This window comes from Pseudomonas sp. R2-7-07 (assembly GCF_003852355.1).
GTDB lineage: Bacteria > Pseudomonadota > Gammaproteobacteria > Pseudomonadales > Pseudomonadaceae > Aquipseudomonas.
In genome coordinates this window covers 1,501,476-1,559,146 of the sequence record NZ_CP027759.1, presented here as the reverse complement: position 1 = coordinate 1,559,146, position 57,671 = coordinate 1,501,476, and the positions used below count along the sequence as shown (strand labels likewise).

Below are 57,671 nucleotides of genomic sequence, written 5' to 3'. Positions count from 1 at the left end.
CGGCTGCTGGCCCAGGGCCGTCTGGCGGAAATGTCCGGCCCTGAGGTACTCGATGTCGACCGTTTCATGCGCGCGGTCAACCTTAAAAAGAGCGCCGGCGAGCTGTACAACGCCTCATCGCCACGGCTCAAGCGGTTCTTTGAAGTCTACGCACGGGGCGTTAACGCCTACCTGTTCCGCTACCGCGACAAGCTGCCGACAGACCTGGCCCAGACCGGCTACAAGCCCGAGTACTGGAAACCGGAAGATTCGGCGCTGCTGTTCTGCCTGCTGAATTTCAGCGAGTCGAGCAACCTGCAGGAAGAAATTTCGTCGTTGGTGCTGGCGCAGAAAGTCGGTGTCGACAAGCTCGCCTGGCTTATCCCAAGCGCGCCGGACGAGGCGATCCCGCTGGCCGAAGCCGATAAGCTCAAGGGCGTGAACCTGAGCCAGATCACCGGCCTCGCCGGGCTGGACACGGTCAGCCAGCAACTCAACAGCCTCAATGCCCTGGGCATGACCACGTCCAGCAACTGGGCCATCGGGCCGCAACGCAGCCGCAGCGGCAAAAGCCTGCTGGCCAACGATCTCGCCGCCCAGCCGCAAGCGCCGTCACCTTGGAGCTATGTGCAGATCCGTGCCCCGAAATATCAGGCGGCCGGCGCGTCGATTGCCGGCCTGCCGACCCTGCTGTCGGGCTTCAATGGCAAGGTCGCGTGGAGCATGAGCGCGGTCAAGGGCGATACCCAAGACCTGTTCCTGGAGAAGGTCAAACGCCAGGGCAGCGCGTTGTACTACGAGAACAACGGAAAATGGCTACCGGCCGGTGTGCGTAACGAGACCTTCTTCATCAAAGGCCAACGCTCGATTCACGACGTGGTGTACGAAACCCGCCACGGCGCCTTGCTCAACAGCAGCCAGGCCCTCACCAGCGGTTATGGCCTGGCCCTGCAAACCGCCGATTTGAAGGACGACAAGAGCCTGGATGCGTTCTTCGACCTGTCCCGCGCGCAAAACGCCGGCAAGGCCTCGGACGCCACCCGCGAAATTCGCGCCATTGCGTTGAACATGATCTTCGCCGACGCCAGCAACATCGGCTGGCAAGTCACCGGCCGCTTCCCCAACCGTCGCGAAGGCGAAGGCCTGCTGCCCTCGCCGGGCTGGGATACGCGCTTTGACTGGGACGGTTACGCCGACGCCATGCTGCATCCCTATGACCAGGACCCGGCGCAAGGCTGGATCGGCACCGCCAACCAGCGCACCGCCCCGCGTGGCTATGGCATGCAGCTGTCCAATTCCTGGGATGCGCCGGAGCGCAGCGAGCGCCTGGCGCAACTGGCCAATGCTGGCAAGCATGACAGCCGCAGTCTGATCGCCATGCAATACGACCAGACCACCCTCTTTGCCGCCAAACTCAAAGGCATGTTCCAGGCACCGGGCATGGCTCAGCCGCTGAAACAGGCAATCGATACGCTGCCTGCGGCCGGACAGGCCAAGGCGCGCGAAGCACTGGGCCGCCTGATGGCCTTCGATGGTCGCCTTGCGCCAACGTCCGCCGACGCGGCGCTCTACGAGCTGTTCCTGCAAGAGAGCGCCAGACAGATCTTCCTCGACAAACTCGGTCCGGAACAGAGCGCCAGCTGGAAAGCCTTTGTCAGCAATGCCTGCCTGTCCTACTCAGCCACCGCAGACCATTTGCTGGGCCGTGAAGACAGCCCGCTGTGGGATGACACGCGCACGCCGCACAAAGAAGACAAGCCGGCGATCCTCGCACGCACCCTGGCCGCCACGATCAGCACCGGCGACAGCCTGCTGGGCGCTGATCACAAGGCCTGGCAATGGGGCAAGCTGCACACCACCACCTGGAAAACCACCAGCGGCCAGGTGATCCGTGGCCCGTTGGCCAGTGGTGGCGACCACAACACCCTGAACCCGGCACCGTACCGCTGGGGGCAGGACTTCAATGCGGCCCAGACGTCGGCGTTGCGCATGATTGTCGACTTCGGGCAGCCGGAACCGATGATGGGCCAGGGCGGCACCGGCCAGTCCGGCAACCCGGCCAGCCCGAACTATGCCAACGGCATCGACCCGTCGCTCAAGGCGCAATACCTGAGTTTCCCGATGCAGCCGCAGAATTTTGACAAGGTGTATGGCAAGACCAGGTTGACCCTGACACCCGGCAAGTAACCCGGCGCTCTGATCGTTCCCACGCTCTGCGTGGGAATGCCTTTTGCGACGCTCCGCGTCGCGCGAACCGAGCCGAGTTTCAGCTACCGTGCACAGGTGACGCAGAGCGTCACGGGTTGCATTCCCACGCGGGAGCGTGGGAACGATCCTTGATAGCAGTAGTTCAGTCAATGAATGTGTCGCCTGTCACACCGCTATCGGGAGCAAGCCCCCACATTTGGGCCCCATGCATTCAGATAGAACTTCTCCCACCGTCATATCCTCCTAAATGATAAGCCCACCTCCTCGGTCACCCCATGGACCTTGTCATTGCCCGACCCGAAGGCCTCTATTGTCCCGCCGGGGATTTCTACATCGACCCCTGGCGCCCGGTGGAACGCTCCGTCATCACCCATGCCCACGGCGACCACGCCCGCACCGGCAATCAACATTACCTGGCCGCCGCCCCCGGCGAAGGCATCCTGCGTTCGCGCCTGGGCCAGGACATCAACCTGCAAACCCTGGCCTACGGCGAACAGTTGGTGCACCACGGTGTGACCTTGAGTTTTCATCCGGCCGGGCATGTGTTGGGCTCGGCCCAGGTGCGCCTGGAATACCAGGGCGAAGTCTGGGTCGCGTCCGGCGACTACAAGGTCGAACCCGATGGCACGTGCGCGCCGTTCGAACCGGTGCGCTGCCACACCTTCATTACCGAATCTACCTTTGGCCTGCCGATCTACCGCTGGCAGCCGCAGGCGCAGATTTTTGCCGGCATTAACGACTGGTGGCAGGCCAATATCGCTGCCGGCAAAGCCAGCGTGCTGTTCTGCTACTCCTTCGGCAAGGCCCAGCGCATTCTGCATGGGATCGATGCCAGCATCGGCCCGATCCTCAGCCATGGCGCCGTCGAGCCGCTGAACCGGGTGTACCGCGAAGCCGGGGTGTACATTCCGGAAACGCTATATGCCGGCGACTTCAAAAAAAACGACCCGCTGCTGCGCCAGGCCTTGATCATCGCCCCGCCCTCCACCAGCGGCAGCACCTGGATACGCCGCTTTGGCGATTACAGCGACGCGTTCGCCAGCGGCTGGATGCGCCTGCGCGGCACCCGGCGGCGGCGCGGGGTGGACCGTGGCTTTGTGCTGTCGGACCACGCCGATTGGCCCGGACTGTTGTGGGCCATCGAACAGACCGGCGCCGAACGGGTGATGGTCACCCACGGTTCGGTCGGCGTACTGGTGCGCCATCTGCGCGAAAAAGGCCTGGATGCCCAGGGTTTCAGCACCGAATATGGCGATGACGAAGAGGAGGCCAGCCCATGAAAGCCTTCGCCGAGCTGTACGCCAACCTCGACGCGACGACCTCCAGCAACGCCAAGCTCGCGGCGCTGCAAGACTATTTTCAGCAGGCACCGCCGCAGGATGCGGCATGGGCGGTGTACTTCCTCTCCGGCGGGCGGCCGCGGCAACTGGTACCGACCCGTCTGCTGAGGGATATGGCGACCCAAGCGGCGAGCATCGAGCCGTGGTTGTTCGAAGAGAGTTACCAGTCCGTCGGCGACCTGGCCGAGACGATTTCCCTGCTGCTACCCGAATCGACCTACACCTCCGAAGACGGCCTGGCGGTGTGGCTGGAAGAAAAACTGCTGCCGCTGCGCGGCCTTGCGCCTGCTGAACTGGCCGAACGCCTGCCTGCGCTGTGGGCGCAGCTGGATCAACCGAGCCTGATGGTGTGCATCAAGTTGATCACCGGCAGCTTTCGCGTGGGCGTGTCCAAGCTGCTGGTGACCCGCGCGCTTGCCGCCATGGCCGGGCTCGACAGCAAGCGCGTGGCGCAACGGCTGGTGGGCTACACCGACCTGTCCAATCGCCCTACGGCTGCGGGCTACCTCAAGTTGATCGCCGCCGAATCATCCGACGAACATGCGCAACGTGGCGGTCAGCCCTATCCGTTTTTTCTCGCCCATGGCTTGGCGCAACCAGTGGAGCAGTTCGATGCCCTGCTCGGCTCCCCCGCCGACTGGCAGGTGGAATGGAAGTTTGATGGCATTCGCGCGCAACTGGTCAAGCGTGAGGGGCGCCTGTGGGTGTGGTCGCGCGGTGAAGAACTGGTGACCGAGCGCTTCCCCGAGCTGCACAGCCTGGTCAGTGGCTTGCCGGATGGCACGGTGATCGACGGTGAGATCGTGGTCTGGAAGGACGCGGTACAACCCTTCGCCCTATTGCAACAGCGAATCGGGCGCAAAACCCTGAGTAAAAAGGTGCTGGAAGATGCTCCGGTGGCGGTGCTGGCCTACGACCTGCTGGAGCATCAGGGCGACGACTGGCGCAACCACACCCTGGCTGAACGGCGTGCACAACTCGAAAGCGTGATCGCAGCGTGTAACCAACCGGTGTTATTGCCCTCGCCGCTGCTCGAGGGGCCAACCTGGCAAGCGTTGGCCGAGCAGCGCGAAGCCTCCCGCAGCCTGGGTGTGGAAGGCATGATGCTCAAGGACCGCAAAGGCCTCTACGGCGTGGGCCGCACCAAGGATATGGGCCTGTGGTGGAAGTGGAAGGTCGACCCGTTCAGCGTCGACGCGGTGTTGATCTACGCTCAGCGCGGCCATGGTCGGCGCGCCAGCCTGTACAGCGATTACACCTTCGCGGTGTGGGACGGCCCGCCGGGCAGCGAGCGCACCCTGGTGCCGTTCGCCAAGGCGTATTCCGGGCTGACTGACGAAGAAATGCGCAAGGTCGACGCGATCGTGCGCAAAACCACGGTGGAAAAATTCGGCCCGGTCAGCAGCGTTACGCCGAGCATGGTGTTTGAGTTGGGTTTCGAAGGCATCGCCCTGTCCAAGCGGCATAAAAGCGGGATTGCGGTGCGGTTCCCACGGATGTTGCGTTGGCGCCAGGACAAACCGGTGGAGGAAGCCGACAATCTCGCCACGCTGCAGGACTTACTGGCCTGACATAGTTCAAATGTGGGAGGGGGCTTGCTTCCGATGGCGGCGTGTCAGTCACAGCATTTGTGTCTGATCCACTGCCATCGGGAGCAAGCCCCCTCCCACATTTGAATTTCCGTTCGATCCTAAATGGTGCACTACTCTATCAGTGCCCACTAATGGGCATTTCCTACGCTCAGAAATCCCTCATCCCACCTTTTAAAACGATCATTCGGAACTATGGTGCAGAAATTGCTACTTGGGATCCGTCTGACACCGTTCAGTAACAGTCCTAAATGCGCCACAAGCGCTTATCTTGGTTTCCAGGGAATACATAATGAAAAAAGCATTGCTGACCCTTTCTGCACTGGCTCTGTGCATGGCTGCAGGTGTTGCAACCGCCAAGGAATACAAGGAATTGCGTTTCGGTGTCGATCCCTCCTACGCGCCATTCGAATCCAAAGCCGCCGACGGCAGCCTGGTGGGCTTCGACATCGACCTGGGCAATGCCATCTGTGCAGAGCTGAAGGTCAAGTGCAAATGGGTTGAAAGCGATTTCGACGGCATGATTCCGGGCCTGAAAGCCAACAAGTTCGACGGTGTGATTTCGTCCATGACCGTGACCCCGGTGCGCGAGAAGGCGATCGACTTCTCCAACGAGCTGTTCTCGGGGCCAACCTCGCTGGTGTTCAAGAAAGGCGCCGGGTACTCGACGCCGGAGTCGCTCAAGGGCAAAACCGTGGGCTACGAGCAGGGCACTATCCAGGAAGCCTACGCCAAGGCTGTGCTGGACAAGGCCGGCGTAACCACCAAGGCCTACGCCAACCAGGATCAGGTGTATGCGGACCTGACGTCCGGCCGTCTCGATGCCTCCGTGCAGGATATGCTGCAGGCTGAACTGGGTTTTCTGAAGTCCCCAGCCGGTGCTGGATACGAAGTCAGCGCAGCAATCGATGACCCGCTGCTGCCGTCGAAAACCGCGATCGGTATCAAAAAAGGTAACACTGAGCTCAAGGCTCTTTTGGATAAAGGTATCAAAGCGTTACACGATGATGGCACCTACGCCACTATTCAGAAGAAACACTTTGGCGATTTGAACCTGTACAGCGGCAAATAATGCCTGGGGCGCCCCTTTTTTGAAGGGGCGCTTTTTTATCGCCATAGGTCCTGATTTATGTTCGAAGATCTGTTGCAAACCCTCGGGCTGAGCGCGTTCAGCTTGAAGGGTTTCGGCCCGCTGTTGCTGCAAGGCACCTGGATGACCCTTAAATTGTCGGTGCTGTCCCTGGCCGTCAGCGTGTTGCTGGGCCTGCTCGGCGCCAGCGCGAAACTCTCCAGCCTGCCGTTCCTGCGTATCCCCGCCCAGCTCTACACCACCTTGATTCGCGGCGTACCCGACCTGGTGTTGATGCTGCTGATTTTCTACAGCCTGCAAACCTGGCTGACCGGCCTGACCGACGTTATGGAATGGGAGTACATCGAGATCGACCCATTCAGCGCCGGGGTCATCACCCTGGGCTTTATCTACGGTGCCTATTTCACCGAGACTTTTCGGGGCGCGATTCTCGCCGTGCCCCGCGGCCAGCTGGAAGCCGCCACCGCCTACGGGCTCAAGCGCGGGCAACGGTTTCGCTACGTGACCTTCCCGCAGATGATGCGCTTTGCCCTGCCGGGCATCGGCAATAACTGGATGGTGATGCTCAAGGCCACCGCCCTGGTGTCGATCATCGGCCTGGCCGACCTGGTGAAAGCCGCCCAGGATGCCGGCAAAAGCACCTACCAACTGTTCTACTTCCTGGTACTCGCCGCGCTGATCTACCTGTTGATCACCAGCGCGTCCAACTTCGTCCTGCGTCGTCTTGAACGTCGCTACGCCGCAGGCTCACGGGAGGCCGTGCGATGATCGAGCTTTTGCAGGAATACTGGCGCCCCTTCCTTTATAGCGACGGCCAGCACATCACCGGCCTGGCCATGACTATGTGGCTGCTCAGCGCGGCACTGGTGATCGGGTTTGTGGTGTCGATTCCACTGTCTATCGCCCGTGTCTCGCGCAGGCGCCTGGTGCGCTGGCCGGTGCAGTTCTACACCTACCTGTTTCGCGGCACGCCGCTGTATATCCAGTTGCTGATTTGCTACACCGGCATCTACAGCATCGCCGCCGTGCGCGCGCAACCGGTGCTCGATGCGTTCTTTCGCGATGCGATGAACTGCACGATCCTGGCCTTCGCCCTCAACACCTGCGCCTACACCACGGAAATTTTCGCCGGGGCGATCCGCAGCATGGCCCACGGCGAAGTCGAAGCGGCCAAGGCCTACGGGCTGAGCGGTTGGAAATTGTATGCCTATGTGATCATGCCGTCGGCGCTGCGCCGTTCGTTGCCTTACTACAGCAACGAGGTGATCCTGATGCTGCATTCGACCACCGTGGCGTTCACCGCCACCATCCCGGACATCCTCAAAGTCGCCAGGGACGCCAACTCGGCCACCTTCATGACCTTTCAATCGTTCGGCATCGCCGCCCTGATCTACCTGGCCGTGACCTTCGCCCTGGTCGGCCTGTTCCGATTGGCCGAACGCCGCTGGCTGGCCTTCCTCGGGCCGAGCCATTAAGGAGCTTTCATGCGTCATCAGCAACATGACCTGATTGCGCCGGTGCCTGGCACGGCGCGGCAGATTCACAGTTTCCATTTCGGCCCGGAACAGGCCGACCGCAAGATTTACATCCAAGCGTCACTGCATGCCGACGAACTGCCGGGCATGCTGGTGGCCTGGCACCTGAAGGCGCGCCTGGCCCAATTGGCCACCGCCGGGCGCTTGCGCAGCGAAATCGTCCTGGTGCCGGTCGCCAATCCGGTGGGGCTGGAACAGGTACTGATGGACATCCCCCTGGGCCGTTACGAGCTGGAAAGCGGGCAGAATTTCAATCGCCTGTTCGTCGACCTCAGCGACGCGGTCGGTGATCAGGTTGAAGACTCGCTGAGTGATGACCCCCAGCAAAATGCCCGGTTGATCCGCACCGCGTTATCCGACGCCCTCGCCAGGCAAACCGCGTCGACGCAATTGCAATCCCAGCGCCTGGTGCTGCAACGCCTGGCGTGCGATGCCGACATGGTGCTGGACCTGCATTGCGATTTCGAAGCCGTGGCGCACCTCTACACCACGCCTGAGGCCTGGCCACAGGTGGAGCCGTTGGCGCGGTACCTGGGTTCGGAGGCCAACCTGCTGGCCACCGACTCCGGCGGGCAGTCCTTTGATGAATGTTTCACCCTGGTGTGGTGGCAGTTGCGACAACGCTTCGGCGCGCGCTTCCCGATCCCCCTGGGCAGCTTTTCCGTGACCGTCGAGTTGCGCGGCCAAGGCGACGTCAACCACGGCCTCGCGGCCTTGGACTGCCAGGCGATCATCGATTACCTGATCCACTTCGGTGCGATTGAAGGCGACGCGGCACCACTGCCCGCGCTGCCCTACCCGGCCACGCCACTGGCGGGTGTGGAGCCGGTGACCACACCCGTGGGCGGCTTGCTGGTGTTCAGCGCCTTGCCGGGGGAATACCTGGAAGCAGGGCAACGGGTCGCCGAAATCATCGACCCCATCACTGACCGCGTAACGCCTGTGCATTGCCAGCATGCCGGCCTGCTTTACGCCCGTTCGCTACGCCGCATGGCCACTGCCGGGATGGTGATCAGCCATGTCGCCGGCGCTGAGGCCTACCGTAGCGGCTACTTACTTTCGCCTTGAGGATGCACGCCCCATGTACAAATTGACCGTTGAAGGCCTGCATAAAAGCTATGGCGACAATGAGGTGCTCAAAGGTGTCTCGCTCAAGGCCAGGACCGGTGACGTGATCAGCCTGATCGGCGCCAGCGGCTCGGGCAAGAGCACCTTCCTGCGCTGCATCAACTTCCTGGAAACGCCCAACGACGGCGCCATGACCCTGGACGGACAAACCATCCGCATGGTCAGCGACCGCCACGGCATGCGCGTGGCCGACGATGCCGAGTTGCAGCGCTTGCGCACGCGACTGGCGATGGTCTTTCAGCACTTCAACCTGTGGAGCCACATGAGCGTGCTGGAAAACATCACCATGGCCCCGCGCCGGGTGCTGGGGTGCAGCAAGAAAGACGCCGAAGACCGCGCCCGGCGCTACCTGGACAAAGTCGGCCTGCCCGCGCGGGTGGCCGATCAATACCCGGCGTTCCTGTCCGGCGGCCAGCAGCAACGGGTAGCGATTGCCCGCGCGTTGGCGATGGAGCCCGAGGTGATGCTGTTCGACGAACCCACCTCGGCACTGGACCCGGAGTTGGTCGGTGAAGTGTTGAAGGTGATCCAGGGCCTGGCCGAAGAAGGCCGCACCATGATCATGGTGACCCACGAAATGAGCTTTGCGCGCAAGGTTTCCAGCCAGGTGCTGTTCCTGCATCAAGGCCGGGTGGAAGAGCAAGGTGCGCCGGCGGATGTGCTGGGCAATCCGAAGAGCGAGCGCCTGCAGCAGTTTTTGAGCGGCAACTTGAAGTAAACCTTTGTGACGCCTGGAGGGTCTGTGCAATAGAGCCTCCAGAGCGTCAGCTGCCGCATGGCAAAACCCGTCGACTTTGCAAAACAATGGTTTGCCACCCGTGGCTGGCGTGCGTTCGCATTCCAGAAAGAAGTGTGGAAGGCCGTCAAGGACGGTCAATCCGGCTTGCTGCATGCCAGTACCGGCGCGGGTAAAACCTACGCGCTGTGGTTCGCTGCCCTCAATCGTTTCGCCATCACGCGCCCGCCCGCTACCGGCAAGCGCAAGGCGCCGGCCGAACCACTGACCGTATTGTGGATCACACCGATGCGCGCCTTGGCCGCCGACACCGCACGCGCGCTTGAGGCGCCGCTGGCGGCCTTGCAGATCCCCTGGAGCGTTGGCCTGCGCACGGGCGACACCAGCAGCGGCGAACGCGCCCGCCAGACCCGCCGCCAGCCCACTGCACTGATCACCACCCCGGAAAGCCTGACACTGATGCTTACGCGCGCCGACAGTGAGGTCAGCCTGGCGCATCTGCGCATGGTGGTGGTGGACGAATGGCATGAACTGATCGGCAATAAGCGCGGTGTGCAACTGCAACTGGCGTTGGCACGGCTGCGACGCTGGCACCCCGACTTGCTGGTCTGGGGCATTTCCGCGACCTTGGGTAATCAGGCCCACGCGCTGGATGTATTGGTCCCACAGAGTGGCGGCGTCAATGTGCAGGGGCAATCGCCCAAACAGTTGCTGGTTGACACACTGCTGCCGCCCATTGCCGAACGCTTTCCCTGGGCCGGCCATATCGGTTTGAAAATGCTGCCGCAAGTGGTGGCCGAAGTAGACGCCAGCAGCAGTTGCCTGGTGTTCACCAATACCCGGGCGCAGTCGGAAATCTGGTACCAGGCGCTGCTGGAGGCCAGGCCGGAGTGGGCCGGCCTGATTGCGCTGCATCACGGCTCGCTGTCGCGCGAGACCCGGGACTGGGTGGAACGTGCGCTCAAAGACGGGCAACTCAAGGCGGTGGTGTGCACCTCCAGCCTGGACCTGGGCGTAGATTTCCTGCCGGTGGAGCGGGTGTTGCAGATAGGCTCGGCCAAAGGTGTGGCGCGCCTGATGCAACGCGCCGGCCGCTCGGGGCATGCACCGGGGCGGCCATCACGGGTGACCCTGGTGCCGACCCACAGCCTGGAGCTGGTGGAAGCCGCCGCCGCAAAGGATGCGATTGCCCAGCGGCGCATCGAGGCCCGCGAATCGCCCCACAAACCCTTGGATGTGCTGGTGCAACATCTGGTCAGCATGGCCCTGGGCGGCGGGTTTGTTCCCGATGCGCTGCTGGCGGAGGTCCGCGGGGCCTGGGCCTATCGCGATCTTACCGACGCCGATTGGACCTGGGCCCTGGCCTTTGTGCGCCATGGCGGACTGTCGCTTACCGCTTATCCGGATTACCGCCGCGTAGAGCCCGACGAACAGGGCATCTGGCGCGTTCCCGATGCGCGACTGGCGCGCCGCCATCGCATGAGCGTGGGCACCATTGTCAGCGATGCGAGTATGCACCTGAAGTACTGGAGCAAGGGCGGTGGCGGCAAAAACCTCGGCAGTGTCGAGGAAGGTTTTATTGCGCGACTCAAGCCGGGCGACGGTTTTCTGTTCGCCGGACGCCTGCTGGAGTTGGTGCGCGTAGAAAACATGACCGCCTACGTGCGCCGCAGCACCGCGAAAAAAGCCGCCGTGCCGCGCTGGAATGGCGGGCGCATGCCGCTTTCCAATGAGCTGGCGCAGGCGGTGATCGAGCGCTTCGACGCGGCGGCACAGGGGCGCTTCGACGGCCCGGAGATGCAGGCGGTGCAGCCATTGCTGCTGACGCAACTGCGTTGGTCCGGCCTGCCGACCCGTGACCACTTGCTGGCGGAGTTTCTCAAGTCGCGCGAAGGCTGGCACCTGTTTCTTTACCCCTTCGCCGGGCGTCAGGTGCATCTGGGGCTGGCGAGTCTGCTGGCGTGGCGCGTCAGCCGGCAGCAACCCGTGACCTTTTCCATTGCGGTCAATGATTATGGGTTGGAGCTGCTGAGCGCCACCGAGGTGCACTGGCCCGAGTTGTTGAACGAGGCGTTGCTCAGCCCAGAGGATTTGCTCACGGACGTGGCAGCCAGTCTCAACGCCGGTGAATTGGCGTTGCGGCGCTTTCGCGAAATCGCACGCATCGCCGGGCTGGTGTTCGCCGGTTACCCCGGCGCGCCGAAAAGCACCCGCCAAGTGCAGGCCTCCAGTGGCCTGTTCTTCGAAGTGTTCAAACAATATGATCCGCACAACCTGCTGTTGACCCAGGCTGGGGAAGAAGTCCTGCGCAACGAACTAGACATTCAGCGCCTGGAAGAGACACTGCTTCGCCTGTCGGCGCTGCAACTGGACCTGCATATGATCCAGCGGCCAACCCCCCTGGCCTTTCCGCTGCTGGTGGAGCGGATGCGCGAAAGCCTGAGTTCGGAAAAACTCTCGGAGCGCATTGCGCGGATGGTCAAGGACCTGGAAAAAGCCGCGGACAGAGGCAAAGCTTGATGGTGTGTTCGGTAACGCTTGAGGGTGAGCAATTGTGGCTGCTGGCGGACAAGGCCGTGTATTGGCCGGCGCGCCAATACCTGCTGATCGCCGATGCTCACTTCGGCAAGGCCTCGGCATACCGCAGCCTCGGGCAACCCGTGCCCCAGGGCACTACGAGCGAAAACCTGCAGCGCCTGGATCGGTTGCTGGCGGCCTATGCCTGCGCTCGGGTGATCTTCCTCGGAGATTTCCTCCACGGCCCAGGCTCCCACGCCAGCGGCACCCTGGGCGCGCTCAGGGCCTGGCGAGCGCGCCACACTGAGTTACCGATTACGCTGATTCGCGGCAACCACGATCAACGCGCTGGCGACCCGCCTGCCGACCTGCACATTGAGGTGGTGACGGAGCCGCTATTAATAGGGCCATTCGCGCTACAGCACGAACCGGACTCCCACCCCAGCCATCATGTGCTGGCGGGGCATGTCCATCCGGTGTACCGCTTGCGCGGCAAGGGCCGGCAGAGCCTGCGCCTGCCGTGCTTCCAGATTGGCACGCGCGTCAGCCTGCTGCCGGCGTTTGGCGCCTTTACCGGCGGTTACGCAGTGGCGCTGGACGATGAGCGCCGAATCTTTGTGATCGGCGATCATGAAGTCTGGCCGGTTCAGTGACGCACAAGCGTGCGTGCTGGGTCAGGCAACAGGTGCGGGAGGCGGCTCATCCGGCAGGGTTGGCTCACCCGGTTCGGTAGGCTGCGGATAGTCCGGTTCAGGTTGGCCGGGAATGCCGCCCGCATAAGCAGGGTCGGCCATCAAGGACCAGGCCAGAACACCAATCTGGTTGGGTTCAAGCCGGGCAAGTTCTGCGCTGATTCGCGGGTTGATCTTCATAGGGCACTCCTCAAGCGTGGCTCGACGCGTTTTACACGCGCCGAAGCAGTACACCTAGATAGAGTCAATTTCCGCGGACTAATTCCCTTTACTCGTAGGAGCTTTCGATCAAGCGCGTGGGAGCGTGACGCCACGCTGGCCCTGATACTTGCCGGCACGGTCCTTATAGGACACTTCGCACGCCTCGTCGGACTGCAGGAACAGCATTTGCGCCACGCCTTCGTTGGCGTAGATTTTCGCCGGCAAGGTGGTGGTGTTGGAGAACTCCAGGGTCACATGGCCTTCCCACTCGGGTTCCAGCGGGGTCACGTTGACGATGATGCCGCAACGGGCGTAGGTGCTTTTACCCAGGCAGATGGTCAATACGTCACGCGGGATACGGAAGAACTCCACGGTGCGGGCCAGGGCGAAGGAGTTTGGCGGGATGATGCAGACATCGCTCTTGACGTCGACGAAGCTTTTTTCGTCGAAGTTCTTCGGATCGACGATCGCCGAGTTGATATTGGTGAACACCTTGAATTCATCGGCGCAACGCACATCGTAGCCATAGCTGGAGACTCCGTACGAAATCACGCGCGCGTCGCCTTCACCACGGATCTGGCGCTCGACGAACGGTTCGATCATGCCGTGTTCCTGCGCCATGCGGCGAATCCACTTGTCCGATTTGATGCTCATGGCGATGTCCTGAATGCGAGGTGAAAAAATTCTGTGGGGCATCTTACCGGGGCCGACGGTGGGGTTCAAAGGGCGCAGGGCTTTTAATGACGAATGCACCGGCTTCCATAACCCGCAGCCAACGGGGCCGGGGCTCCTGGCGCGACTTTCGGGGACAATAAATACCACCGCCAGTCACGAAAATAGAGAAACCTTCGGAAATACCATTGGCACGTTCCGGAAAAAGGGTTAAGGTGGCGTCACTGTGTTGCTTGTGTCACTGAGAATCTCTACACGATATGTTGAATTTCGATCCAACCATCTCCAAGAATTTTTCCTGCTCTTTGCACTCAGTCTCGGCCAGGGCTTTTCCTGAGTCGCAGTTAACTTTGTTCAAGGAGTTACACCATGTCTAATCGCCAAACTGGTACCGTTAAGTGGTTCAACGATGAAAAAGGCTTCGGCTTCATCACTCCACAATCCGGTGACGACCTGTTCGTTCACTTCAAAGCTATCCAATCCGACGGCTTCAAAAGCCTGAAAGAAGGCCAACAGGTTTCTTTCATCGCTACCCGCGGTCAGAAAGGCATGCAAGCTGAAGAAGTTCAAGTTATCTAACTTGTACTGACTTAGTCGAAAAAACCCCGCCCTCAAAAGCGGGGTTTTTTTATGCCGATCGTTCCCACGCTCTGCGTGGAAATGACTCTTGTGACGCTCTGCGTCACGCCATGGGACGCAGAGCGTCCTGGTGCTGCATTCCCACGCAGAGCGTGGGAATGATCAGCAAACGTTCGGCATAAAAAATGTGGGAGGGGGCTTATCCCCCCTCCCACATCCGGCATTCAAGCAGCGTTGTTTATTGAAACAGCGACTCACTCGACAAGCCATTCTTCTCGAGGATCTCGCGCAAGCGCTTAAGCCCCTCTACCTGAATCTGCCGAACCCGCTCACGGGTCAGGCCGATCTCCAGGCCTACGTCCTCCAGGGTACTGCTCTCATGGCCGCGCAGGCCGAAGCGGCGAATCACCACCTCGCGCTGCTTATCGGTGAGTTCCGACAACCACTGGTCGATGCTTTGAGACAGATCATCATCCTGCAACAGCTCGCACGGATCTGTCGGGCGATCATCTGTCAGGGTGTCCAGCAGGGTTTTATCCGAATCCGGACCCAGCGAGACATCGACCGAAGACACGCGCTCGTTCAGGCCAAGCATGCGCTTGACCTCCCCTACCGGTTTTTCCAGCAGGTTGGCGATTTCTTCGGGCGAAGGTTCATGATCGAGTTTTTGTGTCAGCTCACGCGCTGCCCGCAGGTACACGTTGAGCTCCTTGACCACATGGATCGGCAACCGGATCGTGCGGGTCTGATTCATGATCGCCCGTTCGATGGTCTGGCGAATCCACCAGGTGGCATAAGTCGAGAAGCGAAAGCCCCGCTCAGGGTCGAACTTCTCCACCGCCCGGATCAAGCCCAGGTTGCCTTCCTCGATCAAGTCCAGCAGCGACAATCCGCGATTGACGTAGCGGCGGGCGATTTTAACCACCAGGCGCAGGTTGCTTTCAATCATGCGTTTACGCCCAGCCGGATCGCCCTTCTGCGACAGACGCGCAAAATGAACTTCTTCTTCGGGGGTGAGCAGAGGGGAAAAGCCGATTTCATTGAGGTACAACTGGGTCGCGTCGAGCGCCCGCGTGTAATCAATGTACTTGTGTTGCTTTAACGCGGAGGAGTTTTTGGATTTGGTGCGAACTGAGGGTGGTGATGCCCCCTCATTATCTGACATCGGTTCCGTAGCGATACCGGTCTCCATAAGGAGAACCTCATCGTCGATGTCAAACTCCGGCGCTTCTTTACTGAGAGCCATTGTTATAGTCCTTTGGTGAGTTCGACCTCAAGCTCAAGCGACGCCTTTATCCTTGGCAACGCTGGAGCCTGTTCCTTCTACGTGAGGGAACAGGCTGGCAACACATCAACGACGGGGTAGGAATTGCAGTGGGTCTACAGGTTTCCCTTGGCGGCGAATCTCAAAGTGCAGTTTCACCCGGTCTGTACCCGTTGAACCCATTTCGGCAATTGTCTGTCCGACCTTGACCTGCTGCCCCTCCCGAACCAACAACCTGCGGTTATGACCGTAGGCACTGACGTAGGTATCGCTGTGTTTGATGATGACCAGTTCGCCGTAGCCCCGTAGACCACTCCCGGCGTACACCACTGTCCCATCAGACGCAGCCAAAACAGGCTGTCCCAAATCCCCGGCGATATCAATGCCTTTATTCAAACTGCCGTTTGAAGAGAATTTTCCAATTAACACGCCGTTTGAAGGCCATCCCCAACCGGTCGGCGCGGGCCCTGCAGGTGGCAACGGCGCGGGTGCCGGCTTGCTCGCCACCGAAGGTGCGGCGGTCCCTGCAGGCCTGGTGATAACCGTGGTTTTGCTCGAAGAAGAAGCCGAAGATCCCGACTTTGTCACAACCGCCGTGGGCGCCGAACCGGCGCGGCCATCGAAGCGAATCGTCTGCCCCGGATGAATCGTATAAGGCACGGGAATGTTGTTACGAGCTGCGAGCGCCTTGTAATCCCAACCATAACGGAAGGCAATCGAGAACAGCGTATCGCCCTTGCGCACGACGTATTGGCCGGTGGTCACCGTCGGCTTCTGCGGTGCCGCATTGGTGCGGTCAACTACCCGCGCACCGCCGGATGGCGTGCTCGAGCAGGCTGCCAGTAAGGAACTCAAGACAAGGCCAAGCACCAGTCGCTGAAAGCTTGTTTTACTCATTCGCTGCGCAGGACCTGTGAGACTCACCCGCCGCTCCCTTTGTGGTGGCTGAACGTTAACGCCTGTATCAGGCTTGAAAGATGACGCAAGTATAACTGGGCATTGGCTTTTTACCGGCACACGACTGAAACGAAACTTCATCATGTTTAATTCCGGCGCCTTCCCCCGTTGAATCTATAGACCCCGCTGTAAGACACATCCGCGCCTGTGGAATTCACTGCCTGGAAATAAATGATCAGGCCAGCGGGCCGTTGAGCAGCGGCACGAAGCGCACAGCCCCGAGCACATGCCGGGAAAAGCCATCGTCCTCGCGAATAATGAGCATCAATTGTTGCACTTCGCCGGAGCCCACCGGGATGACCAGCCGGCCGCCGGGCGCCAGTTGATCGAGCAGCGCTTGCGGCACATCGGTGGCCACCGCAGTGACGATGATGCCGTTATAGGGCGCCAATGCCGGCCAGCCTTCCCAGCCATCCCCCCAACGAAACACTACGTTACGCAGGTTCAGCTCCACCAGGCGCTCTTTGGCGCGGTCCTGCAGCACCTTGATGCGCTCGACCGAGAACACCCGTTCGACCAACTGAGACAACACGGCGGTCTGATAGCCGGAGCCGGTGCCGATTTCCAGCACCTTGTCCAACGGCCCGGCGGCCAGCAACAGCTCGCTCATGCGGGCGACCATATAGGGCTGGGAGATGGTCTGGTTGTGGCCGATCGGCAACGCCGTGTCTTCGTAGGCGCGGTGCGCCAGGGCTTCGTCGACAAACAGGTGCCGAGGCGTGCGCCGGATCACTTCCAGCACCTGCGCATTGGACAAGCCTTCTTCGTACAGACGCTGGATCAAACGCTCGCGCGTGCGCTGGGAAGTCATCCCGATGCCACGGCGCAGCAAGTCGTCTTGTTCACGAGCCATCAGCGCAGTCCCTCCAGCCAGCCATCAAGTCCACTGAAGGCATCACTGAAGGTGCGATCGAATTGCAACGGGGTAATCGATACATAGCCTTGCATCACCGCATGAAAGTCCGTGCCCTCGCCACCATCCTCGGCATCGCCGGCCGCGGCGATCCAATAGCCTTCCTTGCCACGCGGGTCGACCACCTTCAAGGGTGCCGCCGCACGGGCACGGTGCCCCAGCCGCGTCAGCTGGATACCGCGAATATGGTCAAGCGGCAGGTTGGGGATATTGACGTTAAGCACGGTGCGCGGCGGCAGGTCCAGGGACGCGTGCGCTTGCACCAGCTTGCGCGCGTAGTACGCCGCCGTCGCCAGGTTATCCAGTTGCCGTGAGGCGAAGGAAAAGGCGAACCCGATACCGCCGAGAAAGCGCCCTTCAAGGGCGGCCGCAACGGTGCCGGAATACAGCACATCATCGCCCAGGTTCGCACCCAGGTTGATGCCCGACACCACCAGGTCCGGCGCGTGCTCCAACAAGCTGTTGATCGCAAGGTGCACGCAGTCGGTGGGGGTGCCGTTCACGCTGATAAAGCCATTGGCCAGCACCTTGGGGTGCAACGGACGGTCGAGCGTCAGCGAACTGCTGGCGCCGCTCTTGTCCTGGTCGGGGGCCACCACCACGCATTCGGCGTAATCCGCCAGCGCAGCATGAAGCGCGGCGAGGCCGGGTGCGGTGGCACCGTCATCGTTTGATATCAGAATACGCATGGGTTGTCCGTCGGCCCCACCGGCACTAGATCAACGAGTTCGCGCACCAATACAGTGGCGAAGCATCCAGCCGGCAGGACGAATTCCAATTGCAGAATGTCAGGCCCGGGATAATGCCACGTCAACCCGCCAATGGGCAGCCGCAGAATGCGACGTTCTTGGCTCATTCCCGCATTCACCAGCCAATCACGCAGGTCAGCTTCTGCGGCGGCGACAGATTGTTCCAATTCATAGGTAAGACCTTTCGCCGGAGACTCGCCCTCCCCCCACTGCGGGCCGGTGGGATGCAGGTCGAGGATCGCCAGGCGCGGGTCGCTGCATTCAGCCTCCCCGGCCGGGAAAAAGCTGCGGCTGTCGGTGAAGGCCAGTAAGTCGCCGACTTGGGCGCGCTGCCAGGAGCCGTCGGCGACACGCGCCGCCAACACTTTGTTGAACAGCAAGCTACGGGCGGTGGACAGCAACCGCGAACGCACATTGCGCTGTTCCGGCAAGGCCTTGCGAGCCGCCCAGTCACGGGCATCGACGACATTACCGCCATTATGGCCAAAACGCTGGGCACCGAAATAGTTGGGAATACCGTGCTGGGCAATCTGTTGCAGACGCGCGTCGATGGCGGCGGTATCGCCGTTCAACTGGGTCAGGCGCAAGGTGAAGCCATTGGCCGCATGCGCACCGCGCTGCAACTTGCGCTTGTGCCGCGCGGTTTTCAGGATCCTGAGGGTGTCGTTCTCGGCGGCACGCATGTCCGGGTCGGCCTTGCCGGGCAACTGCACGCTGAACCACTGGCGGGTCAATGCCTGGCGATCCTTGAGCCCGGCATAGCTGACAGTGCGCAAAGGCACGCCAGCCGCCTTGGCGATACGCCGCGCCGCTTCCTCGGTATTCAGGCCGCGCTTCTCCACCCACAGCCACAGGTGCTCGCCTTCGCCGGTCAGCGGGATGTCGAGCACTTCGTCCACCTGGAAATCTTCGGCAGTGGCCTTCAGGACCGCGCTGCCCAACGCTTCGCCATAGGCACGCGGGCCCAGCAACTCAAGTTCGTTCATGCGCGCAGCAACAAGGCGACGGAGTGCACGGCGATGCCCTCTTCACGACCGGTAAACCCGAGCTTTTCGGTGGTGGTGGCTTTCACGTTGACTTGGTCCAATTCTATTTGCAGGTCTGCGGCGATCAGGGCGCGCATCGATTCGATATGCGGGGCCATTTTCGGCGCCTGGGCCACGATGGTGTTATCGACGTTGCCGACCTTCCAGCCTTTGGCGTGGATCAAGCCGACGACATGGCGCAGCAACACACGGCTGTCGGCGCCCTTGAAGGTTGGATCGGTGTCCGGAAAGTGCTTGCCGATATCACCCAACGCCGCTGCGCCGAGCAACGCATCGCTCAAGGCGTGCAAGACAACGTCGCCGTCAGAATGAGCCAGCAGCCCATGGTGGTGCGCGATACGCACGCCGCCCAAGGTGATGAAATCGCCTTCAGCGAAACGGTGCACATCGTAGCCGTGGCCAATACGCATAAAAAAACGCCCCGATTTAATTCAGGGCGTGATTCTACCTACTTTTGCCTCACATTAACCGAGCAAAGCACGACCATGATGGCGCAAATGGTCATCGATGAAGCTGGCGATAAAGAAGTAGCTGTGGTCGTAGCCAGGTTGCAGCCGCAGTTCCAGCGGATGACCGGCCGCCTTGGCCGCTTGCTGCAAGGCCTCGGGCTTGAGCTGCACGGCGAGGAAATCGTCGCGATCGCCCTGGTCCACCAGCAGCGGCAACTGTTCCGACGCTTCGCTGATCAGCACGCAGGCATCCCATTCGCGCCACTTCGAGCGCTCTTCTCCCAGGTAACGGGAGAAGGCTTTCTGGCCCCAGGGGCAGTCCATCGGATTGTTGATCGGCGAAAACGCCGACACGCTCTGGTAACGCCCAGGGTTGCGCAGCGCGCAGACCAACGCACCGTGGCCGCCCATCGAGTGGCCGCTGATGCCCCGCTTGTCTGACGCCGGGAAATGCGCCTCCACCAACTCCGGCAATTCCTGCACCACATAGTCATGCATCCGATAATGCCTGGCCCAGGGTTCCTGGGTGGCGTTCAGATAGAACCCGGCGCCCAGGCCAAAGTCCCAGGCGTTATCCGGGTCATCCGGCACACCGGGGCCACGCGGGCTGGTATCCGGCGCCACGATGATCAAGCCCAGCTCGGCGGCCATGCGATGGGCACCGGCCTTTTGCATGAAGTTCTCGTCGGTGCAGGTCAGCCCGGACAGCCAATACAGCACCGGCAGCTTGCCGCCCTGCTCCGCCTGCGGCGGCAGGTAGACGGCGAAGGTCATGTCGCAATCAAGCACAGCGGAATGATGCTTATAGCGTTTATGCCAGCCGCCGAAGCTTTTCTGGCAGGACAGGTTTTCCAGACTCATGGCCGACCTCAGAAATGGATGACGGTACGAATGCTTTTGCCTTCATGCATCAGGTCAAACGCTTTGTTGATGTCTTCCAGGCCCATGGTGTGGGTGATGAAGGTATCCAGCGGGATCTCGCCGGTCTGGGCCATTTCCACGTAGCTTGGCAATTCCGTGCGCCCGCGCACGCCGCCGAAGGCCGAACCGCGCCAGACGCGACCGGTCACCAGTTGGAACGGACGGGTGGCGATTTCCTGGCCGGCACCGGCCACGCCAATGATCACCGACTCGCCCCAGCCTTTATGGCAGCACTCCAGGGCCGCACGCATCAGTTGGACATTGCCGATGCACTCGAAGGAAAAGTCCACGCCGCCATCGGTCAAATCGACAATCACGTCCTGGATCGGGCGGTCATAGTCTTTCGGGTTGATGCAGTCGGTCGCGCCCAGTTGCTTGGCGATTTCGAACTTGGCCGGGTTGATGTCGACGGCAATGATGCGGCCAGCCTTGGCTTTCACCGCGCCAATCACCGCCGACAGACCGATACCGCCCAGACCGAAGATGGCCACGGTGTCACCCGGCTTGACCTTGGCGGTGTTGATCACCGCGCCGATACCAGTGGTTACGCCACAGCCCAGCAGGCAGACCTTTTCCAGCGGCGCTTCTTTAGGAATCTTGGCGACGGAGATTTCCGGCAGCACGGTGTACTCGGAGAAGGTCGAGGTACCCATGTAGTGGAAAATCGGCTGGCCCTTGTAGGAGAAACGCGTAGTGCCGTCAGGCATCAAGCCCTTGCCCTGGGTGGAACGGATGGCCTGGCACAGGTTGGTCTTGCCGGACAGGCAGAATTTGCATTGACCGCATTCCGGGGTGTACAGCGGGATCACATGGTCGCCGACGGCCACCGAGGTCACGCCTTCGCCAATGGCCTCGACCACGGCACCGCCTTCATGACCAAGGATCGACGGGAAGATCCCTTCCGGGTCTGCGCCCGACAGCGTGTAGGCGTCGGTATGGCACACGCCGGACGCGACCACGCGCAACAGCACTTCGCCCGCCTTGGGCATGGCGACGTCGACTTCCACAATCTCAAGGGGTTTCTTGGCTTCGAAGGCTACAGCGGCACGGGACTTGATCATCCGGGGTTCTCCATGGAGTAAAAGTTGATTGGATCAGTGTAAAACATGGCTCATTGATTAATAATCCAGGTAAAAGCAAAACATTATTGCTGTATAGGGACAATGGTCATGCTGGAGAATCGCTGGGAAGGCATTGATGAATTTGTCGCCGTGGCCGAGTGCAGCCAATTCACGGCAGCGGCCGAGCGCCTGGGGGTATCGTCGTCCCATATCAGCCGTCAGGTGGCACGCCTGGAAGAACGCCTGCAAACCCGCCTGTTGTATCGCAGTACACGCAAGGTGACGCTGACCGAAGCAGGCCAGACTTTCCTGCACCATTGCCAGCGCTTGCAGGACGGACGCGAAGAAGCGTTACGTGCGGTGGGCGACCTGACCAGCGAACCCAAGGGCATGTTGCGCATGACCTGCGCCGTGGCCTATGGCGAACGCTTTATCGTGCCGCTGGTAACCGGGTTCATGGCGCTCTATCCACAGTTGAGTGTCGATATCGAGCTGAGCAACCGCCCGCTGGACCTGGTGCACGAGGGGCTCGACCTGGCAATTCGCCTCGGGCGCCTGCAAGACTCACGCATGGTTGCCAGCCGCCTGGCGGCGCGACGCATGTATTTGTGTGCGTCACCTTCCTACTTGGCCCGGTATGGCCGGCCACACAGTTTGTCGGAATTGAGTCGGCACAACTGCCTGATCGGCAGTTCGGACATCTGGCAACTGGCCCAGGACGGCCGCGAATTTTCCCAGCGGGTGCAGGGCAACTGGCGCTGCAACAGTGGGCAGGCGGTGCTGGATGCCGCGCTGCAAGGCATGGGGCTGTGCCAGTTGCCGGACTATTACGTGCTGGAGCACTTGCACAGTGGCGCGTTGGTGTCGCTGCTGGAGGCGCATCAGCCGCCGAATACGGCGGTGTGGGCGTTGTATCCGCAGCAGCGGCATTTATCACCGAAGGTCAGGAAGTTGGTGGATTTTTTGAAGGAAGGGTTGGCTGGAAGGCCCGAGTACAGCGGGTGATTATTTGTTGCCTGGCCAGGCCGCATCGGGGGCAAGCCCCCTCCCACATTTGATCTGTGAACCCAATCAAATGTGGGAGCTGGCTTTCCTGCGATGAAGTCGACGCGATGCGCCTGACTACCTGCGGTTAGCCCAGCGCAACCGCAGCCACTCCAGGTCTTCCGGCCGCGTCACCTTGATGTTGTCCGAGCGCCCTTCGATCAGGCGTGGTGCCTGGCCGGACCATTCCATGGCCGAGGCTTCGTCGGTGATCACCGCATCGGCCACCAGGCTGTCCGCCAACGCGCGGTGCAAGGCGCCCAGGCGGAACATCTGGGGCGTGAAGGCTTGCCAGATCAGGCTGCGATCAACGGTCTCGACAACACGCCCGTGTTTGTCGACGCGCTTGAGGGTGTCACGGGCCGGCACGGCCAGCAGGCCACCCACGGGATCGTCAGCCAGTTCACTCAATAGCTTGTCGAGATCATCACGGCTCAGATTGGGCCGCGCCGCGTCGTGCACCAACACCCAATCTTCATCACTGGCGCCCAGAGCATTGAGCTGAAGCAGCGCATTGAGCACGGAACCTGAGCGCTCCGATCCGCCATCCGCACGATGAATACGCGGGTCGGCGGCACATGCCAGGCTGGGCCAGTAGGGATCATCAACCGCAAGACTGACCACCAGCCCTTGCAGCGCAGGGTGATCAAGGAAACTGCCAAGGCTGTGTTCAAGAATAGTGCGCCCGCCCAGTTGCAGATACTGCTTGGGACGGTCGGCGGCCATACGGGCACCAACACCCGCGGCCGGAATCACGGCCCAGAAGGCCGGTAACTCGGTGTTCATTGGGCCAACTGGTAGAGGGTTTCGCCCTCCTTGACCATGCCCAATTCATGACGCGCCCGCTCTTCAACGGTCTCCGTGCCTTTTTTCAGCTCAAGCACTTCGGCATCAAGCACGCGGTTGCGCTCCAGCAGACGTTCGTTTTCGGCGTGCTGGTCGGCAATTTGCTGGGTCAGCTCTTCCACCTGCGCAAAGCTGCCGTTACCGACCCATAGGCGGTACTGCAGGCCAGCCAGCAACAAGAGCAAGACGAGGAACAACCAATTGGGACTGCGCATCGAAATCCGGGTATCCAGTGAAAAAAGACAGTCATGCAAACCTTTTGCAGCAACTGATAGCACGAAGCCTGGATAAACCAGGCTTGTGCTTGTCAGTCAGCAGATTAGCGCCGAAATGCCCACTGTCGTGAGATTTCCGACGCAATCGGCCGACTTTTTACCATTTACTGCTCAGCCGCGAAACTCGCTGCGACCGTTGTACTTGGCTTTACCCGCCAATTGCTCTTCGATGCGCAGCAATTGGTTGTACTTGGACACGCGGTCGGAACGGCACAGGGAACCGGTCTTGATCTGGCCCGCCGAGGTGCCCACGGCCAGGTCGGCAATGGTCGAATCTTCGGTTTCGCCGGAGCGGTGCGAGATCACGGCGGTGTAGCCCGCAGCCTTGGCCATCTGGATGGCTTCCAAGGTTTCGGTCAGGGTGCCGATCTGGTTGAACTTGATCAGGATCGAGTTGGCGATCTTCTTGTCGATGCCTTCTTTCAGGATCTTGGTGTTGGTCACGAACAGGTCGTCGCCCACCAACTGGATTTTTTCGCCGATCTTGTCGGTGAGAATCTTCCAGCCGTCCCAGTCGGACTCATCCAGGCCGTCTTCGATCGAAATGATCGGGTAGCGCTGGGTCAGGCCCTTCAGGTATTCGGCAAAGCCTTCGGAATTGAACACCTGGCCTTCGCCGGACAGGTTGTACTTGCCATCTTCATAGAATTCGCTGGCAGCGCAGTCCAGGGCCAGGGTCACGTCGGTGCCCAGTGTGTAGCCGGCGTTGGCCACAGCTTCGGAGATCACTTTGAGTGCATCTTCGTTGGACGCCAGGTTCGGCGCGAAACCACCTTCGTCACCCACTGCAGTGCTCAGGCCTCGGGCCTTCAGCACAGCCTTGAGGTGATGGAAAATCTCGGTGCCCATGCGCAGGCCTTCGGAGAAGGTCTTGGCGCCAACCGGCTGCACCATGAATTCCTGGATGTCGACGTTGTTATCGGCGTGCTCGCCACCGTTGATGATGTTCATCATCGGCACCGGCATCGAGTACACGCCCGGCGTGCCGTTCAAGTTGGCGATGTGCGCGTACAGCGGCAGGTCCTGGTCCTGGGCAGCGGCCTTGGCGGCGGCCAGGGACACGGCGAGGATGGCGTTGGCGCCCAGGCTGCCTTTGTTCTCGGTGCCGTCGAGCTTGATCATCGCGTGGTCCAGGGCTTTCTGGTCCAGCGGGTCCTTGCCCAGCAACAGGTCACGGATCGGGCCGTTGATGTTGGCTACCGCCTTGAGCACACCCTTGCCCAGATAACGGCTCTTGTCGCCATCACGCAGTTCCAGCGCTTCGCGCGAACCTGTGGAAGCACCGGACGGCGCGCAGGCGCTGCCGATGATGCCGTTATCGAGAAGCACGTCGGCTTCGACGGTGGGGTTGCCACGGGAGTCGAGAACTTCACGACCTTTGATGTCGACGATTTTTGCCATTGTTGTAAACACTCCAAAGTTGACGAAAACGACGCAGCTGAAGGAAATCTTTTGACCGACCGCAAGGGTGGAACAACAGGGCAGGCTTGCAGACGACAAGGCTCAGGCCTGGGGCCTGAGCATAAAGCGTGGGAAATTCTACCGGAGAAACGACGCTTACGCGGTCTCTACCGTCGGAAAACTCTTGACCAGTTCGTCCAACTGTTTGAGCTGGGCCAGGAACGGCTCCAGCTTGTCCAGGCGCAGGGCACAGGGGCCGTCGCACTTGGCGTTGTCCGGGTCCGGGTGGGCTTCCAGGAACAGGCCGGCCAGGGACTGGCTGATGCCCGCCTTGGCCAGGTCCAGCACCTGGGCACGGCGACCGCCGGCGGAGTCGGCGCGACCACCGGGCATTTGCAGCGCGTGGGTCACGTCGAAGAACACCGGGTATTCGAACTGTTTCATGATGCCGAAACCGAGCATGTCCACCACGAGGTTGTTATAGCCGAAGCTCGAACCACGCTCGCACAGGATCAACTGGTCGTTACCCGCTTCCACGCATTTGCTCAGGATATGTTTCATTTCCTGGGGCGCGAGGAACTGGGCTTTCTTGATATTGATCACAGCGCCGGTCTTGGCCATGGCGACCACGAGGTCGGTCTGGCGCGACAGGAAGGCCGGCAGCTGGATGATGTCGCACACCTCGGCGACCACGGCAGCCTGCTCGGGCTCGTGGACGTCGGTGATGATCGGCACGCCGAAGGCTTGCTTGATGTCCTGGAAGATCCGCATGCCTTCCTCAAGGCCCGGGCCGCGATAGGAGGTCACGGACGAACGGTTGGCCTTGTCGAAGCTGGCCTTGAATACATAGGGGATCCCCAACTTCTGGGTAACCCGCACGTACTCTTCACAGACCTGCATCGCCATGTCGCGGCTTTCCAGTACGTTCATGCCGCCGAACAGCACCATGGGCTTGTCGTTGGCAATCTCGATGTCGCCTACGCGAATGATCTTCTGGGCCATCAGGGTTATGCCTTCTTCTGATGTTGCGTCAGTGCCGCTTTGACGAAACCGCTGAACAGCGGGTGACCGTCGCGCGGCGTCGAGGTGAACTCAGGGTGGAACTGGCAGGCCACGAACCACGGATGATCCGGTGCCTCGACCACTTCAACCAGCTTGCCGTCGCCGGAGCGGCCGGAAATCTTCAGGCCCGCTTCTTTGATCTGCGGCAGCAGGTTGTTGTTCACTTCGTAGCGGTGACGGTGACGCTCGACGATCACGTCCTTGCCGTAGCAGTCGTGGACCAGCGAACCGGCTTCCAGCAGGCAGTCCTGTGCGCCCAGGCGCATGGTGCCGCCCAGGTCGGAGGCTTCGGTACGGGTTTCGACGGCACCGGTGGCGTCTTCCCACTCGGTGATCAGGCCAACGACCGGGTGGCCGCTGGTGTGATCGAACTCGGTGGAGTTGGCGTCTTTCCAGCCCAGCACGTTACGAGCGAACTCGATGACGGCCACTTGCATGCCCAGGCAGATACCCAGGTAGGGCACCTTGTTCTCGCGAGCGTATTGCACGGCGGTGATCTTGCCTTCCACGCCACGCAGGCCGAAACCGCCGGGAACGAGGATCGCGTCCACGCCTTCGAGCAGCGCGGTGCCCTGGTTCTCGATGTCTTCGGAATCGATGTAGCGCAGGTTGACCTTGGTACGATTGCTGATGCCGGCGTGACTCATCGCTTCGATCAAGGATTTGTACGCGTCGAGCAGTTCCATGTACTTGCCGACCATGGCGATGGTGACTTCATGCTCAGGGTTGAGCTTGGCGTCGACCACGGCTTCCCACTCGGACAGGTCCGCGCCGTTGCACTGCAGGCCGAAACGCTCGACCACAAAATCATCCAGGCCCTGGGAATGCAGGATGCCCGGGATCTTGTAGATGGTGTCGGCGTCTTCCAGGGCGATCACCGCACGTTCTTCAACGTTGGTGAACTGCGCGATTTTGCGACGCGAGGAAATATCGATCGGATGATCGGAGCGGCAGACCAGCACGTCCGGCTGCAGGCCAATGGAACGCAGTTCCTTGACCGAGTGCTGGGTTGGCTTGGTTTTGGTTTCGCCGGCAGTGGCGATGTACGGCACCAGGGTGAGGTGCATCAGCATCGCGCGCTTGGCGCCGACTTCGAAACGCAACTGGCGAATGGCTTCGAGGAACGGTTGGGATTCAATGTCACCCACGGTGCCACCGATCTCGACCATCGCCACGTCGGCATCGCCTGCACCCTTGATGATGCGGCGCTTGATTTCGTCGGTGATGTGCGGGATCACCTGGATGGTTGCACCCAGGTAATCACCACGGCGCTCCTTGCGCAGCACGTGCTCGTAGACACGGCCGGTGGTGAAGTTGTTGTTCTGGGTCATGGTCGTGCGGATGAACCGCTCGTAGTGGCCCAGGTCCAGGTCAGTCTCGGCGCCGTCATGGGTGACGAACACTTCACCGTGCTGGAACGGGCTCATGGTGCCCGGATCGACGTTGATGTACGGGTCCAGCTTGAGCATGGTGACTTTAAGCCCCCGCGCCTCCAGGATGGCCGCCAATGAAGCGGAGGCAATGCCTTTCCCCAATGAAGAAACAACACCGCCCGTGACGAATATGTAGCGCGTCATGAAAAACCCTAGAAGTCTGCGTTAAAGCGGTACGAGCCGCCGGGGAAAGCGAAGAGAGGCCGAAGCCCCCGATCACCTGCATTAATCACAGTGCACCTTTCAAAAAAACCGCCGCGTTGTGACAGACCAGCAATGGAACACCGGTACGTTGATCGCTACACATTTTTTGGAATCGCCCAGCAAAGACTGCTTGGTAATCGGCAACTGCTGCGATTCAGGCGAATCCACAGAAGTTGTATCAAGAAGGGAGCGTAGTCTACCGGAAAGGCTCTATCAGCTCAAACCTTGATCGCAGGTCTGTGGCAACCAATGCAATTGCCAGTCGTTCGACGTGCTGGCCCATAGCCCCGCGAGGGTTGGGACAGCCAGCAATCGCTCGCCCCGATACAGCAGCGGCAATCTGCCACGGACAAACCCGGGCATGCCGCACTCATTGAGCAGGCGTTTCAGGTCGCGCCGGCCGCGACCTGGCACTTCGATGACTTCGCCACCCTGGCGGTAGCGGATTTCCAGCGGACCTTGAGGCGCCTCGCCAATGAATTTCAACTGACCATTGCCGGGTAACTCCAGTGGTTTTTGCGGATCGGGCCAGCTCACCGATGCGTCGGAAAATTCCGACCATGTAAAGGGCAGCCACCAGATGCGCTCGCCGCTGCGGTGCAACTCGCCGTCAGCCAGACGCCATAGGGGCTGCGCATCATTCTTGGCATCGCGCATGGAATGCCAGCCGGCCCAGTGGTCGCTGTCGGGTAGGCGGGTCAGCGGAGCCAGCCAATGGCGCAGTGCATTGCGCTGGCGTGCATCGGAAAGCTCGCGCAAGGGCGCAAGGGCCAGGGAGCGCAAAGGCAACCAGGGAAACAGCGAGGGATGATCGGCGCGCTGCAGGTCCATGGCGGCCAGCTCATCGAGCAAGCCTTGGGCTTGTTCCAGATGTTCAGCCGTGCGGGCCAGGCTTGACACCACTTGAGGCCAGCGCTGCGCCAGCACCGGGAAGACGCGGTGCCGCAGATAATTACGGGAGAAACGTGGGTCAGCGTTCGAAGGGTCTTCGATCCACTGTAAATGATGTGCCTGGGCGTAGGCCTCCAGCTCGACACGCGTGACGTCCAGCAGCGGGCGCACCAGATGACCTTGCGCCAAAGCGCGATGCGCGGGCATTGCCGCAAGCCCACGCACCCCGGCGCCGCGCAACAGGCGGAACAACAGGGTTTCAGCCTGATCGTCGCGATGCTGGCCGGTGAACAGCACCTCCCCTGCCCCGGTCACCTCGGCAAAGGCCAGATAACGAGCGTCACGGGCCGCGCGTTCAAGGCTGGCGCCGGGCTGTACCTGTACGCGCATGACCCGCAGGGGCACGCCCAGGCTGTCGCAGACCGATTGGCAATGACCTGACCAGGCGTCAGCGGCAGCTTGCAGGCCATGGTGAACATGCACAGCACGCAGCGGTGGAATGTTTGTCAGAGAAGCCAAGAGATGCAACAGGACGGTGGAATCGAGGCCACCCGAAAATGCGACATGCCAGGCCGGGGCGTTGCGCCAGGGGGCCAGGGTTTGCAGGAGCTTGGCGGATAGGAGTGGCTTCATCAGATAGTAACGCCGCAACCCTTGAATACGTTGGCCAAGCATACACAAAGCAAATGTGGGAGGGGGCTTGCCCCCGATTGCTGAGTGTCAGTCACCGAATCTAGTGACGGGTCCACCGCTATCGGGGGCAAGCCCCCTCCCACATTGAGTGACGGCGTCGGCTTAGAGACCGTAGCTCATCAGGCGCTCGTAACGACGGGCCAGCAGCGCTTCGTTATCCAGCTTCTTGAGCATCGCCAGTTGCGAGCCCAGTTCGGCACGGATAGTCGCGGCAGCCGCAGCCGGATCACGATGCGCGCCGCCCAGTGGCTCGGCGATGACTTTATCAACGATCCCCAGGCCCTTGAGGCGATCAGCGGTGATGCCCATGGCCTCAGCAGCGTCCGGCGCCTTTTCGGCGGTTTTCCACAGAATGGAGGCGCAACCTTCCGGCGAAATCACCGCGTAGGTCGAATACTGCAACATGTTCAGTTGGTCGCAGACGCCAATGGCCAGTGCACCGCCGGAACCGCCTTCACCGATCACGGTGGCAATAATCGGGGTCTTGAGGCGCGCCATGACGCGCAGGTTCCAGGCAATCGCTTCGCTCTGGTTGCGCTCTTCGGCATCGATACCTGGGTAGGCACCCGGGGTGTCGATGAAGGTCAGGATCGGCATCTTGAAGCGTTCGGCCATTTCCATCAGGCGGCAAGCCTTGCGGTAGCCTTCCGGACGCGGCATGCCGAAGTTGCGACGCACTTTTTCGCGCACTTCACGGCCTTTCTGATGGCCGATCACCATCACTGGCTGGTCGTCCAGCCGAGCGATGCCGCCCACGATAGCCGCGTCGTCGGAGAAATGGCGGTCGCCATGCAGCTCGTCGAACTCGGTGAAGATGTGCTGAATGTAGTCCAGGGTGTACGGACGGCGCGGGTGGCGAGCCAGGCGCGCGATCTGCCAGCTGGTCAGCTTGCCGAAAATGTCTTCGGTGAGCGTGCTGCTCTTGTCTTGCAGGCGGGCGATCTCATCGCCGATATTCAGCGAATTGTCATTGCCGACCAGGCGCAGCTCTTCGATCTTGGCTTGCAGGTCAGCGATCGGCTGTTCGAAATCAAGAAAATTCGGGTTCATAAGCGTCCGTCTTGGGTCGACGGCCAAGGGGTGCCTGGCCAGCCGGTTGTCTATTCGCGCCCTACCTTAAGGGAGAGGCGCGTTTAGGTCGAGATTAAATGTTTGGCCGAGATCAGGCGAATACTCTTCAGGGAAAAGCAAGCGCCTGGCCATCAGCGGTATTGGAGAAAGACGTTGTCACGGCCGAACTGGTCACGCAATGCTTGAATCAAGCCATCAGCGGGATCGATTCGCCAGGTCTCGCCAAACTGCAACATGGCCTTGGCGTCGTTGCCGGTGTACTCCATGGTCACCGGGCACGCACCACGGTGACGCTTGAGCAGGTCACCCAACCAGCGTAGCTGATCGCCCTTGAGCGCCTCGGTCTTGACCTTCAGGCGCAGGCTTTCGGCCAGGTTGGTACGCGCATCTTCCATGCTCATCACGCGCTTGATGCGCAGGCGCAGGCCGCCGGAGAAGTCGTCGTTGCTGACCTCCCCTTCCACCACCACCATGGCGTCGGTCTGCAGCAGCGACTGGGCGGAGTGGAACGCGTCGGCAAACAGCGACGCTTCGATCCGGCCCGAGCGGTCGTCGAGGGTGATGAAACCCATCTTGTCGCCCTTCTTATTTTTCATCACCCGCAGGGCGATGATCATGCCGGCAACCGTCTGGGTATCCCGGGCCGGCTTCAGGTCGATGATGCGCTGACGGGCGAACCGGCGAATCTCGCCTTCGTACTCGTCAATCGGGTGACCCGTGAGGTACAGGCCCAAGGTGTCTTTCTCACCCTTGAGGCGTTCCTTGAGGGTCAGCTCCTTGGCCTTGCGGTGGTTGGCATACACATCCGCATCTTCTTCGACGAACAGTCCGCCAAACAGGTCGGCGTGGCCGCTGTCATGGGTACGGGCAGTCTGTTCGGCGGCCTTGATCGCTTCTTCCATGGCGGTGAGCAGCACCGCACGGTTGCGGTCGATATTGGCCTGGTAAGCCTTCGGCTCATCATGGAAATACGGGCCGAGACGGTCCAGCGCACCGCTGCGGATCAGGCCATCGAGGGTGCGTTTGTTGATACGCTTGAGGTCAACCCGCGCGCAGAAGTCGAACAGATCCTTGAAAGGCCCGTCCTGACGCGCCTCGGTGATGGCTTCCACCGGCCCCTCACCTACGCCTTTGATCGCCCCGAGGCCATAAATGATGCGGCCTTCGTCGTTCACCGTGAACTTGAACTCCGAGGCGTTCACGTCCGGCGCGTCGAGGCGCAGCTTCATGGTGCGCACTTCCTCGATCAAGGTCACGACCTTGTCGGTGTTGTGCATATCCGCCGAGAGTACCGCGGCCATGAACGGCGCCGGATAGTGGGCTTTCAACCAGGCGGTCTGGTACGACACCAGGCCGTACGCAGCGGAGTGGGATTTGTTGAAGCCGTAACCGGCGAATTTCTCTACCAGGTCGAAGATGTTACCGGCCAGGTCCGCGTCAATATTATTGGTGGCGCAGCCCTCGATGAAACCGCCGCGTTGCTTGGCCATTTCTTCGGGTTTCTTTTTACCCATGGCGCGACGCAGCATGTCCGCACCGCCGAGGGTGTAACCCGCCATCACCTGGGCGATCTGCATCACCTGTTCCTGATACAGGATGATGCCGTAGGTGGGCGCCAGTACCGGCTTGAGGCCCTCGTACTGGTAGTCGGAGTGCGGGTACGCCAGTTCGGCGCGGCCGTGCTTACGGTTGATAAAGTCATCCACCATGCCCGATTGCAGCGGCCCAGGACGGAACAAGGCCACCAGTGCGATCAAGTCTTCCAGGCAGTCGGGCTTGAGCTTTTTGATCAGCTCCTTCATGCCGCGCGACTCAAGCTGGAACACCGCAGTGGTTTCGGCTTTCTGCAGCAGGCTGTAGGTCGGCTTGTCGTCCAGCGGGATAAAGGCAATATCCAGCGGTTCCTCGCCGACCTTGGCGCGGTCGCGGTTGATGGTCTTGAGCGCCCAGTCGATGATCGTCAAGGTGCGCAGGCCGAGGAAGTCGAACTTCACCAGGCCGGCCGCCTCCACGTCATCCTTGTCGAACTGGGTCACCAGGCCGCCGCCCTCTTCATCGCAGTAGATCGGCGAGAAATCGGTCAGCTTGGTAGGCGCGATCACCACGCCACCGGCGTGTTTACCGACGTTACGCACCACGCCTTCGAGCTTGCGTGCCATGTCCCAGATTTCGGCGGCTTCTTCATCGACCTTGATAAAGTCGCGCAGGATCTCTTCCTGCTCGTAGGCTTTTTCCAGGGTCATGCCGACTTCGAACGGGATCATCTTCGACAGGCGATCGGCCAGGCCGTAGGATTTGCCCTGCACCCGGGCCACGTCGCGGATAACCGCCTTGGCCGCCATGGAACCGAAGGTGATGATCTGGCTGACCGCATTGCGACCGTATTTTTCGGCCACGTATTCGATCACACGATCGCGACCGTCCATGCAGAAGTCGACGTCGAAGTCGGGCATGGAAACCCGTTCCGGGTTGAGGAAACGTTCGAACAGCAGGTCATATTCCAACGGGTCGAGGTCGGTGATCTTCTGCACGTAAGCCACCAGCGAGCCAGCACCTGACCCCCGGCCCGGACCGACCGGTACGCCGTTGCTCTTGGCCCACTGGATAAAGTCCATCACGATCAGGAAGTAACCGGGGAACCCCATCTGGATGATGATATCCAGCTCGAAATTCAGCCGGTCGACGTAGACCTGGCGCTTGGCTTCGTAGTCTTCGGTGGTGTCCCTGGGCAGCAGCACGCTGAGCCGCTCTTCCAGGCCGTCGAACGACACCTTGCGGAAGTATTCGTCGATGGTCATGCCATCGGGAATCGGGAAGTTGGGCAGGAAGTGCTTGCCCAGCTTCACTTCGATATTGCAGCGCTTGGCGATCTCGACGGAGTTTTCCAAAGCCTCGGGCAAGTCGCTGAACAGCTCGGCCATTTCCTCGGCGCTTTTGAGGTACTGCTCTTCGCTGTAGTTCTTGGAGCGACGCGGGTCATCCAGGGCCCGGCCCTCGCCGATGCATACGCGGGTCTCGTGGGCCTCGAAATCTTCCTTCTTGATAAAACGTACATCGTTGGTTGCCACCAGCGGCGCGCCCAGCTTGTCGGCCAGGGCCACGGCGGCGTGCAGGTGCTCTTCATCGTTGGGGCGATTGGTGCGCTGCACTTCCAGGTAGAAGCGGTCAGGGAACACCTGCATCCACTCGCGGGCGAGCACTTCGGCTTCCTGCGGGTTGCCGCCGAGCAGCGCGATACCGATCTCGCCCTCTTTGGCGGCCGAGAGCATGATCAAGCCTTCGCTGGCTTGTGCGACCCACTCGCGCTCGATGATGATCGAGCCGTTGCGCTGGCCATCGATGAAGCCACGGGAAATCAGTTCGGTCAGGTTGCGATAACCCACGCCGTTCATCGCCAGCAGGCTGATGCGGCTCAGGGGGTTATCCGGATCCTTGTTGGACAGCCACAGGTCGGCGCCGCAGATCGGCTTGATACCTGCGCCCATGGCGTTTTTGTAGAATTTGACCAGGGAACACATGTTGTTCTGGTCGGTAACCGCTACCGCTGGCATGTTCATGCCCACCAGGGTCTTGACCAGCGGTTTGATCCGTACGAGGCCGTCGACCAGGGAGTATTCAGTGTGCAGGCGTAGATGAACGAATGAAGCCGGCATAGTGATCCTGTGCAGTAACGTGGAAACAACAAGGCCCGGGATTGTACCGGGCCTTGAGCAAAACATCAGCCTCGCGACTACACCTCGCTGAGGCTCTCGCGCAGCTCATAAGCCTGGCGCACCGGGGCGAACGAGCGGCGATGTATCGGCGTGGGGCCGAGTCGCGCCAAGGCTTCCAGATGAACGGGCGTCGGGTAGCCTTTGTGGCCGCCCATGCCGTAGCCGGGGTAAATCAAGTCGAACGCCGCCATTTCGCGGTCGCGGCTGACCTTGGCCAAAATCGATGCCGCCGCAATCGCCGGCACCTTGCTGTCGCCCTGGACCACGGCCTCAGCGCGCATCGCCAGCTGAGGGCAACGATTGCCGTCGATCATCGCCAGCCTGGGCGTGATATGCAGCCCTTCAACCGCACGCTGCATGGCAAGCATGGTGGCGTGCAGGATGTTCAGCGCATCGATTTCTTCCACTTCCGCTCGAGCGATATGCCAACTCAGGGCTTTCTCACAGATCTCGTCATAGAGTTTTTCACGGCGGGCTTCGGTGAGCTTTTTCGAGTCATTGAGGCCAAGGATCGGACGGTTCGGGTCGAGAATCACCGCCGCCGTTACGACCGCACCGCACAGCGGGCCGCGCCCGACTTCGTCGACACCGGCGACCAGTTCGTGGGCCTGTGCAACCAGGCTGAAATCCAGGCCCATCTGCGTACTCATAAGGCTTCCTGTCTATGGCCGATCAAGTTCAACACGGCATCAGCCGCCTGGTTCGAGGCATCACGCCGCAGAGTGCGATGAATAGCATCGAAACCACGGGTCTGCTCTTCGCCACCGTCAATCAAGGGTAGCAGGGTCTGTGCAAGTGCCTGGGGCGTAGCATCGTCCTGCAACAACTCCGGCACCAACAACCGTTGGGCCAGCAGATTGGGCAAAGAAATATACGGGCTCTTGACCATCCGCTTGAGAATCCAGAAGGTCAGCGGCGCCAGGCGATAGGCCACAACCATGGGGCGCTTGTACAGCAAGGCTTCCAGGGTGGCAGTGCCCGAGGCGATCAGTACGGCATCGCAGGCGGCCAGGGCCAGGTGCGACTGACCGTCGAGCAGGGTCAACGGTAGGTTGCGCCCTTCAAGTAGTGTTTCGATTTGTGCGCGACGCTGCGGGCTGGCGCACGGCAGCACAAACCGAATACCCGGCTTGAGCGCTTGCAGACGTTCGGCAGCATCAAAGAACAGGCCGCCCAGGCGCCCGACTTCACCGCCCCGGCTACCCGGCATCAGTGCGACCAGCGGGCCATCGGGCAACCCCAGTTCGGTACGCGCTGCGGCACGGTCGGCCTGCAAAGGAATGGCATCGGCCAGGGTATGCCCGACAAACCGCACCGGCACGCCCTTCTCTTCGTAGAACCGCGCTTCGAACGGCAGCAGGGTCAGCATCAAGTCGCAGCCTTCACGAATCTTCAGCACGCGCTTTTGCCGCCACGCCCACACGGACGGGCTGACATAGTGCACCGTCTTGATCCCGGCTTGGCGCAACTTGAGTTCAATGTTGAGGGTGAAGTCCGGGGCATCGATACCGATAAAGACGTCGGGCTTTTCTTCGATCAACGTCTTGATCAGTAGCTTGCGACGCGCGAGCAACTCACGCAGGCGCCCCAGTACTTCTACCAAACCCATGACCGACAGGCGCTCCATCGGAAAGTAGGAGGTGAGGCCTTCGGCCTGCATCAGCGGACCACCGACGCCAATAAATTCGATGGTCGGGTGCTGGACCTTGAGGGCCCGCATCAGGCCGGCGCCGAGAATATCGCCGGAAGCTTCGCCGGCGACCAGTGCGATACGCAACTTGGCCATGGTCAGCGGGTGATGCCGCGAGTCGACGCCTGGATCGAGTCACGAAACACCGCGACTTCCGGGAACGACGCTGCCGGCTCGGCCAGTTCGGTCAGGGCCTGCTCAACCGTCAGCCCTTGACGGTAAACCGTCTTGTAGGCGCGGCGCAGGGCTTGGATCGCGTCGTCGCTGAAGCCGCGACGGCGCATCCCTTCAAAATTCATGCTGCGGGCTTCGGCAGGGTTGCCGAACACCGTGACGAATGCAGGGACATCCTTGCCGATGGCGGTGCCCATGCCGGAAAAGCTGTGGGCGCCGATATGGCAATATTGGTGCACCAGGGTGAAACCGGACAGGATCGCCCAGTCGTCCACATGCACATGCCCGGCCAAAGCGGTGTTGTTGACCAGGATGCAGTGGTTGCCGATCACGCTGTCGTGGCCGATATGGGCATAGGCCATCACCAGGTTGTGATCCCCCAGCGTGGTCTCGGCCCGATCCTGCACGGTGCCGCGGTGAATGGTCACGCCTTCACGGATGATGTTGTGGTCACCGATTACCAGGCGCGTTTCTTCACCCTTGTACTTCATGTCCGGCGTGTCTTCCCCTACCGAGGAAAACTGGTAGATACGATTGTGTTTGCCAATGCGGGTCGGACCCTTAAGGATCACGTGCGGCCCGATGACAGTCCCCTCGCCGATTTCCACACCTGCGCCGACGATCGACCAAGGGCCGACCTCAACGTCGGCGGCCAGTACGGCCGACGGATCGATGATTGCGCGAGGGTCAATCAAACTCATAGTTTGCGTTCCGCGCAGATGATCTCGGCAGAGCACACCGGCTTGCCATCCACCGAAGCCTGGCATTCGAACTTCCAGATCTGGCGCTTGCAGCTGATGAACTTGGCTTCCAGGATCAACTGGTCACCCGGGGTGACCGGATTGCGAAAACGCAACTTGTCGGAGCCCACGAAATAGTAAAGCGTGCCGTCGGCAGGCTTGAGGTCGAGCATTTTGAAACCAAGGATACCGGCAGCCTGGGCCATTGCTTCGATGATCAACACGCCCGGCATGATGGGATGCGCAGGAAAGTGGCCATTGAAAAACGGTTCGTTGATGCTGACATTCTTGTAGGCACGAATGCGCTTTTCCTCAACATTGAGGTCCACTACACGATCCACCAGCAGGAACGGGTAACGGTGAGGCAGGTATTCGCGAATCTCGTTGATGTCCATCATTTCGGGGGGAAGCCTGTAATAAAGATTGGGGGCGGGCGGACTAAAAGCACGCCCCGCTAGCAAATCAAGGAGGCAGTCTAGCGGCTGTGCACACTTGATATGGAAATGGTATCAGCCTTCTGATGAAGCATTACCGCCAGGGGTCACGTCTGCAACACGCTTTTCCAGCTGTTTGAGACGTCGCGCCATGTCGTCGAGCTGCCTCAGACGTGCTGCGCTCTTGCGCCATTCAGCCGCTGGCTGCATGGCGGTACCGGATGAATAAGCCCCTGGCTCGGTAATCGAGTGAGTGACCATGGTCATGCCGGTGATGAAGACGTTGTCGCAAATATCGATATGCCCCACCAGCCCCACGCCACCGGCGAGCATGCAATGCTTGCCGATTTTGGTGCTGCCGGAAATCCCCACGCAGGCAGCCATGGCGGTGTGATCGCCAATCTGCACGTTGTGGGCAATCTGAATCTGGTTGTCGAGCTTCACGCCGTTGCCAATCACGGTATCGGCCAGGGCCCCGCGATCGACAGCGGTGTTGACACCGATCTCTACGTCATCGCCGATCAACACGCCGCCCACCTGGGCGATCTTGTGCCAGACACCCTTGGCGTTGGCAAAGCCGAAGCCCTCACCGCCAATTACCGCGCCCGACTGAATGACCACCCGCTGCCCAATACGCACATCGTGGTAAAGGGTAACGCGAGGAGCCAACCAGCCATCGGCACCGATTACGCAACGCGCGCCGATAAAACAATGCGCGCCGACGGTGACGCCAGCGCCAATACGGGCGCCACTCTCGATCACGGCAAAGGCGCCAATGCTGGCCGCAGGGTCGACCTGGGCATCCTCGGCGATCACCGCTGACGGGTGAATACCGCCAGCCGCCTTAGGCTTGGGATCGAACAGGTGCGATGCTTTCGCGTAGCACAGGTAGGGGTCGTCCACTACCAGCGCATCCCCGATAAACCCTTCGGCGTCCGCGGCCTTCAGCAACACGGCTGCGGCTTGGCAATCGACCAGGTATTTACGGTATTGAGGATTTGCGAGGAAGCTCAACTGAGCTGGGCCAGCCTCCTGCAAGGTGGCTAGCCCAGTAATGTCTCTCTCCGGGGAACCACGCAAGGTGGCCCCCAGGAACTCGGCCAACTCGCCGAGCTTGATGGTCGCGGTCATGGTTTACTTCAGCTGATTCATGCGCTCGATCACCTGGCGGGTGATGTCGTATTGAGGCTTGACGTCAATCACGGCGCCACGCTCGAACACCAGGTCAAAGGCACCCTTCTTGATGACTTCTTCCACAGCGCTGTCGAGTTTCGGCTTGAGCTGCTTGAGCATTTCGCGGTCAGCAACTGCTTTGGCTTCGTTCAGTTCCTTGGATTGGAACTGGTAGTCACGGGCCTTTTGCTTGAATTCAAGCTCCAGACGCTCGCGCTCGCCTTGCTGCATCTTGTCACCACCGGCGACCAGACGGTCCTGGATGCCTTTGGCACTGCTTTCCAGAGTTTTGAGCTTGGTCAGTTGCGGACCGAATTTCTTTTCTGCATCCACGGCGTACTTCTTGGCCGCGTCAGATTCCAGCAGGGCCATCTGATAGTTCAGCACGGCGATTTTCATTTCGGCGAAGGCCGGGGTGGTTACCAGCACAGTGGCCAGCAGGACCAATTGAGTCAACTTACGCACGATGTACTCCTACAGAATCCGTTGTCGTTATCTTAGGTCAGACGCTTAGAACGTCTGGCCAAGGGAGAATTGGAAAATCTGGGTTTCAGCGTTATCCGGTTTCTTGATCGGCATGGCCAGAGCAAAGCTCAACGGGCCCAACGCAGTCACCCAGGTCACACCCACACCGACGGAGCTGGCCATATTGCTCAGGCTCACATCGTTGCACTGGGTGTTGGACTTCAAGCCACTTGGGTTTTTGATCTGCTCGCACTTGGAGTCGAACACGTTACCCACGTCCCAGAAGACCGAGGTGCGCAGGGAACGCTGGTCCTTGACGAACGGCAGCGGGAACAGAATCTCCGCACCACCCTGGATCAGCACGTTACCACCGAACGGAAGCGGGTCGTTGTCCGAGTCAGGCTGCGTGCCCTGGTTACCAGTAAACGCTTGACCACGACTCGGCGTACCACGAGGACCCAAGGTGCTGTCCTTGAAGCCACGTACCGAGTTGAAACCGCCCGCATAGTAGTTCTCATAGAACGGCAAGCCATTGGTCGAACCATAGCCGTCGCCATAGCCCAGCTCGGTGTGCAGGCGCATGGTGTAGTTATCGCTCAACGGCTGGAACAACTGGCCACGGTAGTCGAGCTTGAAGAACGACAGGTCGCTGCCCGGCGTAGTGACTTCCGCAGTCAGGCTCTGGGAATGGCCACGGGTCGCGAGTACGCCTTTGTTCAGGGTCGACTCGGACCAGCCGGCAGACGCCTTGAAGTTCAGGAACTTGTCGCCTTCACGACGGGTGAAGTCGAAAATTTCATCCACGGTGTACACACCGGTCTTGATCTCATCCTGCTGCGCGGTCAGGCCGAAGGTCAGGCGCGAGGTCTCACTGATCGGATAACCCACGTTGACGCCGGCACCGAGGCTGTCGATCGCATAGCTTGCAACGTCGACGTCGAGGTCTTTGTAGTCGGTGGTGCGGTAGAAGGCGTTGTAGCCCAGGCTCACACCATCTGCAGTCCAGTAGGGGTCGGTGTAGCCGAAGTTGTATCGGCTCTGGTATTCGCTTCGGGTCAGGCCGATGGATACACGGTTACCGGTACCGAGGAAGTTGTTCTGGGTGATGGAACCACCCAGGATCAAACCCGCGCTCTGTGCAAAACCGACGCTGGCGGTGATCGAACCCGAGGCTTGCTCTTCAACGGCGTAGTTCACGTCGACCTGGTCATCCACACCCGGTACGGCCGGAGTTTCGACGTTGACTTCCTTGAAGAAGCCCAGGCGCTCAAGACGGGTCTTGGATTGGTCGATCAGGTAAGTCGACGCCCAACCGCCTTCCATCTGGCGCATTTCACGACGCAGCACTTCGTCCGAGGACTTGGTGTTGCCACGGAAGTTGATGCGGTTGACGTAGGCACGCTTGCCCGGATCGACGACGAAGGTGATGTCCACGGTGTGGTCTTCATCGTTCGGGGTCGGCACGCCGTTGACGTTGGCGAAGGTATAGCCTTCGTTACCCAGGCGACGGGTAATCAGCTCCGAGGTGGTGGTCATCAGCTTGCGCGAGAACACCTGGTCTTTCTGGACCAGCAACAGGGACTTGACCTGGTCTTCAGGCACCTTCAAGTCACCGCTGAGCTTGACGTCACGAACCTTGTACTTCTCGCCTTCGTTAACGTTGACGGTAATGTAGACGTGCTTCTTGTCCGGGGTGATGGACACCTGGGTCGAAGCGATGTCCATGTTGATGTAGCCACGGTCCAGATAGTAGGAGCGCAGGCGTTCCAGGTCACCGGACAGTTTTTCACGGGCGTACTTGTCATCGTTCTTGAAGAACGACAACCAGTTGGTGGTCTTGAGTTCGAACAGGTCGATCAGGTCTTCATCCGCGAACTTGGTGTTGCCCACCACGTTGATGTGCTGGATGGCCGCCACGGTGCCTTCGTTGATATTGACCTTCAGGCCTACCCGGTTACGCGGCTGCGGGATGACTTCCGTCTCCACGCTTGCCGAGTAGCGGCCCTGGGCAACGTACTGGCGTTGCAGCTCGTTACGCACACCTTCAAGGGTGGCGCGCTGGAAGATTTCACCCTCGGCCAGGCCCGACTGCTTCAACCCCTTCATCAGGTCTTCAGTGGAGATGGCCTTGTTACCTTCGATCGTGATGCTCGCGACGGAAGGCCGCTCGACGACGGTGATGACCAGGACGTTGCCTTCGCGACCCAGTTGGATATCTTGAAAGAACCCGGTTTTGAACAGCGCACGAGTGGATTCCACCAGGCGACGGTCATCAGCCTGTTCCCCGACGTTCAACGGCAAGGCACCAAAGACGCTACCCGCGGAAACCCGCTGGAGGCCGTTGACGCGAATATCGGAGATGGTGAAGGACTCGGCGTGAACTTCGGCGATCATCAATACGGTGAGAACCGCAGTTAGCAGCAGACGTTTCATGAAGTCCTTTCTTATTCCAACTGGCAATAAACAAACTGCCGCAAAATGCGGCAGATTCGCAATTCAGCGAAGCGTTACAGTCGTCCCAGATCGTTGACCAGAGCTAACAACATCACTCCGACCACCAAACTGATACCGATCTGTATCCCCCAACCCTGCACCCGATCCGACAAGGGGCGACCACGCACCCACTCGACCAGATAAAACAGCAGATGCCCCCCATCCAATACTGGAATGGGCAGCAAATTCAGAACTCCAAGGCTGATACTCAGATAAGCCAGGAAATTCAAGAAATCCGCGACACCCGACTGGGCAGAAGCGCCCGCCACTTTAGCAATGGTTATCGGTCCACTCAAGTTTTTTACCGAGAGCTCGCCGAACAACATTTTCTTCAGGGATTCGAGGGTCAGCACGCTCATGGTCCAAGTGCGTTTAGCACCCTCGCCAATCGCTGCCAACGGCCCGAAGCTGATCTCTCGCACCATCGATGGCGGCCACTCGACACCTTTGACCCCGGCACCCAGGTAACCCCCGGCAGCCTTGGCCTCACCACGCACCGACAAAGTTACAGGGACGTCGATTTGAGCACCTTCGCGCTCAACTTTCAGCACAATTTTCGTATCAGGGCGTACACGTACCAGGTCGACCACTTGCTGCCAATCGCCCAGCGCCTGGCCGTCAAGGGCCAACAGCCGGTCGCCGGTTTTCAGGCCTGCGGCCTGGGCCGGGCCTTTAGGGTCCAGCTCGGCGAGTACCGGCGGCAACGCCGGACGCCACGGACGGATGCCCAGGGACTTGATCGGATCCGGCTCGTCAGCGCCTTGAAGCCAATGGTCCAAGGCCAGCTCACGCGGGCTTTCGGCACTGGAATCCGGCTCACGCACCACCACATTGACAGTGCCGCTCTCACCCAGTCGCCGCACCAACTGCAAATTGACCGCGCCCCAACCCGTGGTGGGCTCGCCATCAATCGAAACAATTTCCTGCCCTGCCAGCAGCCCGGCCTTGGCCGCCATACTGCCCGTCTCGACCGCACCGATGACCGGACGCACTTGCTGGCTGCCCAGCATGGCAAGGACCCAGAAGAACACCATTGCCAACAGGAAATTGGCAATCGGGCCGGCAGCGACGATGGCGATGCGCTGACGAACGGTCTTGCGGTTGAAGGATTGATCCAACTGGTCCGCAGGCACTTCGCCTTCGCGCTCATCGAGCATCTTCACATAGCCACCCAGCGGGATGGCTGCAATCACGAACTCGGTACCCTGACGATCATGCCAGCGGACCAGCGGCATGCCGAAACCGACGGAAAAGCGCAATACCTTGACGCCGCAACGACGCGCCACCCAGAAGTGGCCGAATTCGTGGAAGGTAACCAGCACACCCAGAGCAACCAGGGTGCCGACAATCATGTAGAGCGCACTCATCTAATTTCTCCGCATTTCAATCCAATGCCTGAAGGCGCTTACCCGCCTACAGCCTGACGCGCGTTGCGGCCCAGCCATTGCTCGGCCAGGGCCCGAGCCTTTGTATCGGCCTCGAACACGGCCCCCAGGTCATCCACAGCCACAACCGGCTCAGAATCCAGAACGTCCTCGATGATACTCGCGATCTGCGGAAAGCGGATGCGCCGTTCGAGAAACGCCGCCACGGCCACTTCATTGGCTGCATTGAGCATGGCTGGCGCACTGTTGCCCGCCTCAGCTGCTTGCCGGGCCAGACGCAGGCACGGGAAGCGCTGTTCGTCCGGCGCCTGGAAATCCAGGCGCGCGATGGCAAATAGGTCCAATGGCGCCACACCGGAATCAATCCGCTCCGGCCAAGCCAAGGCATTGGCGATCGGCGTGCGCATATCCGGGTTGCCCAATTGCGCCAGTACCGAGCCGTCCACGTAATCCACCAGGGAATGAATCACACTTTGCGGGTGAATCACCACCTCCACCTGATCAGGCCGCGCATCGAACAACCAGCACGCTTCGATCAGCTCCAGCCCTTTGTTCATCATGCTCGCCGAATCCACGGAGATTTTGCGCCCCATGGACCAGTTCGGGTGCGCGCACGCCTGGTCGGGCGACACATGCTCCAGATCATCCACCGGAGTCTGCCGGAAGGGACCACCGGACGCCGTCAGCAAAATCCGGCGCACGCCGACCTGGCCCAGGCCGCGGGCAAAATCAGCGGGCATGCACTGGAAGATCGCGTTGTGCTCGCTGTCCAGGGGTAACAGGACCGCCCCGCTCCTGCGCACGGCCTGCATAAAGAGCGCGCCGGACATGACCAGCGCTTCTTTATTGGCCAGCAGGATTTTCTTGCCCGCATCGACGGCAGCCAGTGTCGGGCGCAAACCCGCTGCGCCGACAATAGCTGCCACGACCGTATCCACTTCGGCGTCCGCAGACACCTGGCACAGCCCCTCCTCGCCCACCAGCACCTGGGTGGCAAGGCCGGCGGCCCGCAGATCATCCTGCAGGCTTCGCGCGGCAGCGACCTGCGGCACCACGGCAAAGCGCGGCGAATGACGCACGCATAACGCCAGCAGTTCATTCATGCGCGTAAAGCCGGTCAGGGCGAACACCTGGTAACGATCAGGGTGACGGGCGATGACATCCAGGCTGCTCAGCCCGACCGAGCCCGTCGCTCCAAGCACGGTGACCTGCTGCAGGCGGCTCACGAAGCGATCATCCACAGCAACACGGCAAAGATCGGCAACGCGGCGGTGAGGCTGTCGATACGGTCCAGCACACCACCGTGACCTGGCAGCAGGTTGCTGCTGTCCTTGATCCCGGCCTGGCGCTTGAACATGCTCTCGGTGAGGTCGCCCACCACCGAAATGAATACCACGACGGCCGTCCCCAACAAGGCCAGGAAAATCTCTTTCACCGACCAGTCGCGCCACCCACCGACCGCCAGCGCAATCAGCAGCGTCAAGGCCAGCCCGCCGTATACGCCTTCCCAGCTCTTGCCTGGGCTGACGGCCGGCGCCAGCTTACGCTTGCCGAAGGCACGGCCTGAGAAGTAGGCACCAATGTCAGCGCCCCAGACCAGCACCATGACCGCAAGGATCAATTCGTTGCCATTCGGGAAACGCTTGATTTCCACCAAGCCTTGCCAGGCCGGCAGCAGGATCAGCAAGCCAATCACCAACTTGCAGGCCACACTGGACCATTGACCGCTGGTGCGTGGATAGGTCAGCACCAGGAACGTCGCCAATGCCCACCACAGTACCGACGCCCCCAGCACCCAGGGCGCGATATCGGGCAGGATGTACATCAGGAACAGCAACAGCGCGACGATCGCGGCGTACGCCACGCGTGGCAACTGGTCGCTCAAGCCCGCCAGACGCGCCCATTCCCATGCGCCGAGGGTTACCACCAGGCCGATGAACAGTGCAAAGCCGGAACCCTCGAGCAGGAAAAAACCACACAAGGCAATCGGCAGCAGGATCAGTGCTGTGATGATTCGTTGTTTAAGCATTTAAACCCGGGCTCCAGCTTCGATCTGCTCGCTCGTTTTACCGAAGCGACGCTGACGGGAAGCGAAATCGGCCAGCGCATTGCGCATGGCATCGTGTTTGAAGTCCGGCCAGAACAGGTCGGAGAAATACAACTCGGTATAGGCTAGCTGCCACAGCAGGAAATTGCTGATGCGGTGCTCACCACCGGTACGGATGCACAAGTCCGGCAACGGCAGGTCGCCGGTCACCAGGCAGGTTTGCAGCAATTCGGGCGTGATGTCGTCTGGCCGCAAATGACCGGCCTGCACTTCGCGGGCCAGTCGCTGCGCAGCCTGGGCGATATCCCATTGGCCGCCGTAGTTGGCCGCGATTTGCAGCACGAAACGGTTGCTGCCGGCCGTGATAGCCTCGGCTTCACGCATGGCTGCCTGCAGCTCCGGATGGAACCGGGAACGGTCACCAATGATGCGCAGGCTGATGCCGTTGTCATTGAGGCGCTTGGCTTCGCGCCGCAGCGCCTTGAAGAACAGGTCCATCAAGGCACTCACTTCTTCGGCGGGCCGCTGCCAGTTCTCGCTGGAAAAGGCAAACAGCGTCAGCACTTCGACCTTGGCCTCGGCGCACACTTCGATGACAGCGCGCACCGCATCGACACCCGCTTTATGCCCGGCAACACCGGGCATAAAGCGTTTTTTCGCCCAGCGATTATTCCCATCCATGATGATCGCGACATGGCGCGGCACCACAGAGGGCACAGTCTGCTTGGTCTTTTCCATGAAGGCGTCCTGACCCCTTATACGGCCATCAGGTCCTTTTCTTTTTCTTCGGTGGCCTTGGTGATCTGGGCCTCCGCATCCTTGGTCAGCTTATCGATATCGGCAACGGCACGGCGCTCTTCGTCTTCGCTGATTTCCTTGTCCTTGACCAGCTTCTTCAGGTCACCCAAGGCATCGCGACGGATGTTACGCACGGCAACCCGTGCATCTTCCGCCGCGCTGCGCGCCTGCTTGGTGAAGCCCTTGCGGGTCTCCTCGGTCAGGGCAGGCATGGAAATCAACAACAACTCGCCCAGGTTGGTCGGGTTGAGGTTCAAGCCGGCACTCTGGATAGCTTTGTCGACCGCCGCGAGCATGTTGCGCTCGAAGGCCACGACCTGCAGGGTGCGCGAGTCTTTTACGGTGATGTTGGCCACCTGAGTAATGGAGGTGTCCGAGCCGTAGTAGGGCACCATCACGCTGCCCAGGATGCTCGGGTGCGCCTTGCCGGTACGAATCTGGCCGAATGCGTGGCTCAGAGACTCCAGGGATTTCTGCATACGCGCTTGGGCGTCTTTCTTGATTTCGTTGATCATTGTTGGCCTTCCTCGATCAGAGTCCCTTCTGCGCCGCCGTGTACGATATTCAGCAGGGCGCCGGGCTTGTTCATGTTAAATACGCGCAGCGGCATCTTGTGGTCGCGGCACAGGCAGATAGCCGTCAGGTCCATCACACCCAGCTTGCGATCCAGCACTTCATCGTAGGTCAGATGATCGAACTTCTCGGCATGCGGGTCTTTGAATGGATCTGCAGTGTATACGCCATCCACCTTGGTCGCCTTCAACACCACGTCTGCGTCGATTTCGATAGCACGCAGGCATGCGGCCGAATCGGTGGTGAAGAACGGGTTACCGGTGCCCGCGGCAAAGATCACCACTTCCTTGGCGTTCAGGTGGCGCATGGCTTTGCGGCGATCGTAGTGATCGGTCACACCGACCATGGAAATAGCCGACATCACGATGGCCGAGATATTGGCACGCTCCAGGGCGTCACGCATGGCCAGGGCGTTCATCACAGTGGCCAGCATGCCCATGTGGTCGCCAGTGACCCGATCCATCCCGGCAGCACTCAGTGCCGCGCCGCGGAACAGGTTGCCACCACCGATCACCAGGCCCACCTGAACACCGATACCGACCAGTTGGCCGACTTCGAGCGCCATGCGGTCAAGTACCTTGGGGTCGATCCCGAACTCTTCCGAGCCCATCAGGGCCTCGCCGCTGAGCTTGAGTAGAATGCGTTTATAGCGAGCCTGATAACCACTGCCCTGCTGAGCCATTGCGAATCTCTCCTGCGGCGTTTTTTTTAAAAAATTCTTGGCGAGCCGTTTACGGCTTGCGTTCACTCTAGCTGGACGCCATCACAGCGCCATCGGAACACGGCTTTGTAAGCCAGTTCCGAGGGGAAGCCAAATAAATTCGCTTTCCCATTTGAAAAGAGGCTGCGCGCGTGAGCGGGCAGCCTCTTTCGGGCGACAGTTGAAAACTGTCTTATTGCTTGGCGGCAGCCAGCTGGGCAGCAACTTCTTCGGCGAAGTTGTCGACCGGCTTCTCGATACCGTCGCCTACTTTGAAGTAGGTGAAGGAAACGATTTCAGCACCGGCTTTCTTGGCCAGTTCGCCAACCTTGATTTCAGGGTTCTTGACGAACGCCTGCTCAACCAGGCTTGCTTCAGCCAGGAACTTGCTGATACGGCCTTTGACCATGTTCTCAACAATATTTTCTGGCTTGCCTTTGATTTTTTCTTCGTTCAGCTGCAGGAACACAGCTTTTTCACGCTCGATCGCTTCGGCAGAAACTTCCGAAGGCAACAGGAACTCAGGGTTGCTGGCCGCTACGTGCATAGCGATGTCTTTGGCCAGTTCAACGTTGCCGCCTTTCAGGACAACTGCAACACCGATCTTGTTGCCGTGCAGGTAACCACCTACCACGTCACCTTCAACGCGCACCAGGCGACGGATGTTGACGTTTTCGCCAACCTTGCCGACCAGTACCAGGCGATCAGCTTCTTGAGCTTCGATCAGCGGAGCGGCGTCAGTCAGTTTGTCGGCGAACGCTTTTTCAACGCTGGCGGCAACAAATGCCTTGAAGTCGTCCTGCAGAGCCAGGAAGTCAGTCTGCGAGTTCACTTCCAGCAGTACCGCGGACTTGCCGTCTTCTTTCAATGCGATGGCGCCTTCAGCAGCCACGTTGCCTGCTTTCTTGGCGGCCTTGATGGCGCCGGAAGCACGCATGTCGTCAATGGCTTTTTCGATGTCGCCGTCGGCCTTTTCCAGGGCCTTCTTGCAATCCATCATGCCTTCGCCGGTACGCTCACGCAGTTCTTTAACCAACGCTGCAGTAATTGCTGCCATTTTCAAATTCCTCTTGGATAGGTTTTCAACCATTCCACCCGATCGAACGGGGGATCAATTCTTCCCGAATATCCGTTGTAGGCTGCTGCACGTTACAGAGCAACGATGCGCCGCCACAAGTGGGCGCCAACAAATGGTTTTCGAGGTGGCAAAAAGGGGGCCAAGCCCCCTTTTTGCTTACTGAGTCAACGCCAGGGCGTCAATTACTCAGCTGCGGCTACCGGAGCTTCTTCAACGAACTGCTCGGTACCACCAGCAACGTGGTTGCGACCACGGATTACAGCGTCAGCCATCGAACCCATGTACAGCTGGATAGCGCGGATTGCGTCATCGTTGCCTGGGATGATGTAGTCAACGCCATCCGGGCTGCTGTTGGTATCGACTACGCCGATAACAGGGATGCCCAGCTTGTTGGCTTCGGTGATCGCGATGCGCTCGTGATCAACGTCGATAACGAACAGTGCGTCAGGCAGACCGCCCATGTCCTTGATACCACCCAGGGAACGATCGAGCTTTTCCAGGTCGCGAGTGCGCATCAGCGCCTCTTTCTTGGTCAGCTTGGCGAAAGTACCGTCTTCGGCTTGCACTTCAAGGTCACGCAGACGCTTGATGGAAGCACGGATGGTTTTGAAGTTGGTCAGCATGCCGCCCAACCAGCGGTGATCGACGTACGGCGAACCGCAACGTGCTGCTTCTTCAGCAACGATCTTGCCAGCGGAACGCTTGGTGCCGACGAACAGGATCTTGTTTTTGCCCTGGGCCAGGCGCTCTACGAAAGTCAAAGCTTCGTTGAACATTGGCAGGGTTTTTTCAAGGTTGATAATGTGGATCTTGTTACGCGCGCCGAAAATGTACTTACCCATTTTCGGGTTCCAGTAACGGGTCTGGTGACCGAAGTGCACACCGGCCTTCAGCATATCGCGCATGTTGACTTGGGACATGATAGTTCCTTAATAAGTCGGGTTTGGCCTCCACGTATCCCAATGACCAACCAGCGGCTTCAAGGCCTCCGGCACCCAGGTCATCGTGTCGACACGTGTGTGGATTTAAGCTCTGCAGGGCATCCCCGGAAAGCGGCGCATTTTATACCACAGCAAGGGCGAAAACGGAACCCGCAATCACATTTGCCGCAAGCTTCCTTGCGCCAACCCTTTGAATGGCGCCGATATACCCCCACTCTATAGAGAGAAGCGATCGTTAGGGGCTCATGGTTTGTCGCCCGCGTCTGTTAGAATCGCGTTTTTTTGTGGCCTGTGCGAAGTGTCGCACGCCCGTAAACCGTATTGATTTCAGCGCGTCGCGCTAGAGAGAGCCTGTATGACCGTTAGTTTGAAAACCGCCGAAGACATCGCCGGCATGCGCATCGCCGGCAAACTGGCCGCCGACGTGCTGGAAATGATCGCCGAACACGTCAAGCCCGGCGTCACCACCGAAGAACTGAACCAGATCTGCCATGACTATATCGTCAATGTGCAAAAGGCCATCCCGGCCCCACTGAACTACAAAGGCTTTCCCAAGTCGATCTGCACCTCGGTCAACCACGTGGTGTGCCACGGGATCCCGGGTGACAAGCCGTTGAAGGACGGCGACACCCTGAACATCGACGTCACCGTGATCAAGGACCGCTACTTCGGCGACACCAGTCGCATGTTCCACGTCGGCAACGTGCCGGTCTGGGCCGAGCGCCTGTCCCAGGTGACCCAGGAATGCATGTACAAGGCTATCGAGATCGTCAAGCCAGGCTGCCGCCTGGGCGATATCGGTGAAGTGATCCAGAAGCACGCCGAAAAGAACGGCTTTTCGGTGGTACGCGAGTTCTGCGGCCACGGCATCGGCACCGTATTCCATGAAGAGCCGCAGATCCTGCATTACGGCCGCGCCGGCACCGGCATGGAACTCAAGGCCGGCATGACCTTCACCATCGAGCCGATGATCAACCAGGGCAAGGCCGACACCAAGGTGCTGGGCGACGGCTGGACCGCCATCACCAAGGACCGCAAACTCTCGGCCCAGTGGGAGCACACCCTGCTGGTCACCGAAACCGGCTACGAGATTTTCACCCTGCGCGCCGACGACACGATCCCGCGCACGTCGGATGCTGCTTCGGCTTAGGGATTACTCAGGTTTTCCCCCCACTGTTTTGTGAATGACTGATAGATAGAAAGGAAAGCCGATCGATGCCCCAGGTGGATCCCGAACTCTTCGACCGTGGCCAGTTCCAGGCCGAACTGGCGCTGAAGGCAAGCCCTATCGCCGCGTTCAAGAAGGCGATCCGCCAGGCCCGCGAGGTGCTCGATGAGCGCTTTCGCAGCGGCCGCGACATACGCCGGCTGATCGAGGACCGCGCCTGGTTCGTCGACAATATCCTGCAAAAAGCCTGGGAACAGTTCAGTTGGAGCAGCGAGGCGGATATCGCCCTGGTGGCGGTCGGCGGCTACGGTCGTGGTGAGTTGCACCCCTACTCCGACATCGACCTGCTGATTCTGCTGGACAGCGCCGACCATGAGATTTTTCGCGATTCCATAGAGCGGTTTCTGACGCTGCTGTGGGACATCGGCCTGGAAGTCGGCCAGAGCGTACGCTCGGTGGACGAATGCGCCGAAGAGGCCCGTGCCGACCTGACCGTCATCACCAACCTGATGGAAAGCCGCACCATCGCCGGCCCCGAGCGCCTGCGCCAACGCATGCTCGAAGTCACCAACACCGCACACATGTGGCCGAGCAAGGATTTTTTCCTGGCCAAGCGTGCCGAGCAAAAGGCGCGGCACCACAAATACAACGACACCGAATACAACCTGGAACCCAACGTCAAAGGCTCGCCGGGCGGGCTGCGGGATATCCAGACGATTTTGTGGGTGGCCCGTCGCCAATACGGCACCCTGAACCTGCGCGCCCTGGCCGGCGAGGGCTTTCTGGTGGAGAGCGAAAACGCCCTGCTGGCCTCGTCCCAGGAGTTCCTGTGGAAAGTGCGCTACGCCCTGCACATGCTTGCCGGGCGCTCGGAAGACCGCCTGCTGTTCGACCACCAGCGCTCCATCGCGACCCTGCTGGGTTTTGAAGGCGAGGACGCGAAGACCAGCATCGAAAGCTTTATGCAGCAGTATTACCGCGTGGTGATGAGCATTGCCCAGCTCAGCGACCTGATCATCCAGCACTTCGAAGAAGTGATCCTGGCCCCCGAAGACGAAGCGCCGCCGCAACCGATCAATTCGCGCTTCCAGCTGCACGACGGTTACATCGAGGCGCGCAACGACAACGTATTCCACCGCACGCCGTTCGCCATGCTGGAAATCTTCGTGCTGATGGCCCAGCAGCCGGAAATCAAAGGCGTGCGCGCCGATACCATTCGCCTGCTGCGGGAAAACCGTCATCTGATCGACGATGAGTTTCGTCATGACATCCGCAACACCAGCCTGTTTATCGAACTGTTCAAGTGCAAGATCGGCATCCACCGCAACCTGCGGCGGATGAACCGCTACGGCATCCTCGGGCGCTACCTGCCGGAGTTCGGCTTTATCGTCGGACAGATGCAGCACGACCTGTTCCACATCTATACCGTGGACGCCCACACCCTGAACCTGATCAAGCACTTGCGTAAGTTGCAGTACACCCAGGTGTCAGAGAAATTCCCACTGGCCAGCAAACTCATGGCCAAGCTGCCCAAGCCGGAATTGATTTACCTGGCCGGCCTGTACCACGACATCGGCAAGGGCCGGCATGGCGATCACTCGGAGATCGGCGCGGTCGATGCCGAAGCGTTCTGCCAACGCCACCAATTGCCGTTGTGGGACAGCCGCCTGATCGTCTGGCTGGTGCAGAACCACCTGGTGATGTCGACCACCGCCCAGCGCAAGGACTTGTCCGACCCGCAAGTGATCCACGACTTCGCGCAGATCGTCGGCGATGAAACCCGCCTCGACTACCTCTACGTGCTGACCGTCTCCGACATCAACGCCACCAACCCGACGTTATGGAACTCCTGGCGCGCCAGCCTGTTGCGCCAGCTGTACACCGAGACCAAGCGCGCCCTGCGCCGCGGCCTGGAAAACCCGGTAGACCGCGAAGAGCAGATCCGCCGCACCCAAAGCGCGGCCCTGGATATCCTGGTGCGCGGCGGCAACGACCCGGACGATGTCGAACAACTGTGGTCGCAACTGGGTGACGATTATTTCCTGCGCCACACTGCCGGCGACGTCGCCTGGCACACCGACGCCATCCTTCAACAGCCGGCCGATGGTGGCCCGCTGGTCCTGATCAAGGAAACCACCCAGCGCGAATTCGAAGGCGGTACGCAGATCTTCATCTATGCGCCGGACCAACATGACTTCTTCGCCGTGACCGTGGCAGCCATGGACCAGCTCAACCTGAACATTCATGACGCCCGGGTGATCACCTCCAGCAGCCAGTTCACCCTCGACACCTATATTGTGCTCGACACCGAAGGCGACTCGATTGGCGACAATCCGGTGCGTGTGAAGAAGATCCGCGAAGGTCTGACCGAAGCCCTGCGCAACCCGGATGATTACCCGACCATCATCCAGCGCCGGGTACCGCGCCAGCTCAAGCACTTTGCCTTTGCGCCGCAGGTGACCATCTCCAACGACGCCCAGCGCCCGGTAACCGTGCTGGAGCTGAGCGCGCCGGATCGCCCGGGCCTGCTGGCACGCATCGGCGGGATTTTCCTGGAGTTCGACCTGTCGCTGCAGAACGCCAAGATTGCGACCCTCGGCGAGCGCGTGGAAGACGTGTTCTTCATCACCGACGCCGATAACCAACCGCTGTCCGACCCTGAGCTGTGCCGCCGTTTGCAGGATGCGATCGTGGAGCAATTGAGCGTGACCCAGGAACCTGGCGTCGCGCTGACGCGCCTGACCCTATGAACACCGGCGTATGTGGGAGGGGGCTTGCTCCCGATAGCAGTGGATCAGATAAAGATCAGCTGACTGACACAACGCAATCGGGAGCAAGCCCCCTCCCACATTGAATTTTCGCCGGCAACCAGACCGCGTGCCGACAACTGAATTGACGAGACTTGCGATGAACAACGCCCTGAACCAGCTGCAGCCTTACCCATTCGAGAAACTGCGCGCCCTGCTCGGCAGTGTCACCCCCAACCCGGACAAACGCCCGATTGCCCTGTCGATTGGCGAGCCCAAGCACACATCACCGAGTTTCGTGGCCGAGGCGCTGAGCAATAACCTGGACCAGATGGCGGTGTACCCGACCACACTGGGCATCCCCGCATTGCGCGAGGCCATTGGCGCCTGGTGCGAGCGCCGCTTCAACGTACCTGCAGGCTGGCTGGACCCGGCGCGCAATATCCTGCCGGTCAACGGCACACGCGAGGCGCTGTTCGCCTTTACCCAGACCGTGGTCAATCGCGGTGACGACGCGCTGGTGGTGAGCCCGAACCCGTTCTACCAGATCTACGAAGGCGCGGCGTTCCTCGCCGGTGCCAAGCCGCATTACCTGGCGTGCCTGGACACCAATGGGTTCAACCCGGACTTCGATGCCGTGTCGCCAGACGTTTGGAAACGTTGCCAGATCCTGTTCCTGTGCTCTCCGGGCAACCCGACCGGCGCGCTGATTCCGGTGGACACCCTGAAAAAACTGATCGCCCTGGCCGATGAACACGACTTCGTGATCGCCGCCGACGAGTGCTACAGCGAGCTGTACTTCGATGAGCAAACCCCGCCGCCAGGCCTGCTGAGCGCCTGTGTCGAACTAGGTCGCCAGGACTTCAAGCGTTGCGTGGTGTTCCACAGCCTGTCCAAGCGTTCCAACCTGCCGGGCCTGCGTTCGGGCTTTGTCGCTGGCGATGCTGAGATTCTCAAGGCTTTCCTGCTGTATCGCACCTATCACGGCTGCGCAATGCCGGTGCAAACCCAACTGGCCAGCATCGCCGCCTGGCAGGACGAAGCGCACGTACAGGCCAACCGTGACCTGTATCGCGAGAAGTTCGACGCAGTGCTGGCGATCCTCAAACCGGTGCTGGATGTGCAAAGCCCGGACGGCGGCTTTTATTTGTGGCCGAACGTGAACGGGGACGATGCTGCTTTCTGCCGTGATTTGTTCGTGGAGGAACATGTGACGGTGGTACCGGGCTCTTACCTGTCCCGCGAAGTGGATGGCTTCAACCCAGGCGCCGGGCGTGTACGCCTGGCATTGGTTGCACCGCTGGCCGAATGTGTCGAAGCGGCTGGGCGGATTCGCGATTTCATCCAGCGCCGCGGTTGAGACACAAGCCGCTCCCAACGGGGCGGCCTCCAGCGTTGTTTCTTGCAACCATTGCGAGGGAACAGAAACACGCAAACCTTACACCTAAGTTCATATAAACACTTAGGTGAACCCCATGACGCTCACGATCTCGCCCACTTCGCCTTCTGCTCATTGCGTCACCGCGCCGCTCAATAGAAGTAAGCGCGGCGTCGCCATGCCCGACAAGCTCTGGCCTCAGCATTCGGTGCTGACTATCTCCCTGCTGAACATGACCCCAGAACAAAAAGCGTTGGTAAAGCACAACATCAACGCATGGGCCCCCCATACCAATCTCTACTTCAAGTTCACCGACAGCCCCAATGGCGATATCCGCATCACTGCGGATGCTGACACGAGAGCGGGATGGTCAAACGTGGGCACCGACGCAAAGAAGGTGCCTTTATCCGAACCGACCATGGGCATTAACTTCACAGTATCGCCAAGCAGCGTCGCCGCAACGATCCAGCATGAATTCGGCCACGCCCTCGGCCTCAAACATGAGCATCAGCACCCCGATCGGACATTGGACCTGAACAGGCAGAACATCTATGACGAATATGCATCGAGAGGAGAACCCTCCTATAAGGCCAAGAACGATATCCTCCGCCCCTTCTCGCGCAAAGAGGTAAAGACTTCAAACTATGATGACAAATCCATCATGCACTATGGGATTCGCGCCTCACACCTGAATAGCGGAAATCCCATCCCGCGCAACTTCAAACTGTCTGAAGGCGATAAAAGCTTTGTGCAGTCACTGTACCCTGAAGATAAAACACTGCTCGGCAAACTGCTCGGTACCGGCATCCGCGCAATGATCAATGCCCAAACTACTTGACGCTGCCCAAGTTCGCTTCACTCATATCCAGATCCGCCAGAACTTCGCGCAATACATCATCGCCAATTTGATGTTGGCGACTCAAACGATACAACTCCAGCCGCTGCGCACGCAGCCCCTTGAGCCGCAGCTTGCGTTCCAGTTGATCCATCTGCAGCGCCAGGGCCTGGGCTTCGGCGGAATCGTTGAATACCTCAAGCTGGTGGCGATATTCCGACATCAATCGCGCCTTGAGCTCAGTGGCCAATGCCGCTTGAGCCGCATCCGACACTGCGGTTTCATCAGACTCTTCAGCCTCCAGCGCATGGATCGCTGCCACGGCGGTTTTTTTCCAGGCCTCACGAACCTCCCGGTGACGCTTTTCATCGGGGCTCTTTTCGATCCCGCGAAGCAGCAACGGCAGCGCGATACAGGCGGCGACCAGCGACAACAGAATGACGCCGGCCGCGATAAAGATCAGCAGGTCGCGCTCCGGAAAAGCCTGGCCCGGCGCCAGCAGCAATGGCACCGACATCACGCCCGCCAGTGTCACCGCACCGCGTACGCCGCCCACCGTCAGCAGCCAACAGGATCGCGCCGTGGGTACCAGGGTCAGCTCGCTTTTCCCACGCACACGACGCAGCAAGCCTGACAGCCGCCAAATGCTCTGAACCCAGATAAAGCGCAACACCACCAGCACCACGAAGATCGCAATCACGTCCAGGCAGCGATACATCAAGGTCGGCCACAACGTCGGCTCATGACTCACCACTGCTTTGATGATGTCCGGCAGTTGCAGGCCCAACAGCAGAAAGATCAGGCCGTTGAAGGCAAACTCCAGCAGCGACCAGACACTGCGATTGAGCAGGCGTGTACTGGTTTGACGCGGCAGCAGGTCCAGCCAGCTCTGCATCATGCCCGCCGCCACGGCCGACAAAATGCCCGACGCGCCCAAGCGTTCCGCCAGTACGTAGGCCGCGAACGGCAGCAGCAACATGAACACAACGTGGGTGGCCGGGTCATCCCAACCCCGTGCAATCATCCAGGCGCGCAGGCGACCGACCAGCCAGCTCAACGCCACACCGACCGCCAGCCCACCCACTGCGACCAAGACAAAGGTCAGGCTGGCATCGGCCAGGGAAAACACCCCGGTCAACGCGGCCGCCAGGGCAAACTTGAAGGTCACCAGGCCCGACGCATCATTCATCAAGGCCTCACCCTGGAGCATGTGCATCAAGGGCGTGGGCAGGCGATTCTGGGCAATCGCCGACACCGCCACGGCATCCGTCGGCGACAACACGGCCGCCAGGGCAAAGGCTACCGGCAACGGAATCGTCGGCAGAATCCAGTGAATGAAGTACCCCGCGCCGACCACCGTAAACAGCACCAGCCCCACGGCCAAGGTCAGGATCGGCCCGCGCAGGCGCCACAGCTCACGCTTGGGCATGCGCCAGCCATCGGAAAACAGCAGCGGCGGCAAGAACAGAAACAGGAACAGCTCCGGGTCCAGCGCCACATGCAGCCCCAGCGTGGGCCAGGCCAGCAAGGCCCCGGCGGCAATCTGTACCAGCGGCAGCGGCAGGGGAATGATGCGCCCGACCAGACGCGACACGCTGACCAGCATCAGCAGGATAAGAACGGTGTAGGCGGTTTGCATAACGCGGTTTTCCCAGACAATCGACTTGCAACGACACATGAGGCAACAACTGGCCGTTGAAGTGCCATATTACCCGGCTATGGTAACCGGCTATGCGGCGCACTGCCCTTTGCACAAACGTCGCACAGCGTTGACGAACGGCGCCGAAACGCGCTGGGCGTGGCATACTCAGCAATGCCTTGCTTAAAATAATGACTCCCACCATTCCGCCACACTTTAGCGCGGTGAAATCATCAGGAATGCCGATGCTGAAGCGCATTACCGCGAAGGAAATCATAAGGCAGAGCCATCAGGGCGTCTCTGTCCAGCCATTTCTGGTCAGGGCTGACGATGACCAAACCTATTTTGTAAAAGGGCTTTCCAGGGCGCTCGGCAATGGCCTGGTTTCGGAGGCATTGAGTGCCGAATTGGGCAAACACCTCGGTTTGCCCATTCCTCCGTGGAGAATAATGGACATTCCACAGCGCTTGATCGACTTTAGCGTGATGGACGGTGTAAGCGACCTAAGTGGTGGACCGGCATTCGCATCATTGCAGGTTGAAAATGCATCCGACTTCATGTGGGCCAACCTCAAGTCTCTACCCGCTGATTTGAAGAAAACGGTTCTACTTTTCGACTGGTGGATACTCAACGGCGATCGTGGCCTTGGAGAAATGGGTGGCAACGTCAACCTTATTCTTGATCCGAAAGGTGAGCTGGTCGTAATCGATCATAACGTAGCTTTTGATCCGCACCTCAGCTTGGATGAGTTCAGGAGGTACCATGTATTCAGAGACCAATTGGGCTCATTTGATGGGAATCTGCTCGCTCGTCTGGATTACCTTCCATTGCTTGACGCTGCCCTTGCAGACTGGGGTAGGATCATCTCCCTTCTACCGGATGAGTGGCTTTGTCGCGACCACGATTGCGATGACGAGTACGAACCAACCCTTCAGCAAAGGCTACAAATACTGG

51 protein-coding genes (2 of these 51 cut by a window edge) are annotated in these 57,671 nt (G+C 60.2%); 17 read left to right on the top strand and 34 right to left on the bottom strand.

What is annotated here, in order from left to right; translation table 11 throughout:
• From C4J86_RS06960 to pdeM, 10 genes are all read left to right on the top strand, one after another.
• On the top strand, window positions 1–2,166 hold the 3' portion of the coding sequence (locus tag C4J86_RS06960; RefSeq protein WP_124369899.1) for a penicillin acylase family protein. 276 nt of this gene lie to the left of the window's left edge; the window shows 2,166 of its 2,442 coding nt (coding positions 277–2,442); the start codon falls outside the window, past its left edge; the stop codon is at window positions 2,164–2,166.
• 296 nt (window positions 2,167–2,462) lie between these two features.
• Window positions 2,463–3,467: a ligase-associated DNA damage response exonuclease gene (locus C4J86_RS06955; protein ID WP_124369898.1), complete on the top strand. Its 1,005-nt coding sequence runs from the start codon at window positions 2,463–2,465 to the stop codon at window positions 3,465–3,467.
• Window positions 3,464–5,098, top strand: a complete 1,635-nt coding sequence (locus C4J86_RS06950) for an ATP-dependent DNA ligase (RefSeq protein ID WP_124369897.1) — start codon at window positions 3,464–3,466, stop codon at window positions 5,096–5,098. Before C4J86_RS06955 ends, C4J86_RS06950 begins: the two co-directional genes overlap by 4 nt.
• A gap of 310 nt (window positions 5,099–5,408) precedes the next feature.
• Entirely contained in the window at window positions 5,409–6,188 is a 780-nt protein-coding gene (locus tag C4J86_RS06945) for a transporter substrate-binding domain-containing protein (protein WP_122683522.1), read from the top strand.
• Between the two features lie 57 nt (window positions 6,189–6,245).
• On the top strand, window positions 6,246–6,974 hold the full coding sequence (locus tag C4J86_RS06940; protein WP_124369896.1) for an ABC transporter permease: 729 nt from the start codon (window positions 6,246–6,248) through the stop codon (window positions 6,972–6,974).
• Complete coding sequence (locus C4J86_RS06935) at window positions 6,971–7,681, top strand: ABC transporter permease (protein ID WP_124361632.1); 711 nt, start codon at window positions 6,971–6,973, stop codon at window positions 7,679–7,681. The genes C4J86_RS06940 and C4J86_RS06935 overlap by 4 nt, the downstream gene beginning before the upstream one ends.
• 9 nt (window positions 7,682–7,690) lie before the next feature.
• Window positions 7,691–8,809 (top strand): succinylglutamate desuccinylase/aspartoacylase family protein, encoded by a 1,119-nt coding sequence (locus C4J86_RS06930; protein ID WP_124369895.1) that lies wholly within the window; start codon window positions 7,691–7,693, stop codon window positions 8,807–8,809.
• Between the two features lie 13 nt (window positions 8,810–8,822).
• Window positions 8,823–9,587, top strand: a complete 765-nt coding sequence (locus C4J86_RS06925; RefSeq protein ID WP_065951958.1) for an ABC transporter ATP-binding protein — start codon at window positions 8,823–8,825, stop codon at window positions 9,585–9,587.
• Window positions 9,588–9,644: 57 nt separating this feature from the next.
• Window positions 9,645–12,125: a ligase-associated DNA damage response DEXH box helicase gene (locus C4J86_RS06920; protein ID WP_124369894.1), complete on the top strand. Its 2,481-nt coding sequence runs from the start codon at window positions 9,645–9,647 to the stop codon at window positions 12,123–12,125.
• A complete protein-coding gene (pdeM, locus tag C4J86_RS06915) occupies window positions 12,125–12,775 on the top strand; it encodes a ligase-associated DNA damage response endonuclease PdeM (protein ID WP_124369893.1) in 651 nt (216 codons plus the stop codon). The genes C4J86_RS06920 and pdeM overlap by 1 nt, the downstream gene beginning before the upstream one ends.
• Before the next feature lie 21 nt (window positions 12,776–12,796).
• Here pdeM and C4J86_RS06910 read toward each other — a convergent pair whose 3' ends face one another.
• Complete coding sequence (locus C4J86_RS06910; protein ID WP_065886112.1) at window positions 12,797–12,994, bottom strand: hypothetical protein; 198 nt, start codon at window positions 12,992–12,994, stop codon at window positions 12,797–12,799.
• Between the two features lie 108 nt (window positions 12,995–13,102).
• Entirely contained in the window at window positions 13,103–13,669 is a 567-nt protein-coding gene (dcd, locus tag C4J86_RS06905; RefSeq protein ID WP_048719838.1) for a dCTP deaminase, read from the bottom strand.
• 387 nt (window positions 13,670–14,056) lie between these two features.
• On the opposite strand from dcd, the gene C4J86_RS06900 reads away from it, so the two are divergent.
• Window positions 14,057–14,266, top strand: coding sequence for a cold-shock protein (locus tag C4J86_RS06900; protein WP_002554837.1), 210 nt, complete (start codon window positions 14,057–14,059; stop codon window positions 14,264–14,266).
• 238 nt (window positions 14,267–14,504) lie between these two features.
• On the opposite strand, the gene rpoS is transcribed toward C4J86_RS06900, so the two are convergent.
• The 8 genes from rpoS to C4J86_RS06860 all read right to left on the bottom strand — a co-directional run bounded on the left by rpoS (window position 14,505) and on the right by C4J86_RS06860 (window position 21,626).
• Window positions 14,505–15,512 (bottom strand): RNA polymerase sigma factor RpoS, encoded by a 1,008-nt coding sequence (gene rpoS / locus C4J86_RS06895; RefSeq protein WP_124361628.1) that lies wholly within the window; start codon window positions 15,510–15,512, stop codon window positions 14,505–14,507.
• 105 nt (window positions 15,513–15,617) lie between these two features.
• Complete coding sequence (locus C4J86_RS06890) at window positions 15,618–16,454, bottom strand: peptidoglycan DD-metalloendopeptidase family protein (protein WP_124361627.1); 837 nt, start codon at window positions 16,452–16,454, stop codon at window positions 15,618–15,620.
• A 208-nt stretch (window positions 16,455–16,662) separates the two neighbouring features.
• Window positions 16,663–17,298, bottom strand: coding sequence for a protein-L-isoaspartate(D-aspartate) O-methyltransferase (locus C4J86_RS06885; protein ID WP_170827533.1), 636 nt, complete (start codon window positions 17,296–17,298; stop codon window positions 16,663–16,665).
• Window positions 17,299–17,339: 41 nt separating this feature from the next.
• Window positions 17,340–18,089, bottom strand: a complete 750-nt coding sequence (gene surE / locus C4J86_RS06880) for a 5'/3'-nucleotidase SurE (protein WP_124369892.1) — start codon at window positions 18,087–18,089, stop codon at window positions 17,340–17,342.
• Window positions 18,077–19,135, bottom strand: coding sequence for a tRNA pseudouridine(13) synthase TruD (truD, locus tag C4J86_RS06875; RefSeq protein ID WP_124369891.1), 1,059 nt, complete (start codon window positions 19,133–19,135; stop codon window positions 18,077–18,079). Before truD ends, surE begins: the two co-directional genes overlap by 13 nt.
• Window positions 19,132–19,605 (bottom strand): 2-C-methyl-D-erythritol 2,4-cyclodiphosphate synthase, encoded by a 474-nt coding sequence (gene ispF / locus C4J86_RS06870; RefSeq protein ID WP_012722614.1) that lies wholly within the window; start codon window positions 19,603–19,605, stop codon window positions 19,132–19,134. The genes truD and ispF overlap by 4 nt, the downstream gene beginning before the upstream one ends.
• Before the next feature lie 54 nt (window positions 19,606–19,659).
• Window positions 19,660–20,505, bottom strand: coding sequence for an S-formylglutathione hydrolase (gene fghA, locus C4J86_RS06865; protein WP_124369890.1), 846 nt, complete (start codon window positions 20,503–20,505; stop codon window positions 19,660–19,662).
• An 8-nt stretch (window positions 20,506–20,513) separates the two neighbouring features.
• Window positions 20,514–21,626: an S-(hydroxymethyl)glutathione dehydrogenase/class III alcohol dehydrogenase gene (locus C4J86_RS06860; RefSeq protein WP_124369889.1), complete on the bottom strand. Its 1,113-nt coding sequence runs from the start codon at window positions 21,624–21,626 to the stop codon at window positions 20,514–20,516.
• Window positions 21,627–21,734: 108 nt separating this feature from the next.
• On the opposite strand from C4J86_RS06860, the gene C4J86_RS06855 reads away from it, so the two are divergent.
• Entirely contained in the window at window positions 21,735–22,631 is an 897-nt protein-coding gene (locus C4J86_RS06855) for a LysR substrate-binding domain-containing protein (RefSeq protein WP_124369888.1), read from the top strand.
• A gap of 117 nt (window positions 22,632–22,748) precedes the next feature.
• Here C4J86_RS06855 and ispD read toward each other — a convergent pair whose 3' ends face one another.
• The 23 genes from ispD to rpsB all read right to left on the bottom strand — a co-directional run bounded on the left by ispD (window position 22,749) and on the right by rpsB (window position 48,929).
• Window positions 22,749–23,456, bottom strand: a complete 708-nt coding sequence (ispD, locus tag C4J86_RS06850; protein ID WP_124369887.1) for a 2-C-methyl-D-erythritol 4-phosphate cytidylyltransferase — start codon at window positions 23,454–23,456, stop codon at window positions 22,749–22,751.
• Complete coding sequence (gene ftsB / locus C4J86_RS06845; protein ID WP_057723188.1) at window positions 23,453–23,731, bottom strand: cell division protein FtsB; 279 nt, start codon at window positions 23,729–23,731, stop codon at window positions 23,453–23,455. The genes ispD and ftsB overlap by 4 nt, the downstream gene beginning before the upstream one ends.
• A gap of 171 nt (window positions 23,732–23,902) precedes the next feature.
• The gene (eno, locus tag C4J86_RS06840) at window positions 23,903–25,192 is read right to left on the bottom strand and encodes a phosphopyruvate hydratase (RefSeq protein ID WP_017844757.1); all 1,290 of its coding nucleotides are present in this window, start codon (window positions 25,190–25,192) and stop codon (window positions 23,903–23,905) included.
• 156 nt (window positions 25,193–25,348) lie between these two features.
• Entirely contained in the window at window positions 25,349–26,194 is an 846-nt protein-coding gene (kdsA, locus tag C4J86_RS06835; protein ID WP_124366122.1) for a 3-deoxy-8-phosphooctulonate synthase, read from the bottom strand.
• A 5-nt stretch (window positions 26,195–26,199) separates the two neighbouring features.
• Window positions 26,200–27,831 carry a CTP synthase gene (locus tag C4J86_RS06830; RefSeq protein ID WP_124361620.1) on the bottom strand — a complete coding sequence of 544 codons (1,632 nt, stop codon included), beginning with the start codon at window positions 27,829–27,831 and terminating at the stop codon, window positions 26,200–26,202.
• 273 nt (window positions 27,832–28,104) lie between these two features.
• The gene (tilS, locus tag C4J86_RS06825) at window positions 28,105–29,415 is read right to left on the bottom strand and encodes a tRNA lysidine(34) synthetase TilS (RefSeq protein ID WP_124369886.1); all 1,311 of its coding nucleotides are present in this window, start codon (window positions 29,413–29,415) and stop codon (window positions 28,105–28,107) included.
• A 162-nt stretch (window positions 29,416–29,577) separates the two neighbouring features.
• On the bottom strand, window positions 29,578–30,525 hold the full coding sequence (locus C4J86_RS06820) for an acetyl-CoA carboxylase carboxyltransferase subunit alpha (protein ID WP_016976871.1): 948 nt from the start codon (window positions 30,523–30,525) through the stop codon (window positions 29,578–29,580).
• 152 nt (window positions 30,526–30,677) lie between these two features.
• Window positions 30,678–34,199, bottom strand: coding sequence for a DNA polymerase III subunit alpha (gene dnaE / locus C4J86_RS06815; RefSeq protein WP_124366120.1), 3,522 nt, complete (start codon window positions 34,197–34,199; stop codon window positions 30,678–30,680).
• A gap of 77 nt (window positions 34,200–34,276) precedes the next feature.
• Window positions 34,277–34,909, bottom strand: coding sequence for a ribonuclease HII (gene rnhB / locus C4J86_RS06810; protein WP_124369885.1), 633 nt, complete (start codon window positions 34,907–34,909; stop codon window positions 34,277–34,279).
• A complete protein-coding gene (gene lpxB / locus C4J86_RS06805; RefSeq protein ID WP_124366118.1) occupies window positions 34,906–36,045 on the bottom strand; it encodes a lipid-A-disaccharide synthase in 1,140 nt (379 codons plus the stop codon). Before lpxB ends, rnhB begins: the two co-directional genes overlap by 4 nt.
• Window positions 36,046–36,047: 2 nt before the next feature.
• Window positions 36,048–36,824, bottom strand: a complete 777-nt coding sequence (gene lpxA / locus C4J86_RS06800) for an acyl-ACP--UDP-N-acetylglucosamine O-acyltransferase (RefSeq protein WP_124361615.1) — start codon at window positions 36,822–36,824, stop codon at window positions 36,048–36,050.
• Window positions 36,821–37,261 (bottom strand): 3-hydroxyacyl-ACP dehydratase FabZ, encoded by a 441-nt coding sequence (fabZ, locus tag C4J86_RS06795; protein ID WP_003172281.1) that lies wholly within the window; start codon window positions 37,259–37,261, stop codon window positions 36,821–36,823. Before fabZ ends, lpxA begins: the two co-directional genes overlap by 4 nt.
• Before the next feature lie 111 nt (window positions 37,262–37,372).
• Window positions 37,373–38,428 (bottom strand): UDP-3-O-(3-hydroxymyristoyl)glucosamine N-acyltransferase, encoded by a 1,056-nt coding sequence (gene lpxD / locus C4J86_RS06790; RefSeq protein ID WP_124369884.1) that lies wholly within the window; start codon window positions 38,426–38,428, stop codon window positions 37,373–37,375.
• Between the two features lie 3 nt (window positions 38,429–38,431).
• The gene (locus tag C4J86_RS06785; RefSeq protein ID WP_003172279.1) at window positions 38,432–38,935 is read right to left on the bottom strand and encodes an OmpH family outer membrane protein; all 504 of its coding nucleotides are present in this window, start codon (window positions 38,933–38,935) and stop codon (window positions 38,432–38,434) included.
• Between the two features lie 45 nt (window positions 38,936–38,980).
• Window positions 38,981–41,368 carry an outer membrane protein assembly factor BamA gene (gene bamA, locus C4J86_RS06780; RefSeq protein WP_124369883.1) on the bottom strand — a complete coding sequence of 796 codons (2,388 nt, stop codon included), beginning with the start codon at window positions 41,366–41,368 and terminating at the stop codon, window positions 38,981–38,983.
• 74 nt (window positions 41,369–41,442) lie between these two features.
• Entirely contained in the window at window positions 41,443–42,795 is a 1,353-nt protein-coding gene (rseP, locus tag C4J86_RS06775) for a sigma E protease regulator RseP (protein WP_124369882.1), read from the bottom strand.
• Between the two features lie 38 nt (window positions 42,796–42,833).
• Window positions 42,834–44,039 (bottom strand): 1-deoxy-D-xylulose-5-phosphate reductoisomerase, encoded by a 1,206-nt coding sequence (ispC, locus tag C4J86_RS06770; RefSeq protein ID WP_124369881.1) that lies wholly within the window; start codon window positions 44,037–44,039, stop codon window positions 42,834–42,836.
• Window positions 44,036–44,842 (bottom strand): phosphatidate cytidylyltransferase, encoded by an 807-nt coding sequence (locus C4J86_RS06765; RefSeq protein ID WP_124369880.1) that lies wholly within the window; start codon window positions 44,840–44,842, stop codon window positions 44,036–44,038. The genes ispC and C4J86_RS06765 overlap by 4 nt, the downstream gene beginning before the upstream one ends.
• On the bottom strand, window positions 44,843–45,598 hold the full coding sequence (gene uppS, locus C4J86_RS06760) for a polyprenyl diphosphate synthase (protein ID WP_057723202.1): 756 nt from the start codon (window positions 45,596–45,598) through the stop codon (window positions 44,843–44,845).
• 17 nt (window positions 45,599–45,615) lie between these two features.
• Entirely contained in the window at window positions 45,616–46,173 is a 558-nt protein-coding gene (gene frr / locus C4J86_RS06755; RefSeq protein WP_124369879.1) for a ribosome recycling factor, read from the bottom strand.
• Window positions 46,170–46,913 (bottom strand): UMP kinase, encoded by a 744-nt coding sequence (gene pyrH / locus C4J86_RS06750; protein ID WP_003172271.1) that lies wholly within the window; start codon window positions 46,911–46,913, stop codon window positions 46,170–46,172. Before pyrH ends, frr begins: the two co-directional genes overlap by 4 nt.
• Before the next feature lie 211 nt (window positions 46,914–47,124).
• Window positions 47,125–47,988 (bottom strand): translation elongation factor Ts, encoded by an 864-nt coding sequence (gene tsf, locus C4J86_RS06745; RefSeq protein ID WP_124361608.1) that lies wholly within the window; start codon window positions 47,986–47,988, stop codon window positions 47,125–47,127.
• Between the two features lie 203 nt (window positions 47,989–48,191).
• Window positions 48,192–48,929 carry a 30S ribosomal protein S2 gene (gene rpsB / locus C4J86_RS06740; RefSeq protein WP_048719953.1) on the bottom strand — a complete coding sequence of 246 codons (738 nt, stop codon included), beginning with the start codon at window positions 48,927–48,929 and terminating at the stop codon, window positions 48,192–48,194.
• A gap of 376 nt (window positions 48,930–49,305) precedes the next feature.
• Here rpsB and map point away from each other — a divergent pair, with 376 nt between their 5' ends.
• The 4 genes from map (at window position 49,306) to C4J86_RS06720 (ending at window position 55,081) form a co-directional block, all read left to right on the top strand.
• Entirely contained in the window at window positions 49,306–50,100 is a 795-nt protein-coding gene (gene map / locus C4J86_RS06735) for a type I methionyl aminopeptidase (protein ID WP_124361607.1), read from the top strand.
• 65 nt (window positions 50,101–50,165) lie between these two features.
• Window positions 50,166–52,868 carry a [protein-PII] uridylyltransferase gene (locus C4J86_RS06730; protein WP_124369878.1) on the top strand — a complete coding sequence of 901 codons (2,703 nt, stop codon included), beginning with the start codon at window positions 50,166–50,168 and terminating at the stop codon, window positions 52,866–52,868.
• A 157-nt stretch (window positions 52,869–53,025) separates the two neighbouring features.
• Window positions 53,026–54,225 (top strand): succinyldiaminopimelate transaminase, encoded by a 1,200-nt coding sequence (dapC, locus tag C4J86_RS06725; protein WP_124369877.1) that lies wholly within the window; start codon window positions 53,026–53,028, stop codon window positions 54,223–54,225.
• A 115-nt stretch (window positions 54,226–54,340) separates the two neighbouring features.
• On the top strand, window positions 54,341–55,081 hold the full coding sequence (locus C4J86_RS06720; RefSeq protein ID WP_124369876.1) for a M12 family metallopeptidase: 741 nt from the start codon (window positions 54,341–54,343) through the stop codon (window positions 55,079–55,081).
• Here C4J86_RS06720 and C4J86_RS06715 read toward each other — a convergent pair.
• The gene (locus C4J86_RS06715) at window positions 55,074–56,717 is read right to left on the bottom strand and encodes a Na+/H+ antiporter (RefSeq protein ID WP_124369875.1); all 1,644 of its coding nucleotides are present in this window, start codon (window positions 56,715–56,717) and stop codon (window positions 55,074–55,076) included. The two genes, C4J86_RS06720 and C4J86_RS06715, sit on opposite strands and share 8 nt — an antisense overlap.
• Before the next feature lie 245 nt (window positions 56,718–56,962).
• Here C4J86_RS06715 and C4J86_RS06710 point away from each other — a divergent pair, with 245 nt between their 5' ends.
• Window positions 56,963–57,671 carry the 5' portion of a HipA family kinase gene (locus C4J86_RS06710; RefSeq protein WP_124369874.1) on the top strand. The gene runs 38 nt beyond the window's last position, so 709 of the gene's 747 nt are visible here — the first part of the coding sequence; it begins with the start codon at window positions 56,963–56,965; its stop codon lies off the right edge, out of view.

What these genes read in the sequence shown, in the direction of transcription:
- C4J86_RS06955 (WP_124369898.1), top strand. Translation starts at nt 2,463, where the DNA reads ATGGACCTTGTCATTGCCCGACCCGAAGGCCTCTATTGTCCCGCCGGG.
- C4J86_RS06950 (WP_124369897.1), top strand. Translation starts at nt 3,464, where the DNA reads ATGAAAGCCTTCGCCGAGCTGTACGCCAACCTCGACGCGACGACCTCC.
- C4J86_RS06945 (WP_122683522.1), top strand. Translation starts at nt 5,409, where the DNA reads ATGAAAAAAGCATTGCTGACCCTTTCTGCACTGGCTCTGTGCATGGCT.
- C4J86_RS06940 (WP_124369896.1), top strand. Translation starts at nt 6,246, where the DNA reads ATGTTCGAAGATCTGTTGCAAACCCTCGGGCTGAGCGCGTTCAGCTTG.
- C4J86_RS06935 (WP_124361632.1), top strand. Translation starts at nt 6,971, where the DNA reads ATGATCGAGCTTTTGCAGGAATACTGGCGCCCCTTCCTTTATAGCGAC.
- C4J86_RS06930 (WP_124369895.1), top strand. Translation starts at nt 7,691, where the DNA reads ATGCGTCATCAGCAACATGACCTGATTGCGCCGGTGCCTGGCACGGCG.
- C4J86_RS06925 (WP_065951958.1), top strand. Translation starts at nt 8,823, where the DNA reads ATGTACAAATTGACCGTTGAAGGCCTGCATAAAAGCTATGGCGACAAT.
- C4J86_RS06920 (WP_124369894.1), top strand. Translation starts at nt 9,645, where the DNA reads ATGGCAAAACCCGTCGACTTTGCAAAACAATGGTTTGCCACCCGTGGC.
- pdeM (WP_124369893.1), top strand. Translation starts at nt 12,125, where the DNA reads ATGGTGTGTTCGGTAACGCTTGAGGGTGAGCAATTGTGGCTGCTGGCG.
- C4J86_RS06910 (WP_065886112.1), bottom strand. Translation starts at nt 12,994, where the DNA reads ATGAAGATCAACCCGCGAATCAGCGCAGAACTTGCCCGGCTTGAACCC.
- dcd (WP_048719838.1), bottom strand. Translation starts at nt 13,669, where the DNA reads ATGAGCATCAAATCGGACAAGTGGATTCGCCGCATGGCGCAGGAACAC.
- C4J86_RS06900 (WP_002554837.1), top strand. Translation starts at nt 14,057, where the DNA reads ATGTCTAATCGCCAAACTGGTACCGTTAAGTGGTTCAACGATGAAAAA.
- rpoS (WP_124361628.1), bottom strand. Translation starts at nt 15,512, where the DNA reads ATGGCTCTCAGTAAAGAAGCGCCGGAGTTTGACATCGACGATGAGGTT.
- C4J86_RS06885 (WP_170827533.1), bottom strand. Translation starts at nt 17,298, where the DNA reads ATGACTTCCCAGCGCACGCGCGAGCGTTTGATCCAGCGTCTGTACGAA.
- surE (WP_124369892.1), bottom strand. Translation starts at nt 18,089, where the DNA reads ATGCGTATTCTGATATCAAACGATGACGGTGCCACCGCACCCGGCCTC.
- truD (WP_124369891.1), bottom strand. Translation starts at nt 19,135, where the DNA reads ATGAACGAACTTGAGTTGCTGGGCCCGCGTGCCTATGGCGAAGCGTTG.
- ispF (WP_012722614.1), bottom strand. Translation starts at nt 19,605, where the DNA reads ATGCGTATTGGCCACGGCTACGATGTGCACCGTTTCGCTGAAGGCGAT.
- fghA (WP_124369890.1), bottom strand. Translation starts at nt 20,505, where the DNA reads ATGAGTCTGGAAAACCTGTCCTGCCAGAAAAGCTTCGGCGGCTGGCAT.
- C4J86_RS06860 (WP_124369889.1), bottom strand. Translation starts at nt 21,626, where the DNA reads ATGATCAAGTCCCGTGCCGCTGTAGCCTTCGAAGCCAAGAAACCCCTT.
- C4J86_RS06855 (WP_124369888.1), top strand. Translation starts at nt 21,735, where the DNA reads ATGCTGGAGAATCGCTGGGAAGGCATTGATGAATTTGTCGCCGTGGCC.
- ispD (WP_124369887.1), bottom strand. Translation starts at nt 23,456, where the DNA reads ATGAACACCGAGTTACCGGCCTTCTGGGCCGTGATTCCGGCCGCGGGT.
- ftsB (WP_057723188.1), bottom strand. Translation starts at nt 23,731, where the DNA reads ATGCGCAGTCCCAATTGGTTGTTCCTCGTCTTGCTCTTGTTGCTGGCT.
- eno (WP_017844757.1), bottom strand. Translation starts at nt 25,192, where the DNA reads ATGGCAAAAATCGTCGACATCAAAGGTCGTGAAGTTCTCGACTCCCGT.
- kdsA (WP_124366122.1), bottom strand. Translation starts at nt 26,194, where the DNA reads ATGGCCCAGAAGATCATTCGCGTAGGCGACATCGAGATTGCCAACGAC.
- C4J86_RS06830 (WP_124361620.1), bottom strand. Translation starts at nt 27,831, where the DNA reads ATGACGCGCTACATATTCGTCACGGGCGGTGTTGTTTCTTCATTGGGG.
- tilS (WP_124369886.1), bottom strand. Translation starts at nt 29,415, where the DNA reads ATGAAGCCACTCCTATCCGCCAAGCTCCTGCAAACCCTGGCCCCCTGG.
- C4J86_RS06820 (WP_016976871.1), bottom strand. Translation starts at nt 30,525, where the DNA reads ATGAACCCGAATTTTCTTGATTTCGAACAGCCGATCGCTGACCTGCAA.
- dnaE (WP_124366120.1), bottom strand. Translation starts at nt 34,199, where the DNA reads ATGCCGGCTTCATTCGTTCATCTACGCCTGCACACTGAATACTCCCTG.
- rnhB (WP_124369885.1), bottom strand. Translation starts at nt 34,909, where the DNA reads ATGAGTACGCAGATGGGCCTGGATTTCAGCCTGGTTGCACAGGCCCAC.
- lpxB (WP_124366118.1), bottom strand. Translation starts at nt 36,045, where the DNA reads ATGGCCAAGTTGCGTATCGCACTGGTCGCCGGCGAAGCTTCCGGCGAT.
- lpxA (WP_124361615.1), bottom strand. Translation starts at nt 36,824, where the DNA reads ATGAGTTTGATTGACCCTCGCGCAATCATCGATCCGTCGGCCGTACTG.
- fabZ (WP_003172281.1), bottom strand. Translation starts at nt 37,261, where the DNA reads ATGATGGACATCAACGAGATTCGCGAATACCTGCCTCACCGTTACCCG.
- lpxD (WP_124369884.1), bottom strand. Translation starts at nt 38,428, where the DNA reads ATGACCGCGACCATCAAGCTCGGCGAGTTGGCCGAGTTCCTGGGGGCC.
- bamA (WP_124369883.1), bottom strand. Translation starts at nt 41,368, where the DNA reads ATGAAACGTCTGCTGCTAACTGCGGTTCTCACCGTATTGATGATCGCC.
- rseP (WP_124369882.1), bottom strand. Translation starts at nt 42,795, where the DNA reads ATGAGTGCGCTCTACATGATTGTCGGCACCCTGGTTGCTCTGGGTGTG.
- C4J86_RS06765 (WP_124369880.1), bottom strand. Translation starts at nt 44,842, where the DNA reads ATGCTTAAACAACGAATCATCACAGCACTGATCCTGCTGCCGATTGCC.
- uppS (WP_057723202.1), bottom strand. Translation starts at nt 45,598, where the DNA reads ATGGAAAAGACCAAGCAGACTGTGCCCTCTGTGGTGCCGCGCCATGTC.
- frr (WP_124369879.1), bottom strand. Translation starts at nt 46,173, where the DNA reads ATGATCAACGAAATCAAGAAAGACGCCCAAGCGCGTATGCAGAAATCC.
- pyrH (WP_003172271.1), bottom strand. Translation starts at nt 46,913, where the DNA reads ATGGCTCAGCAGGGCAGTGGTTATCAGGCTCGCTATAAACGCATTCTA.
- tsf (WP_124361608.1), bottom strand. Translation starts at nt 47,988, where the DNA reads ATGGCAGCAATTACTGCAGCGTTGGTTAAAGAACTGCGTGAGCGTACC.
- rpsB (WP_048719953.1), bottom strand. Translation starts at nt 48,929, where the DNA reads ATGTCCCAAGTCAACATGCGCGATATGCTGAAGGCCGGTGTGCACTTC.
- map (WP_124361607.1), top strand. Translation starts at nt 49,306, where the DNA reads ATGACCGTTAGTTTGAAAACCGCCGAAGACATCGCCGGCATGCGCATC.
- C4J86_RS06730 (WP_124369878.1), top strand. Translation starts at nt 50,166, where the DNA reads ATGCCCCAGGTGGATCCCGAACTCTTCGACCGTGGCCAGTTCCAGGCC.
- dapC (WP_124369877.1), top strand. Translation starts at nt 53,026, where the DNA reads ATGAACAACGCCCTGAACCAGCTGCAGCCTTACCCATTCGAGAAACTG.
- C4J86_RS06720 (WP_124369876.1), top strand. Translation starts at nt 54,341, where the DNA reads ATGACGCTCACGATCTCGCCCACTTCGCCTTCTGCTCATTGCGTCACC.
- C4J86_RS06715 (WP_124369875.1), bottom strand. Translation starts at nt 56,717, where the DNA reads ATGCAAACCGCCTACACCGTTCTTATCCTGCTGATGCTGGTCAGCGTG.